Genomic DNA, 56,711 nt, shown 5'->3' on the forward strand with positions numbered 1-56,711 from the left:
CTTGAGCCGGTTGAGGGTCTTGCGCAGGTCGTCGCTGGCGTGGGTCGCGGGTTCGGTGATCCCCATGAGGGTGTGCTCCTGTTCGTAGGCGGATGCGAGGCTGGTTTTGTCTAAGACCAAGATACCCCTTAGGGTATCAGTGTATTCAAATATGGCAGCAAACGTTTCATGATGAAAAGTAAATGAGGGCTATTCGAATGCGTGACCAACACACCAGCAGGGACGAATCACCACGGCGTGCCCCTTGGCGCGGCAAGCTGGCCGGGCTCGGCGGGGACCTGCGTCGCTGGCCCTCTCGCCGCTGGTGGGTTGCTCTGGCGACGGCATTGTTTACGGTGGTCTTCATTGCCATCCCGACGGACTTGATTGACACGCCATTCTTTTCGCGACAGATCCCGCCGACCGCCTGGTCGTGGCCGGTGCTCATCCTCAGCGCGGTATTGACGGGCATGGTCACCGCCACCTATGTGGCGTACCCGGAAGGTGCCCCGCCCAGCAGGGCCGCCGGACGATTGGGCATGGCCGGTTGGCTGGTAACGTTCTTCGCGGTGGGATGCCCCGTCTGCAACAAATTGGTTCTCCTCGCTCTCGGCACAACCGGGGCGATGCAATTCTTCGAGCCGGTCCAGCCGTATCTGGCCGCCGCGTCGATCGTCTTGCTTGGCTGGGCTCTCTATGCGCGCATGACTCGAGAAAATTCTTGCGGTCTTCCCGCTCGGACCGCTGCCGAGACAGAGGCCCTTGATCGTGTTCTCTGACCTGCAAACTTGGTCGACTAGACGCTGGATGATCACGGCCGCCGTTGCAGCAGCCGCGTTCATGGCTTTTGCCACCGGCTACGCGCCCCGGGCGGACGACGCAGACGGCGCCCTGTGGTGGACGGTCGCGGCCACCACACTCGGAGCGAGCTTGATCGGCTTGATCGTTGCCAGTTATGTCGGAACCCCCATCGGCGCCGACGCAACTCTCTGCGACACACGGTGGCCGGCTCTGGGTCTGATCGCGCTGTATCTGACCACCGAAGTGCGCTCCCTCGACCCGATAGTGAGCGGTGCTGCGCGCCCGGTTCTGGCCGCCGCTGCCCTCGCCCTGTTGATCTGGGCCCTGCGCGAACGACTGGTCAGCGAACGCCGAGCCACCACCCGCCGCGAATCGTCAGAGTCCGCTGAGGGTGAGGTCTGCACTACCTGCACGCCCTTGTTCCCGCGCTCCCGGAAAGTCACCCCAGAGCCGATCACACTGCCACCCACTGCACGCACCGGTCAGGATACCCAGCTATGAAGAAAGCACTCNTATGAAGAAAGCACTCACCGGCATCACAATCGCCGTGGCGGCACTGCTCAGCATGGCCGCCTGCGCAAGCCCCGCGCCAGCGCCCTCCATCGCTGTCACCTCCAGTACGGTCATCATCGATGTGCGCACCGCACCAGAGTATGTCGGTGGACACCTTCAGGACGCCATCAATATTGACGTGCAATCCCCGGACTTCGACACGCTGATCGCGGCGTTGCCAATCGACGGGGACTACATCATCTACTGCGCCACCGGAAACCGATCGGCTGCAGCAGTCACCCGAATGGCCAACCTCGGGTTGACCACGCTGACCGATGCTGGCGGCATCACGGACGCGTCCGCCGCCACCGGACTGGCCATCATCGTCGACAAATAAGTTCCCTATGCCCGCACTTGCTTTATACCCCACGGGGTATACTGGAGACTTCAGCTCGACCAACTAAGGAGTCACTATGTGCAGTCCCATGCGATGCGACAATTGCGGAAAAATCACTTGGACCGGATGCGGCATGCACGTCGATGAGGTTATGGCCGACGTCCCAACGAGTCAGCAGTGCACCTGCGCCACCCACCCGAACTCCTAACCACCCGCGGGCGTCGCGAAGTTCTTCACTACCAAAAGATCGTGTCGATCTCGAAACTTGCGAATACGACGCCCGCCTACGGTTCGCTGCCGCCACTTACGGGGTTCCCCTGTGAAACGAGGAGTGAGGCCAGCCCTGACTCTGCGACTGGGCCCGAACCCGTGTCGCTCAAGGTTCCGCTTGCGGTCGTTTTTCTGACGGCCGTGATGCCTCGCAGCGATGCAACCGCGGCTTTCTTGTCAGCAGCCGATCGCGGACTGCGAGAATCAGTACATGACCTCCATCGATTACGCGGCGATGCTCGTTGGGCGGGAAAAGGGTCTCGAAGGGATCACGCTGGAGTGGAACCTCATCATCGTCTATTACGCGGCTCGTGAGGCCCTCAGCATCTTTCGTTCGAACGGGGACAGCTCATGATGACCTGGTGGGACGTCGCTCTGAGCGTGCTCGGCGGATTGCTGGTGCTGTGGCTGGCCCTTGTTCTGGTTCTCTGGATCGAGCAACGCCGGCATCCTGGCGGTGCTTCACTTCGTGATCTCCTGCGCCTCGCGCCCGACGTCGCCCGGCTACTCAAACGCCTCGCCGCCGATCGAACCGTGTTGATCGGCGTTCGAATCTGGATCGCGGTGCTTTTGCTCTACTTGCTGTCGCCGATCGATCTCATTCCGGATTTCATACCCGTTCTCGGTTACGCCGACGACGCCATCGTTGTCGCGATCGCTCTACGATTCGCGACTCGTCGAGCAGGCAGCGATGCGGTAAGGAGACATTGGCCAGGAACACCCGAAGGGCTCTCAGCCGTGCTAAGACTGGCTGGCTTGCAACCCTCGCCGTAATGCTCGCGTTCACTGAACGATCCGAAACCGTCGGGCGGGCGTCCCGTTGAATCCGCCCACCCCCTACGGACAGGTGCGAGGTACGCAGTCCGCCAACATCAGAGGCCGCGATAGACGCTGCTGCGGTGGGCTACCCGTAAAGCGAGAACCACGAGTTCAGCGTCTTTGATCGTGTAAACAACGCGATACTCGCCGACGCGGATTCGCCACAGATTTGGATACCCAACAAGAGGGCGAACACCGCTCGGACGCGGGTCGGTGCCCAACGCGTTGATGGCCTTGATGACACGGCGCACCACCGGCTTGTCGAGCTTGGCTAACTCCTTGAGCGCTTTCGGGTCATATTCAACAGCGAACGACCCAGGCGCACTCACAGCCCCAGTGCCAAGGCCACCTCATCAGCCGAGACAGCCTTGGTGCGGCCGGCGTCGAGATCGGCCAATCGCTCCAACGCGATCCGACCGTCCTCGCTGTCAAGCATCGCCTCGTACCGGTCAACGAACTCGGCTGGCACGATCGCAGCAGCCCGCTGCCGCCCTCGCCCGCGCGTAACATACGTGATCTCACCACCGAACGCAGCCCGGTTCACGGCATCGGAAAAGTGATCCCGCGCCTGGCTGACAGAAAGCTCCGTGTCTGCACTCATATCTCCAGTATGCGCCAGGAACGCCAACTTAGCCACATATCAAGGACCCGAGACAATTGCCGCAAGGGGAACGCCCTACGGGACGAGCTCTTTGAAGCGAGGTCGGCTTCTCGCGCATCTCACGAATTGCTGCCGATGAAGAAGAGGGCTCGGGTCGATCCATAACGCCATCAAAGGAAACGGGCGCAAGATGGGGGTCCCGTGACTAAAGCGCCATCAATAGGATGGGGCCAACGCAATAAGATCACCAGGCGTCTTATCCCGGTCATTTCTGCATTGTCTGTCGCCGCGGATTTCCGCAGTGCTATCCCCGGCGCGCGCGCCGTGAAAATACCATCTGTTGCTCCGGTGGGTTTGGTTGCGGCCGAAATCCGATGCGTGTCGCTTTAGAGATCACGATTTGAAAGTTGGCTTGTCGGTAGCGTCAGGCCTGCACGTCTCCGCGCCATCCACCGTCGTCTGTTCCCTTCGCCTCGATGAATTCTTTGAAGTTTGCGAGGTCTTTTTTGATGGCGTGATTGTCTGCGCCGAGAGCGGCTCCGGCCTTCTCGAGCAGCCCTTTCGCCTCCCAATCAAGTTGGACCGTCACGCGCGTCTCGTTCTCGGCTAGCTTGTGGAACGTGACAACTCCCGCATGATCAACTTCGCCGCCGGTACTGTTCCAGGCGACACGCTCGTCGGGGTGTTGCTCCGTTATCTGCGCCTCAAAATTGCGCTCCACGCCGCCGATCTTGACCTTCCACTCGGTGAGAGTGTCGGTCACCTGAGTGATGGATTCAACAAAACTTAGGAACTTCGGAAACTCCTCGAATTTTGTCCACTGGTTATAAGCGACGGTAACTGGAACGTTGACGTCGACAGTCTCGATGACGTTGGGCATGATGACCTCCTAGTGCGAAGCAACGGGTTGAAGAGTATTTGTAACCGCTTTCACAGTACTGAAGGTTGGCGCGAGGTCAACCCGCTAAAAAAACTGAGGAACGGAGAGGCACTTGCCTGCGGAGCCCCAGCCCCAGCCGCGTCGACACGCACATTCGCGAACGCTCGTTTGCGTGTGCCTCCAGCGGATTGATCGGTTTGGACGTGTCGATCTCTCACGCTCATCGAGCGATAACCGCAACGCCGACCGAGGCCTCGTCGCCCGGGGTTGCACGCCACCCGATTGCTTGAGCCACAGACAGGCAGTGGACCTGGATATCCCGGCCAGTGCTGCGGACTTTCGCAGCGACGTTCCCGACGCACGGGCTGTGAAGAATGCCATCCGTTGATCCGGTGGCTTGGGTTTCCGTCCCACTTTCACTCCTCCTACGAAGCACATTAGGAGGCCGCGCGGCCACACCGTTGCATTGACCGCTTGAAACTGTCGGCACTATTGGCCCTGTTTTGGCCCGGCGTTAACATCAGATTGATCGCTCATCTTGCATCCCCCAACTGGTTAAGCCCCACTGCATTACTGTCAATACAACATCTAGTTCCCATCTTGCAAGTGACAGAGCAGGTCAAGGTCATCAGGCAGCTAGATTCTGGCACAGGGTCAGGTGCCGCCCGGAAGCCGAACCCTCTACGGGACGAGCAGGGAACGTCAGTTGAGACACCGATCAGTGACTCAGCAGCTTTGCTGGTCGTAACGCAGTTGACTACCTGCTGCTCTATCTCTGCGTCGGCTATCGCTCACTCGGGGAAAGCATCGAGGGCGGCCGTGAGCTGTTCCGCAGGTGGGAGCATCGCACGATCCTCGCTAGTGAGCTGGTCGTAGGTATAAGCGGCAACGGCCATGGGGGAAGTGGAGCGTCCGAGTGCGTAACGAACGGTGTGATCGTTCTTGCTGCCGCAAATGAGGATTCCGACGGTTGGTGCATGGACCTGGCGCCGCAACTTGTCATCGACCAACGCGACATAGAAATTCAGCTTCCCGGCGAACTCAGGTTGGAATTTCCCAGTTTTGAGCTCGATGACGAAGTAGCGGAGCTGCTCGACATGGAAGAACAAGAGATCGAGGTAAAAGTCGTCTCCGTCCACTTCCAGATGCACTTGACGTCCAACGAAGGCGAAACCGGGACCCAATTCCCTCAGTGTCTCCACAATGCGGTCCATGAGAGCCTGTTCCAGGTCTCGTTCGGCTACCTCGCCGGAGAGTCCCAAAAACTCAAAGGCGTACGGGTCCTTGGCTACTTGTTGCGCCAGTTCTGAGTCCGCGGCGGCTAAATGCTTCGTAAAGTTGGACGGGGCCGTCCCGGTGCGCTCCATCGAGCGGTTCATCATCATGTTCAGCAGCACGTTGCGGGACCAGCCGAATTCTACGGCTGCGGCCGCGTACCAGTCACGCTCTGGATGTGTTTCTGCCTTGTCCAGAATGGTGCGGATATGTCCCCACGGCAATTGCGCCACAAGCTGTGGCACATTTGGTCCAGAGCCCCAAGCGCTGGCCATGGTCCGCATGTACTGCAGGTTGCGCTGGGAAAATCCCTTCATCTGAGGAAACTCCGCACGCAGGTCCTCGGCCAAGCGACGAATGACACCGGCACCCCATCCTTGGCTTTCCTGATGCTCCAGTATTTGCTGACCAATACCCCAGTACAGATCGATCAGTTCCGAGTTGACCCTGCGCTGAGCAGTAATCCTGGCTTCACGTACCCGATTCTTCAGCGCTGCCAAGACCTCGGCATAGTCGTAGGGAAGAGTAGAAAGATCACCAGAAGCCATCCACCAAGATTACCCAAACACTCCTCGAGCAGAGCGTTGCCTCCCTCCTGTCAGTGTCGGGAATCTTCTACGTCCATCGGCCGCCGTCCGTCCGTAAGGGGAACCCTGAGTGGAACTATACGAGGTCCCGGCCGTGGATCTCAAACGCTTCGGCTCGTCGGCAAGTGTTCAGCTAGCGTGGGCATTATGACGCGCGTGTGGTTGACGGAATGGGAATGGGCGTGCTGCGGCGAGCCTTTTGCCGTCGGCGATGAGGTCGACTTCGGTATCGATACGCGAACGCCGTACCCTGCTGTCGCTGACATGCTCGGAATGGAGCTTGTCGCCACGGTGGACGCGATGGAGTCGCACCATGAAGAGGAGTTCACCGATCGTGTGCGCGGCAGGGTCGTCGCGGTACAAGCGGTCACGCAGGACGTCGTCCAGCGTCGGTCGCTCCGTCGGCCCGGCCACGGCGCCCCGCCGGCATCGATCAACGCATCAGACGGCGACGAGGGGGCGATGACTGGCCGCTCTTTCGACAAGGGGGCGTTCCTCGCAACATCACCCTCGCGATACATGATCGAGGTCGAGCCAGTTCCGAACACAGCGATGTTGACCCCGGCTCAGGGCGTTCGGTTGCGCATCGATGACGACGTTGAACCGCTTCCCGAGGTCGGAGAGTTGGCCGGTCCACCACCCGAGCAGCGCCGACGTTCCCTAGAGGGCTGGCTCGTCGACGTCCAGGAACACGCATAAGGTGTCCGCTCGCGGAACGTCCTACGGAATCGCGTGCTAGATGCCCCCTCGGGTGGATTTGTTGGGGTCGCGGGGCACAATTCCTATCGCGGTCCAGAAGCTTTCCCGCAGCCACTGCGCCGCACCGTAGACACGGAAATTGCCGACGCGGTCAGGACCGCGGTAGCGTTTTCACGTCGACCGAGTTCCGGGAGCTGGTGACCAGCCTCTGGTTACGCTCCTCGATGGGCCGCCCGGCGTGTTGGCACAACAGTTTAGCCGAAAGCTTTTCTCGATGCTAGAGAACGAACGCGTTTACCGCACCGCATACGCGACGAAATCACAAGCCCGCAGCGATGTCATCCGGTATGTACATAACAGCCGACGCCGGCACTCCGCGCCGGGTTACCGCCGGCTTTAGTGACGTCCACTATGGTTATCAACAGCCAACATTGGCAACGCAGAAGAATTCATTAGTTCCGCTGTCCGAAATGTCCGCAGCAACTCACGTGGGCAGACAAGGGGGGCCGTCGCCGTGCCGACGTCTTCAGGTTGCCGCATCAGTAACGGATGGGTGTGATGAGCAACGAACTTGGTAAACTCGTAGACCGAGGAGATATCGACGGCGCCCTCCTTGCAGCGAGAGGGCTAACCCCTGAAAGAGTTCGGGAACTTCTCTTCAGCGGCGCCGGTTTCATGACGAATTCAGCACCCTACGGAGAATTCATCTCTCGCTGGCACACCTCACTGACGAGCGCGTACTTACGTGCTGAAGCCGCTGACTGGTTCGCCCAGGCGTACCTCACGGAAATCGCCGACGTTCCAGGCGCTGAGCAGACGGGTGCTGCGATGTCCACCGAGTCTAAGAAGGGCGTCATAAGGTATTTGGCGGAATCTATCGGCGGGAGGGACGTCGAAGACTGGGCTACGAGCCCGGAACGTCCTATCACTCAGCAGCAACTGGGCAGCTGGAAGGCAGTAGCCCAGCAACTTCGGGAGATAACGCTTCCCTAAGGTGTTCGTCCCGTGGACCCCGGGTACTGAGGGCGCAACGCTGCCTGGCCTTCCCAGCTGCACGACCTGACCCTGCCACCGCATCGTCTCGCAAGCCGGACGTCGAGGGCGACAGATCCGGGGCGAAACTACCTGGCAGCCGAGTTCGCCGACGTTGTGTCACAGGGGAACCCCCTGCGGGACGACACCCTTGGTCGGCAGATGGCTCGTATGGCACACGAGAATAGCCCTTCCTGGTGCGCGGGTCCACCGGGTGCTCGGTCTGCTGCTCATGATCGAACTGAAATCATGGGTGTCAGGTCGGCTCGAAGCTCGGAAATAGAATGCGAGCATTATCAACACCGCACTTCATCGACGACTTCCCTTAATGGCCGTCGGAATCGCCGTGGTGTTGTGGTCGACGAGCTTTGGAATCAGCAGTGAGGTTTTGAAAACGGCGTCACCCGCCGTGCTCTCGGTCGGCCGGTTCGCGATCGGCCTGATCGTTCTCGTGCCCCTCGCCGCACGTCGGCCGCTTTTCGCGCGTACCCTCCGCGATCCGCGAACGATTTTGCTCGGGTTCCTGGGGGTTGCGATTTATTACTCGCTGACCAACATCGGTCTTGAGTTCACTACTCCTGGCACGGCCGCTCTCAGCAACGCGGCGCTCCCTGCACTGACCGCCCTGCTCGGTCTGTTCATCCTGAAGGAGCGCCTGCCTCCCCGCACGATTGTAGGACTCGTGCTCGCGACCGCGGGCGTCGTCATCGTGGCGGGTGCGGGCCTCACTGTGGATAGCGGCGTGCTGCTCTGCCTTATCGGCTTGGCCAGCTACGCACTCTATACAGTGCTTCTCCGTAAGGGTGTCCGCGCCGAGCCCCAAGAACGGGCGGCCGGCGGCCGACAGACGGCCGAGTCCGTTGATCCGCTCGTGCTGGCGACGGCGACCGCCGTGTGGGGAACGGCGATCATGCTCCCCTGGCTCATCGCAGAGATGGCGGTCGGCGCGGCCGCCATCCCGAGCGGATGGGGAGGTCTCGGGGGTCTGCTGGTCCTCGGTGTCGTAATCACCGCGCCGACTCTCGTGCTGTTCAACTACGGCGCTGAACGCCTTCCCGCTGCAGCCACCGGCGTGCTCACCGCAGCAATTCCGGCACTCGGCTATCTCTTCGCCCTGGTACTTGGGGAACCATTCGACGCGATGACCGCACTCGGCGGCGCAGTCGCGCTCGTCGGCGTCGCCATCGCCTCGGTCACAGCTCCCTCGACCGACTCGAGTCCGGCCGGTTCAGGCTTACCCCCACACGAGGACGTGGCCGCCGGCACTTCTGCAGTCGACTGATCACAGAGCAGGCGCCAGTCAGGGGCGCAGTGCGGCACCGAGCAGTCACCAACGCCGCCGCAAGGCGCTCAACTCCACATGCCAAACCAGGCGCGCACCCGCATGCCCCTAAGGCCGACCTCGACCAGGACGGAACAACCCGCGGTCGTGTTCCGCGGAGGGCCATATGAAGGCTAGGACCTTCATTCCCGTAAGCCCCGCCCGAGAAAATGCCCGGTGAAGGGAGGCTAACCGGGGCAGAAATATCGCCGCTAATTCGTTGCCCGGGGCTTCGGGACCGTCGAGCTGCGTCGCTGCCTCGCGCTGGACGGCGTGGTCGCCAGGGTCGAGGTTGGGGCCGATCCAGATGCCGCGGGCGTCGAGGCAGGGGTACGAGACCAACCGTGGGTGTTCGGTGCGGACGAGCCGTCTGTCGGCTTCGCGGGTGATGGCGCGATGGGCGTCGGAAGTGCAGAAGTACGCGACCCGGTCGACGTTTTCGTGCACGAGGCGGTAGCCGTGGTTGGTCACGATCTTCTGGTACCGCTGCCACGACTCCAGGGGTCCTGACATGGACGTCTTAGGTCGATTTATTCTGTCGTAACTCAGAGCCGTTCTTTGATGGCGTATCGCAGGATTAGGCCGGTGCCCGGATAGCGGGTCTGAGTTTCTGTGAGACTCGAGCAGAGCTCGCTGACGGCGGCGGTTTCGCGTTGGGTGGGCATCGGGTCCAGCGTGATGGTCAGTTGGCACTGCTCTGCGCCGACAAGACACCCGACCAGATCCTGTTTGGCAACGGTCTGTCGCACCAGCGCACGCCGTCGACTCGGGACGGCTGGCTGCTCTACGCCCTCAAACGTGCCCGGGAGGTCGATCCGACCTTCCCACGCGTCACGCCCCACGCCCTCCGGCACACCACCGCGAGCCTGGCCGTGTCCGCCGGCACGAACGTCAAAGCGCTGCAGCGGATGCTCGACCACGCCTCGGCCGCGATGACCCTCGACGTGTACGCGGACCTCTTCGACGACGATCTGGACAGCGTCGCAGTGGCCCTCGATCAGGCCCGGATGATTTCAAGTGTGGGCAAACGGGGCACCTGAAGCACCCGTTACCAAGTTAAAACCGAGATCAGCGTAGATATATTCGTGGTGCCCCCACTGGGACTTGAACCCAGACTGTGACGATTTTAAGTCGTCTGCCTCTGCCAATTGGGCTATGGGGGCGTGCCCGGTAACGGGCGGGTCAAGCATAGGTGCTGCCGAGCGATGCGATCGCCCGGCAGCACCTATCGAAACAGCTACTTTGAAGCGGATGCCTCGGCGGCCGCCTTCTGCGCAGCGGGTGCCGTGGTGGCCGAAGCAGCCTCGGCTGCAGCAGCCTTGACCGTGGGCTTGCGCGGCGCACGGGGCGCACGGGGGGCCGCCGGAGCCTTGGCCGTGGGGGCTGCAGCAGGTGCCGGCGGCTTGGGACGCGAAACGAACTCTTCGAACACGGCACGCGGGTTCTCGGTGGCGCTCAACGACACCACGTCGCGGCCGAGGAAAACGTTGTTGACCCAGCCCCAGACGACACGCAGCTTGCGCTCCCAGCTCGGCATGGCGAGGCCGTGGTAGCCACGGTGGGCGAACCAGGCCGGCATGCCCGTGATGGCCAGGTTGCCGCTCTGGAAGACACCGACTCCAACGCCAAGGCCGGCAACGGCGCCCAAGTTCTTGTGGAAGTACTGCACCGGTGCCTCGTCGCGCAGCACGGCAACGATGTTCTTGGCGAGCAGCTTGCCCTGGCGCACAGCGTGCTGGGCGTTCGGCACGCAGTTGCCGCCGACGCCGCCACCACTCAGGTCGGGGACACAGCTCACATCGCCGGCGCCCCAGGCGTCGGCGATGATGTCGTCTTCGGTTCCGACGCGCAGGTCGGCACGAACCTGCAGGCGACCGCGCTCTTCGATAGGAAGGTCGGTGTGGCGCACGATCGTCGGGTTGGCCATGACGCCGGCGGTCCAGACGATGAGGTCGGTTTCGAAGGTCTCTCCGGTGGAGAGCTCGATCTTTCCGTCGACCGCGCTGGTCAGCTGGGTGTCGAGGTGAATCTGGGCGCCGCGACCGGCGAGGTTGTCGATGACCCAGAGGCTTGTCTTGAGCGAGACCTCGGGCATGATGCGGCCCATGGCTTCGATGAGGTGAAAGTTGGTGTCCTCGAAGCTGATCTCGGGGTACAGGGTGAGCAGCGAGGTCGCGAACGAGCGCAGCTCGGCAAACACCTCGATGCCGGCGAAACCGCCACCGACCACAACGAACGTGAGCAGGCGCTCACGCTCGGGGCCGGCCGGAAGGGCTGCCGCCGTGTCGAAGTTGGTCAGAACGCGGTCGCGAATGGCGACGGCTTCTTCGATGGTCTTGAGTCCGATGGCCTGGTCGGCGACGCCCGGAATCGGGAACGTGCGCGACACCGCACCGGCGGTGACCACGATAATGTCGTACTTGAACTCGTACGGCTCGCCGGTCGGCGGGGTGATCGTGGCGGTCTTTTCGGCGTGGTTCACGTACGTGACCTTGGCGGAGATGACGTTGGTCTTCTTGAGGTGGCGACGGTGCGACACGACCGCGTGACGCGGTTCGATGGATCCGGCAGCGACCTCCGGCAGGAAGGGCTGGTACGTCATGTAGGGCAGCGGGTCGACCATGGTGACCTCGGCTTCACCGGATCGTAGCCACTTCTCGAGCTTCCACGCCGTGTAAAAACCGGCGTAGCCGCCACCAACAATGAGAATTTTGGGCACGATGAGAAGGCCTCCTACAGGATTATGATTGTGCGAAATCTTTGGGGTTGCGCCGAATTCGCTTGATGTACCGAGTGGCCCCAATGCCCACCAGCGTTACTAGGATACCAAACCCTACGAGTACAGCGAGCGGCAGACTGATATAGGTCAGTGTCAGCTGGTTCGGGAGCCACGCCGTGAGCACATTCTGCACCGGCAGCGCCGGGTCTTCATCGACCGCAGCCGGAGCCTCCGCAACGGGAGTCTCGGTCGGAACCACGTCAATCTGAGCCCGCCGGTGCAGCGTGATCCACTCCGTGAGCAACTCGCTCGGAGTGGCCTCTGTCGCCGGAGCGACATAGCGGGTGACGGCGGCAGCGGCATCGATCAGGCCGTTGCCATAGATGGGGCTCGGCACGCTCCGCCCGTTGGCGTTCGCGGTCGCGATGACCCGGTTCATGACTCCCGCAGCGTCGAGCGTCGGATAGGCCGCCCGCACCAGGGCAACGAGCCCGGACACGATCGGCGTCGCGGCACTCGTGCCGTCCCACTGTACATAGGTCGAATCGGGCGTCACCCCGACGAGCTTCTCGCTCGGCGCAGCGACGGCAATGGTGATGCCTTGCGAGGAGGCATCGAAGCTCGCCGATTTTTCGCGGTCAACGCCGGCGACCGTCAGCACGCCGGGAATCGTCGCGGGCGCCCCGACTTCGGTGGTTCCGCTCCCCCGGTTGCCGGCGGCGGCCACAACGACGACATCATTTTCGAAGGCATAGAGAAATGCGTCATCCCAGCTCTCCGGCCAGTACAACGTATTGCGGGTGAGGGACATATTGATGACGTCCGCCCCATTGTCGACGGCCCAACGGATGCCCTGCGCGATCTGGTCGTCATTGCTCACGGCAGAACGACTGCTGCCAAACCCGACCGACACCGCCAAAATGGATGCCTCAGGCGCCACGCCGATCAGGCCGGTACCGTCGCCAGTGCCGCGTCCGGCCAGAAGCGAGGCGACCAGGGTGCCATGCTCGCCCTCATCATCATCGCCGGCGACCGGGGTTTGACCGTTTGCGGAGCCGAGCCCGGAGACATCCGTTCCCCCGATGACCGCGCCGGTCAGCTCGGCCACGTTGCCGTTGACTCCAGAGTCGATGACCGCGACCGTGACGCCGGCGCCGCGCGTGGTGTTCCACGCTTCGGTGAAGCCATAATCGGCGAGCCAATACTGCAGGTCGCGAATCTGATCGGCGTGCGCGGCGGGCGCGTCGAGCACGACGGAACCGGCCACGGTACCGCCGAACAGCGCCGTGGCCAGCGCGAGCCCGACGCCCGCGCTGACCCGACGAGCGCTGACCCGGTGCGTAGTCGTGGTCACGCCAGGGCCGCCCCGGATTCGTCGATCGGCGCCGCGGAGTAGTCCAGACACTCGCAGACCGTGGGCGACCAGGTGGCGCGTTCCAGCGCGAGGTCGCCGACCGGGTTGATGCCGGGTCCGGCCGCCAGCGAGTGGGCGGCCAGGGCGTGCAGGCATTTCACCCGGTTCGGCATGCCGCCGGAGGAGATGCCAGCGATTTCCGGCACGCTTCCGAGCTGGTCGCGGTCGAACAGAAAGCTCTCGTGGGCAGCCTGGTAGGCCGCGCGCACGTCCGCATCGTCGGCGAGCAGGTCGTTGTACTCGTTCATGACCTGGGTGGCTTCGAGGGACGAGATCGCTGCGGTGGCCGCGGGGTGGCAGAGGTAATACAGCGTGGGGAACGGGGTGCCGTCGGCGAGCCGCGGTGCGGTCGCCACGACGGTCGGCGCGCCGCAGACGCAGCGGGCGGCGATGCCGACGACGTTGCGGGCCGGTCGTCCGAGCTGGGCCGAGACGAGGTCGATGTCGGCCGCGGTGAACGGGTCGAACGGCGGCCGGGTCACGGTGCCACCGTTTCCGGTGTCGCCGGTGTCGCGGGTGTCGCGGGTGTTGATGTCGCGGGTGCTCCGGCTTGCGGGGCGAGGCCGGCGGTCATGGTGGAGGCGAACAAGGAACCCAGCCAATCAATCTTGGTGCTTTGGATATTGGTACTCACCGGCGCGGCATCCGCTTCAAGCGGGGCGACGACCGGTAAATCGTTGATGACGAGAAAGCTGATGTCGCCGGGCAGTACGTAGAACAACCGCTCGCGCGCCTGGGTTGTGACGTAGGTGCGGTCGTTCCAGCGTTCACGCTGGCTGGTGAGGCGGTCGACCTCGTCCTGTTGATCGGCGACGGCCCTGCTCAACTGGCTGATCTGCTGCCGCTGCTCGGCGTAGGTACGCAGGCTCGGCGCGAGAATCACCACGGCGAGCACCAGAATCACCATCATCACCAACGAGAATCCCGAAAAGCGGATGCCGCGCAGCCAGCCGCCGGCGGGCGTTTCCGTCTCCGAGACCATGGGTGGCCGCTGGGCTGGTTCACGCTGTACTGGTTGACGGTGGGCTGTTTGCCGCTGGGCCTGCGGGCGCTTGCCCGGCTTGGACTGCGCCGGCTGGGGCTGGGACGGCATCTGCTGAGGTCGCTTCGGCGCCATCACAACTCCTTTCGCTGGTCGGTCGTGTCTGTCGGTAAAAAATGGTACCAAGGGAAAGCTGTGGGCCCCCGACCAACCGAAATATCGGTGGTCGAGGGCCCGATGATGCTAGTGCTGCTGAGTGCCTACTACGCGGTGAAGCGGAGGAACGCGGTGCGACCGGCGTAGACCGCGGCCTCGCCGAGTTCCTCTTCGATGCGCAGCAGCTGGTTGTACTTTGCGACGCGTTCGCTGCGGGCGGGGGCGCCGGTCTTGATCTGGCCGGCATCCGTTGCGACGGCGAGGTCGGCGATGAAGGTGTCCTCGGTCTCGCCGGAGCGGTGCGAGATGATCGCGGTGTAACCGGCGCGCTGGGCGAGGGAGACGGCATCCATTGTCTCGGTCAGGGTGCCGATCTGGTTGACCTTGACCAGAATGGAGTTCGCAGCCGCGAGGGAAAGGCCCTTGGCCAGGCGCACCGGGTTGGTCACGAACAGGTCGTCTCCGACGATCTGCACCTTGTCGCCGAGCGCAGCCGTGAGGTGCACGTAGCCGTCCCAATCGTCTTCTTCGAGCGGGTCTTCGAGCGAAACGAGCGGGTAGTCGGTGACGAGCTCAGCGTAGTAGGCGCTCATCTCTTCGGCCGAAAGCTTCTTGCCCTCGAAGTTGTAGCTGCCGTCCTTGAAGAATTCGCTCGCAGCGACGTCGAGGGCGAGGGCGATGTCCTTGCCGGGAACGTAACCGGCGTTTTTGATCGCTTCGACGATGAGGTCGAGCGCTGCCCGGTTGCTGGGCAGGTTGGGGGCGAAACCGCCCTCGTCGCCGAGGCCGGTGGAAAGGCCCTTGGACTGCAGCAGGGCCTTGAGCGAGTGGTAGGTCTCGACGCCCCAGCGCAGGGCCTCGCTGAACGACTCCGCACCGAGCGGAACGATCATGAATTCCTGGATGTCCACATCGTTGTCGGCGTGCGATCCGCCGTTGATGATGTTCATGAGTGGCACCGGGAGGGTGTGCGCGTTCGGGCCTCCGAGGTAGCGGAACAACGGCAGTCCGGCCGAGCTCGCGGCGGCCTTGGCCACGGCGAGGCTGACGCCGAGGATGGCGTTGGCGCCGAGGCGCTCCTTGTTGTCGGTACCGTCGGCTTCGATCAGAACGAGGTCGACGATGCGCTGGTCGGTCGCGTCGATGTCTTCGACCGCGGGGCCGAGGTCGTCGATGACGGCTTCGACGGCCTTGAGCACGCCCTTGCCCTGGTAACGGGCCTTGTCGCCGTCGCGCAGCTCATAAGCCTCGAACACGCCGGTGGACGCGCCGGACGGCACCGCGGCACGACTGACCGTTCCATCGCCGAGCAAAACCTCGACTTCGATGGTCGGGTTGCCTCGCGAGTCGAGAATTTCGCGTGCGTCTACTGCCTCAATTAGGGCCACAACTGTCTCCTGTTTTGTCGGGATTGACGCCTGGTCGGGCGCCGGGGTACTGGTCGGAATAAAGGTAGGGGTGTGCCGGACGCTTTTAATGAACTCAGCCCAGGCGAATTCAGTCTAACCAAACCCGTCGGCCGTTCGCCGAACCGCAGAGCTGCCTGGTCGGGCGCGGGTGGCCTGGTCAGACGCCGAGCGGTTTGAAGTCGAGGTCGCCGGCCGTCTGAGTCTCGGCGGTCACGAACGCGAACCTCCCGTAGCCGGCCTCGCCGGCCCGGTCGAGCAGCGCCTTGAGGTTCTTGGTGCGGCGTTCGAGGCGGACACGCAGGCCGTCGGCGACCAGGTCGCGCTTGAGAGCGACCAGTCGGGCCGGATCGGCCTCTTTGTCGTGCACGAGCACGACCGCCAGATCAGCGGATGCGGCATCCGCTTCAAGCAGGTCGACGATGCGTTCAAAGCCGATCGAGAATCCGCAGGCGGGCACGTCGGTGCCGAGGAACCGGCCGATCATGCCGTCATAGCGGCCGCCGCCGCCGAGGGAATAGCCGAGGGAGGGGTGCGAGATCTCGAAGATGGTGCCAGTGTAATAGCCCATGCCGCGCACCAGGGTGGGGTCGAAGACCAGGTCGACGCCGGGGAGGGCGGCGCGCAGGGCGGCGAGGTCGGCGAAGGCTTTCGGGTCGAGCCAAGCCGGCGCAGCGCCGTCGAACAAGCCGTCGCCCAGGGCCCAGCCGCCGGTGCCAAGCTCGGTGAGCAGCGCGGCGAGGCCCGGCGCATCGATGCCGAGGGCACCGAGTTCGGCCGCAACACCGTCGACGCCGATCTTGTCGAGCTTGTCGATCACGATCAGCGCCCGCTCGGTCAGCTCGGCGGCGACGCCCCAGTGGGCGAGCAGGGCGCTGAGGATGCGGCGGTCGTTGATGCGAATGGAGCAGCCCTCGAGGCCGAGCCGATCGAGCGTCGCGGCCGTGGCGGTGATCAGTTCGATCTCGGCGAGCGCGCCGGCCTCACCGATGATGTCGATGTCGCACTGCATGAACTGGCGGTAGCGGCCCTTCTGCGGCCGTTCGGCCCGCCAGACCGGTGCGATCTGAATCGACCGGAACACGGTCGGCAGGCTCGCACGGTGAGTGGCGTAAAACCGGGCGAGGGGCACTGTCAGGTCGAACCGCAGGCCCAGGTCGGCCAGCGACAGAAGGTCATCCTGCTCGGCCGCCGCCGCAACATCCGCGGGGCTGAGCCCGCGCTTGAGCACCGCGAAGGCGAGTTTCTCGTTGTCGCCGCCGAGCCCGGAGTGCAGGCGGGCGGAGTCTTCCATGACCGGGGTTTCGATCTCGTCAAAGCCGTGCGCACGAAAACTCTCGCGAATAATGCCGAGCGAGCGTTCGCGGAGAGCCTTGTCGGCGGGGAGAAAATCGCGCATGCCGCGCGGCGGGGTCACTGCAATAGCCATGGGGTAATTCTCTCAGCATGCCGTGGACGCGATTCACCGCCCGCTCCTGAAATTGGCCGCGCCCTAGACTCGGGGAAACAAGTGGGGGTGTGAATGTCGGTCGCGACTTTTTCCGGCGGAGTGGACGTGACGTCGAGCGGCGTCGCGGTGACCGGGGTCAGTCGGTCATTTGGCAGTGTGCTGGCGGTGGTGGATGCGTCGCTCGTTGTGCCGGCCGGGTCGGTGACGGCGTTGATCGGACCGAACGGCGCGGGCAAGACGACACTGCTGCTCATGCTCGCCACGTTGCTCACACCGTCGACGGGCAGTATCCGCATCAACGGGCACGACCCGGTCACCGAACCGGAACGGGTGCGCGCCGTCACGGGCTGGATGCCGGACGCCTTGGGATCCTGGCCGAGCCTCTCCGCCCGTGCCGCCCTGCAGACCACCGGGCGCATGTACCGAATGACCCGCGAGCAGGCCGCCGTGCGCGCCGACGAACTGATCGCGCTGACCGACCTCGGTGATTTTGCCGATCGACCCTCGCGGGTACTGTCCCGCGGTCAGAAACAACGCCTGAGCCTGGCGCGGGCGCTCGTGCACTCCCCGGGCGTGCTGCTGCTCGACGAACCGGCGTCCGGTCTCGACCCGGCCGCGCGCGCATCATTGCGCCAGCTGCTGCGTCGCCTGGCCGGCGACGGCACCGCGATTTTGGTGTCGAGTCACGTCCTCGCCGAACTCGACGAGATGGCGGATGCCGCGGTGTACCTCGCCGCCGGACGCACGGCGAGCCCGGAGCAGGTGGCCGCAGCGGGCGCGAGTGCCAGATCCTGGCGCATCCGTTCCCTGGATGAGGTGGCGCTGGAACGTGCCCTCGCCACTCCCGGAGTGGTCGACGCGCTCGTCACGGTGCGCGGCGTCGACCAGCTCGGCACTTTGGTGCAGGTGGAGAACGAGGCCTCGGCGGCCGCGCTGCTGCACAATCTGGTACTTAGCGGGGTTCCGGTCTGCGATTTCGGACCGGCCGTCAGCAACCTCGAACACACCTTTCAGGACCTCACCCGGTCGACCGGTGGGGAGGCGACGAAATGACCCACTCACGGGTGTTCTTCTCCGGGCTCTGGCTCATCGTCACCCTCGAACTGCGTCAGCGCGTGCGCGGAGCCTCGTGGTACGTATTGCTCGGCGTCTTCATGCTGCTCGTCGGCGTGGTCACGTTTCTGCTCTGGCTAGCGACCTCGGCCTGGCTATCCGGCGGCGGCGGCGTGTTCTCCACCATCATCTTCTTCGTGCTGCTGCTCGGCACGCTGGTCTCTCCGGCGCTGTCGGGCAATGCCATCAACGGCGATCGGGATGCCGGCACCCTCGCCACGACGCAGGTCACGCTGATCAGCACCGGGCAACTCGTGCTCGGCAAGTTTCTAGCCGCCTGGATCACGGCCCTCGCCTTTCTCGCGGCGGCGCTGCCGTTTCTCATCTTTGCGGTCGTGCTCGGGGAAGTCTCGTTCGGCACCATCGCCGTGTCGGTGCTCGTGCTCGCGGCCGAGCTCGGCGTCATTGCGGCCGTCGGAGTCGGACTCTCCGGCATTCTGACCCGGCCGCTGTTTTCGATCGTGCTGACCTATCTGGTCGTCGCGGCGCTCAGCCTCGGCACCCTCATCGCGTTCGCGCTGCTCGGCACCGCCACCCAACAGCAGGCGACGAATGTGAACTACTACGTGGTGTCGTCGACGTTCGACGAGGCCACCGGCGAGCAGTCGGACATCGTCTGTTCCACGGCCGAGACGACGACCCAAAACGTGCCGCGCTTCGACTACTTCTGGTGGATTCTCGCCGCGAACCCTTACGTGGTGGTCGCGGATGCCGCCCCCGGCAGCTTCAACGACGCCGGCTACCCGACCGACCTGTTCGGCCAGATCGCCGTCGGCGTGCGCAGCGCCCAGTCGCCGCCGGAGTTGTACACGGAGTTCAACGGCTGCGACGAAGCCGCCCAGAGCAGCTTCAGTGACAGTGGCGCCTTTTCCGGTGAGGCCTTCGACCGGGGGCCGACCGCACAGCAGACCTACGACGGCGCGGTGCCGAGCTGGTTCATCGGCCTCGCCATGCACCTGCTGCTCGGCGCGGGCGCCCTGCTCTGGGCGTGGCGCCGCACCCGCACCCCGGCAACGCATCTCCCCGCCGGCAGCCGCATCGCCTAACCCTCTGTTCTGATCCGCGTTAGGAGGGGAGGGCGATTATTCCGGCGTCGAAGGACTCGTCCAGCGGAGCGCCGGGCGCCTGGACTCCCTCGGCTCCGCGAATCTCGCCCTGCAGGTCGCGCACGGCGGCGCGCAGCGCGCGCTCGGCGTCAAGGCCCTGGGCCCGAGCGGATGCCACGATCGCCAGCAGCAGCGGGCCCAGATCGGCTTCGGATTCAATCGGAAGCGGGAAGCCGGCATCCGCTTCGATCAGGCCGATCTTTTCGGCCCGACCCAGCACCTTGTCGGCGAGGGCGAGGGCCGGCATACCACCCGGAATTCCGTCGAGCACGCTGGTGCGGCCCGGCTTCTCCTCGGCTTTAAAACCGTCCCAGGCAGCCGAGACCTCCGCCGCGGTGTCGAGGGTGACATCGCCGAACACGTGCGGGTGTCGCCCGACCATTTTCTCGGTCAGGCGGGCAGCGACATCCTGAATGTCGAAGTTCTCCTCCGGCGTGTGCGCGGCCAGGTCGGCGTGGAACAGCACCTGATAGAGCACATCGCCGAGTTCCTCGAGCAGGTCGTCGCGGCTGCCGTCCTCGATGGCCTCGATCAGCTCGTGCGTCTCTTCGACCAGGTGCCGCACCAGCGAGACGTGGGTCTGGTCGGCGTCCCACGCGCAGCCGCCGGGCCCGCGCAGCCGCGCGACGGTGACGATCAGGGTGTCGAGAGGGCTGGGTTGCATCGTTGTCTGCCGAGCGGATGCCGTATCCCGGTCATTTTCGTCGGCCGGCGGAGTCGGTCGGGTAGCGTTGGCACCGGACACAGAGCCGGAGGAAAACACGGGGTTGGTCATGGTCGGCACTCCTGGATCGGTTCCATCGTCCCTCCATCGTAGGCGGGCCACCGATGATCGCTCAGGTACGTCGTGTATTCTGGTCGACGGTGAGCCGGGAAGTCTGGTCGGCACATGTATGTTCGCGCCCGAAAGACCAGAGGAATTTTAATGACCGAACCATCCAACCTGCCAGCTTCGAAGGCCACCCCGTCGACCGCCACCGTGCTTCGCCGCGGCAGCCACAACGAATTCGTGCGGATTTCTCGCATTCTGCGGAAGGAAACCGTCGGAGGCGCCATTCTGCTCGCCGCGACCGTGGCCGCGCTGATCATGGCCAACTCCGGCTTCTCCGACGCCTACTACGCCTTTCGCGACTACAAGATCGGCTACGCCCCCTGGCACCTCGAGCTGAGCCTCGGCGCCTGGGCGGCCGACGGGTTTCTCGCCATCTTCTTCTTCCTCGCCGGACTCGAACTCAAACGCGAATTTGTCGCTGGGGACCTGCGGAGCGTGAGCCGGGCCATCGTGCCGGTGGCGGCCGCCGTCGGCGGAGTGATCATTCCCGCGCTCATCTATGTGCTGATCAACCTCGAAACCGGGGCTGAGACGCTGCGCGGCTGGGCGATTCCCACCGCGACCGACATCGCCTTCGCCCTCGCCGTGCTCGCCGTGATCGGGTCGAAGCTGCCGGCCGCGCTGCGCATTTTTCTGCTGACCCTCGCTGTCGTTGACGACCTGCTCGCCATCGCCATCATCGCTTTCTTCTACACGACGGACATGAATGTTCCGCTGCTGCTGCTCGCCATCGTGCCCCTCGCCCTGTTCTGGGTGATCACCCACCGGTTCTCCTACTTCTTCAAGAACAAGGCGTGGGCAGCCTGGGTCATTTTGCTGCCGCTCGGTTTCATCGCCTGGGCGCTCGTGCACGGCTCCGGTGTGCACGCCACCGTCGCCGGTGTGCTCCTCGGCTTCGCGGTGCCGGTCTTGCGCAGCAAGCGCAGCGGCGGCCCCGACGCCGGGCCCGGTCTGGCCGAGGTGCTCGAGCACCGCATTCGCCCGCTGTCGAGCGGTTTCGCGATTCCGGTGTTCGCGTTCTTCTCCGCCGGCGTCACCCTCGGCGGCGCCGAGGGTCTGTACCAGGCCATCACCGACCCGGTAGCTGTCGGCATCGTCGTCGCTCTCGTGGTCGGCAAGCCGATCGGGGTGTTGCTGGCCACCTTCATCGTGACCAAAACCACCAAGGCAACCCTCGACCCCGACCTGGCCTGGATCGACGTCATCGGCGTGTCCCTGCTGGCCGGCGTCGGCTTCACCGTGTCCCTGCTGATCAGCGAGCTCGCCTTCGGCCAGGGCAGCCCGCACGACGATCACGCCAAGGTCGCCATCCTGGTCGGTTCGCTGCTCGCCGCCCTGCTGGCCACCGCGATCCTGCGCTCCCGCAACCGTCACTACGGTCGCATTGCCGATAAGGAAGCCATCGACAGCGACAGCGACGGCATCCCGGATGTGTACCAGACGGAACAGCCGTCGAAGGGCTAAGCATCCGCTGACTCAGACAGCACCGTCGTTCCTGCAACGACGGTGCTGTCTGCGTTAACGGTTAAGTGGCGGACAGAACGGCCGGCGGGAAGATCGCGGTCAGCAGCGACTTGGTCCACTCGATCAGGGCGTTGTCATCCAGCGGCTCACCGTTCGGCCGTGGCATCGGCACGCTGAGCGCCCCAGTGGCCGACACGTAACGTGAGCCGGGATACATCCGCTGCAACCGGATTTGAATGGAGTCGGCCAGATCGGCCGGAGCAACCCGCAGGTTCGACCCCATGGCGACGACCTCGCTGAGGTTCGCCTGCTGCGCCTGCCAGCGCAGCCGCGACACGGCCACCAGGTTCTGAACCGGCACCGGCGGTTCGCCGTAACGGTCGGTGAGTTCCTCAACCACGAGGTCGATCTGGTCGTCGGCCGCCGTCGGCGAGCTCGCGCTGGACAGCTTCTGGTACGCCTCGAGACGCAGCCGCTCACTGTCGACGAAGTCGTGCGGAATGTGCGCGTCCACCGGCAGCTCGAGCCGCAGCTCGGTCTGCCCCTCGGCGACATCGCCGCGGAACGTCGACACGGCCTCGCCGATCATGCGCAGGTACAGGTCGAAGCCGACGCCCGCGATGTGCCCGGCCTGTTCGCCGCCGAGCAGGTTTCCGGCACCGCGAATCTCCAGGTCCTTCAGGGCCACCTGCATACCGGCACCGAGTTCGTTGTTCGCCGCGATCGTGGCGAGCCGATCGTGCGCGGTCTCCGACAGCGGCTTGTTCTCGTCGTAGAGGAAGTAGGCGTAGGCCCGCTCACGCCCACGACCGACCCGGCCGCGCAGCTGGTGCAGCTGGCTCAAGCCGAACTTGTCGGCCCGGTCGATGATGATCGTGTTCGCATTGTTAATGTCGAGGCCGGTTTCGATGATCGTGGTGCAGACCAGAATGTCGAACTTGCGCTCCCAGAAGTCGCCGACCACCTGCTCGAGCTGAGCCTCGGGCAGCTGCCCGTGCGCGATCGCGATGCGCGCCTCCGGCACCAGTTCGGCGAGCTCCGAGGCGATGCGGTTGATGCTCGTGACGCGGTTGTGCACGAAGAAGATCTGACCCTCGCGCAGCAGTTCCCGACGGATGGCCGCAGCCACCTGCCGTTGCGAGTACGGTCCGACAAAGGTCAGGATGGGGTGCCGGTCCTCGGGCGGGGTGGCCAGGGTCGACATTTCGCGAATTCCGGTTACCGCCATCTCCAGCGACCGCGGAATGGGGGTCGCGCTCATCGCGAGAATATCCACGTTGGTCTTGAGCTTCTTCAAGGCGTCCTTGTGCTCGACACCAAAGCGCTGTTCCTCGTCGATAATGACCAGGCCGAGATCCTTGAAGATGATCGACGGCGACAGTAGCCGGTGCGTGCCGATGACGACGTCGACAGTGCCGTCGAGCATTCCGGCGATCGTCTCGCGCGACTCCTTATCGGTCTGGAATCGGGACAGAGCGCGCAGGTGAATCGGGAACCCGGCGAAGCGCTCCTTGAACGTTTCCATGTGCTGGCTGACCAGCAGCGTGGTCGGAACCAGCATGGCCACCTGCTTGCCGTCCTGCACGGCCTTGAATGCGGCACGAATGGCCACCTCGGTCTTGCCGAAACCGACGTCGCCACTGAGCAGCCGGTCCATCGGAATCGGCCGTTCCATGTCGGCTTTGACCTCGTCGATCGTCGTCAGCTGGTCGGGGGTCTCCACGAATGGGAAGGCTTCTTCGAGCTCGCGCTGCCAGGGGGTGTCCGGCCCGAAGGCGTGACCCTTGCTCGCCATCCGCGCCGAATACAGCTTGACCAGCTCGACGGCAATGTCGCGCACCGCCTTGCGTGCCTTGGTCTTTGCGCTCGACCAGTCGCTGCCGCCCATCTTGCTCAGGGTCGGCGCCTCCCCGCCGACATACCGGGTGACCAGGTCGAGCTGGTCGGTCGGCACATACAGCCGGTCGCCGGCGTGGCCGCGTTTGGACGCCGCATATTCCAGCACCAGATATTCGCGGGTGGTCTTGACCGGGTTGCGCCCGCCGCTCGACACCTCGCGCTGGGTCAGTTCGAGAAAACGACCGATGCCGTGCGTCTGGTGCACGACGTGGTCACCGGCAACCAGCTGCAACGGGTCGACGACATTCTTGCGGCGGCTCGCGAGCTTCTTGATCTGCCTGGCCGAGTAGCCGACGGTGCGCCCGTAAAATTCGCTCTCGCTGATCAGGGTGAGTTTGCTGGTCGGCAGCTCAAAACCGTGATCGACGGATGCCTTCAACAGGTAGGCGATACCGGCCTCCGGTTCCAGCGGCCACACGTCTACGACGCGCACCGGAAGTTCGCGCTCGGCCAAAACCTGCGCGGCCCGCTCGACCAGCCCCGCCCCCTGGGCGACGATACCGACGACCCAGCCGTCGTGCAGTCGGGAGGCGACATGACCCACTGCCCCGTCGACGCTGCCGGCGAAGGTGGGGACGGCATCCGCTTCGATGCGAATGGTGAGCAGTTCGTCCATTTCGCGGTGTTCGGGCAGAACCGCCTCGTCGGTCGGCGCCGCCTGGAACGTGCTCAGGGTCCACCAGTGGTGGCCGGACGCCGGTGCACCGGGAGCCGAATATTTGACGCTGTCGCGCAGGCGGCCGAGCGTGAGAAAGTCGCCGGATTCGAGGTCGATCGGCGCGTCGGCACCGGCCGTGGCAGCGCTCCAGGCGGCACCGAGAAACTCACGGTTGGTCTCGGCGAGGCTGATCGCGCGGCTTGCGACCCGCTCCGGCGAGATCACGGCGACGGCAGCGTTGCTCGGCAGGTAGTGCGTGACCGGCACCAGCCGGTCGACCAGGGCGGGGGCGAGGCTTTCCATGCCCTCGACCGGGATGCCCTCGGCGATCTTGGCGAGCAGACCGGACAGGCTCGGAAATTCGTGCTGCATTTCCTGGGCGCGCTGCCGCACGGCAGGGCTGAGCAGCAGTTCCCGGCTCGGCGGCAGGCTGACGGCTGCGACCGGTTCGGGCAAGGACCGTTGGTCGGCGACGCTGAACAGGCGAATCTGCTCGACCTCGTCGCCGAAGAATTCCACCCGGTAGGGGTGCGAGGCGACCGGCGGAAAGACGTCGAGAATACCGCCGCGCACGGCGAACTCGCCGCGCCGGGTGACCATGTCGACGCGGGCGTAGGCCACATTGACCAGCTGCAGCACGATCGCCGAGAGGTCGTGCCCGCGGGCTCCGACCGTCAGTTCGATCGGTTCGTAGTCGGTGAGGTTGTCGGCGACCGGCTGCAGGGCGGCTCGCACCGAGGCGACGACGATAAGCGGATGCCGCTCGCGCGCGTCCTGCTCCTGCCACTCGCGCATCCGCCGCAGGGCGTGCAGGCGCTTGCCGACGATCTCGGCGCTCGGGCTCAGGCGTTCGTGCGGGAGGGTTTCCCAGGCTGGAAAGTCGATGATCTCCGCGCTCGTGGCGAAGCAGCCGAGGTTCTCGCGCAGCGCCTCGGACTCGCGGCCGGTCGCGGTGATGACGAACAGCGCCTGAGCATCATCGCGGCGCAGGTCAAGCAGCGCGGCGAGCAGCGGGGCACGCAGTCCCTCGGTCAGACTGAAATCAGCATCCCGGCTGGCATAGGCGAGGGCGTTGTCGAACGTGGAGGCGCGCGCGAGCGCTGCGATTAAGCCCTGAAGGATCACTGAACGAGTCTACCTACGCGGGCGAGTGGAACTTCTGTTGGGCCGCCACGACGCCGTCGGTGGCGATCAATTCGATCGCGTCGGCGGCATCCGCTATTAAGACGGGCAGAATGCTGCGCTCGGCGGCTGCGAAGTCGTGCAATACGAAGTCGGCCGCGTTCTGGCGGCCCGGCGGCCGGCCGATGCCCATGCGAATGCGAATGAACTCGTTGCTTCCGGTGGCCGCGATAATGTCGCGCAGGCCGTTGTGGCCGCCGTGACCGCCGCCAACCTTGATCTTGAGGGTGTCGAAGGGCAGGTCCAGGTCATCGTGCACGACGATGAGGCGGGAAATGGGCAGCGAGTAGAAGCGCAGCAGCGCGGCGACCGGGCTGCCGGAGACGTTCATAAACGTGGTGGGCTTGGCCAGCACCAGCTTGGGTGCGCCGGGAGCCAGTCGCCCCTCGGCGACCAGGGCGGCGGTTTTGTGACGCTTGAAATTCGCGGGCAGACGATTGGCTAGTTGCCCTGTGACCATCTGCCCGACGTTGTGGCGGTTGCCAGCGTAGTCGGGCCCGGGGTTACCGAGCCCGACTACGAGCCACAGGTTCGTATCCAGGGGAATCCTCCGCCTAAGTGTTGGAAAACCCCGCGAGAACCGAGTGAAGATAATTGTTACGCGGCGGGCGGCGTGGCGGCCGGGGTGCCAGCAGTGATGACCTCGGTCTCGTCGGACTCGTCCTCGCCACGCGGCGTGTGGACGTAGATGACCAGGGTGTCGGGGTCGGACACGAGCACGGCGCCGGCGGGCAGCGTGACGTCCTTGGCGTGCAGCTGCGCGCCGTCTTCGAGGCCCTCGATCGACAACTGGAGGTTCTCGGGGATGTCGGTGGCTTCAACTTCGAGCAGGAGCGACTTGGTGTCGAAGTCGGCCATGGTGCCGGGGAACGATTCGCCGGTGGTGTGTACGGGGACCTCAACCTGCACCTTTTCACCCTTGCGCACGACGATGAGGTCAATGTGCTCAATGATGGCCTTGACCGGGTCCTTCTGCACGTCCTTGACCAGCACAAGCTGCTTCTCGCCGGCGAGATCGAGCTCAAGAATCATGTTCTTGCGACGCAGCAGCAGACCGATGCGGTGCGAGGGCAGCGACACGTGCACCGGCTCGGTGCCGTGGCCGTAGATGACGGCCGGGATCAGGCCGAGCACGCGCAGCTTGCGGGCCGCACCCTTGCCAAAGTTTTCGCGCAGTTCAGCGACGACGGCATTTACTTCTTTTTTAGCCATGGTGTTACTCCTAGCGGGTATAAGACCCAGATCGTGGTCTTCGGGCCGAGGCCCGAAGATGGGGGTACTGATTCAACTCGAACGCATGTCAGCGTGAGGAAAAGCCCAAGGTCTCGTCCGCCGCGTCGATCACGGATGCCGTCAGCCCGGTTGCCCGGGTGACGATATCCCTCGCCGAAGTTCGATTCTCAAGCTTACACAGTTTGGGCCGCCCCCGCAGTCCGGGCGTGTCGTGCACCTGGTTCACCAGTCGTGCACGGTGCCGTCGGCCAGCCGGTTGAAGGGCAGATATGCCGTCTGGTAAGGGTACTTGCCGGCCTCGTCGACGTTCAGCTCAACGCCCAGGCCGGGCCTGTTGCCGGGGTGCAGGTAGCCGTCGGAAAAGCTGAAGGACTGTTCGAAGACGCTGTTGGTAGCGTCGCCGTGCTGCATGTATTCCTGGATTCCAAAGTTGTGAATGGCCAGGTCGAGGTGTAGTGCCGCTGCCATGCCCACCGGGGAGATGTCGGTCGGGCCGTGAATGCCGGACTTGATCTGGTACTGGGCGGCGTAGTCGAGAATCTTTTTCATGGGCGAAATGCCGCCGGTGTGGGTGACCGCCGACCGCACGTAGTCGATGAGCTGGTCCTTGATCAGGGTCTGGTAGTCCCAGACCGAGTTGAAGACCTCACCGATCGCGAGCGGGGTGGTGGTGTGCGAGCGCACCAGCCGCAGGGCATCCTGATTTTCGGCCGGGGTGCAGTCTTCGAGCCAGAACAGGTCGTAGGGTTCGAGCGACTTGCCGAGTTTCGCGGCCTGGATCGGCGTCATCCGGTGGTGTCCGTCGTGCAGCAGGGGCAGTTCGGCGCCGAACTCGGCACGAACGCCCTCGAACACGGTCGGCAGGTGCCGCAGGTAGGCGCGCGTATCCCAGTCTTCTTCGGCCGGTCTGGCCGCACGCTGGGCCGGTTCGTAGTCGTAGCGTTTGCCGCTGGTCTGGGTCTGCGCGGCAACACCGTAGATGGCTTTCAGGCCGGGGATGGCGGTCTGCACCCGAATGGCCCGGTAGCCGAGCGTCTGGTGCTTGCGAATGGAATCGAACAGTTCGGGCAGGTCGCGCCCCGACGCGTGGCCGTAGGCGAGAATTTTGTCCCGACTGGCTCCGCCGAGCAGCTGGTACAGCGGCATCCCGGCGGCCTGAGCTTTGAGATCCCAGAGCGCCACGTCAACGGCGGCAATCGCGGCCATGGTGACCGGGCCCCGGCGCCAGTAGGCGCTGCGGTAGAGAAACTGCCAGGTGTCTTCGATGCGATGGGCGTCGGCGCCGAGCAGAAGCGGCACGACGTGTTCCTGCAGGTAGGCCACCACGGCCAGTTCGCGGCCGTTCAGGGTAGCGTCACCGAGCCCGACGAACCCGTCGTCGGTGGTGAGGCGCAGGGTCACAAAATTGCGATCCGGGCTGGTAACGATAACTTCTGCTCTGACGATCTTCATGCGTTCTCCTTGGTCGTGCGGTCATGAAAAAGCGCGGCCAAGCGGATGCCGGGTCAGCGCAGGGTGGTTCCGGCTGGGGCGGTGAGCAGGGCGAGTTCAGCCCGGGTCGGCGCGCCTTCCCAATCGCCGACAGCGGCGACCGCGAAGGCACCGGTGACGGTGCCGCGGTGCAGCGCTTCGGCCGGCGTGAGGGCGTCGAGCACGCCGGAGAGGTAACCAGCGGTGAAGGCGTCGCCCGCGCCAATAGTGTCCCGAACAGTCACCGGGACTGCCGATGCGTGCACGACTTCTCCCGCGGTATATACGCTGGCGCCGAATGCCCCGCGTTTGATTACGAGCTGCCTGACGCCGGAGTCCGCGAGCTCGGCCGCGGCCCGTTCTTCCGCTTCGGGAGTGCCTGCCTCGGTCACAATGAGCCCGAGTTCGTCGTCGGAGGCGATGACGATGTCGGCGCTGCGGGCCAGAGCCGACAGGGTCGCGCGGGCGGCATCCGTGTTCCAGAGTTTGGCGCGATAGTTCACGTCGACGCTCACCAGAGCGCCGGCCGCGCGACCGATCCGCACCGCCTCGGTAACGGCGTCAGCGGCCGAGCTCGAGAGAGCCGGCGTGATACCGGTGACGTGCAGAAGGCGCGGCGTCGCGGCCAGGGAGACGGCGGCATCCGCTCTGCTGAGGACAGAGCCGGCGGAATCGCTGCGGTAGTAGCTCACCCGGGACAGGTCGTTTATGCGCCGTTCAACGAGCATGAGGCCGGTATCCCGGTCGGCGTCGATCGCTACGGTGTCGACGAGCACCGACTCGGCGCGCAGGGTTCGCAGCAGGAACACCCCCACCTCGTCGTCGCCGACGCGGCCGCCCCAGCGCACGGTGTGGCCGAGTCGGGCGAGGCCGATGGCCACGTTTGATTCAGCGCCGGCCACCGTCATCTGCAGGGCACCCCCAAGGCGCAGGGGGGTGCCGGTGCGCAGGCTGACCATGGTCTCGCCGAGGGTGACGACGTCGGGGCTGATCATGCGCGCGAAGCCGCCAGCTGGTTCACGTCATCGCGCACGGCCAGGAAGCCGGCCGCCCGGCCCCGGAGGGAATCGAGGTCGCCGCCCCTGGCGGCATCACCGAGCAGGGGGGTGCCGACCCCCACGGCTAGAGCTCCGGCCGCGAAGTAATCGGCGGCTCGTGCAGCATCGACGCCGCCGACGGGCACGAACGGCACGTCGGGCAGCGGATCGCGCAGGGCCTGGAGATAGGCCGGACCGCCGAACGATCCGGGAAAAAGCTTGACCACGGTGGCGCCAGCGTGGCGGGCCGCGACGACCTCGGTCGGGGTGAGTGCGCCAGCGCAGACCGGCAGACCGAGCCGGGCCGACTCGGCGATGGCTTCGGTCACCGCCGGGGTCACCATGAAGGTTGCGCCGGCAGCGGCACTACGGTGCACGTCGTCGATGGTCAGCACTGTTCCCGCACCGACCAGGCAGTCGCTGGGGGCGAGCCGGGCGAGCTCGGCGATGATTCCGAGCGCATCGGTCGTGACGAGGGACACTTCAAGAAAGCGGATGCCGCTGGCAAAGAGTGCGAGCGACGCGGCTATCGCAGCGTCCGGGTCGGTGGCACGAATAATGGCGAGCAGGCGTTCACGCTGCAGCCCGGCGAGAAAATCATCCGGGGTGCACGAGACCGTCACGGCCGTCACCACTCCGCCAATGCGCCGTCGGCGTGCCGCCAGATCGGCGAGCGCCAGGTATGTCCCCGCGAGTTGGCGGCCCGCACGGCCACCTCATCGATTTCGATGCCGAGGCCCGAACCGGTCAACAGCTCAATGTTGCCGTTGACGAATTTCAGCGGTTGTTTGTCGAGCACGTAGTCGAGTACTTCGGCGCCCTGGTTGTAGTGGATGCCGATGCTCTGCTCCTGGATGAGGTAGTTGGGGGTGGCGAAGCCCACCTGCAGACAGGCGGCGAGCGCGATGGGACCGAGCGGGCAGTGCGGCGCCAGCTGCACGTCGTACACCTCGGCCATCGCCGCGATGCGGCGCACCTCGGAGATACCGCCAGCGTGCGAGAGGTCGGGCTGCGCCACGGCGATACCCGCCTCGAATACCGGCAAGAAATCCTGCCTGGTGTAAAGCCGCTCCCCGGTCCCGATCGGAATCGAGGTGGCCTGGGCGAGTTGACCGATCAGGTGGGAGTTCTCCGGAACGACCGGTTCCTCGATGAAGAACGGTCGCAGGGGTTCGAGCAACGGGGCGATCCGGCGGGCGTTGGCAAGCGTGAACCGGCCGTGAAAGTCCACGGCCACATCACGGTCGGGGCCGAGCACGGCGCGCGCTGCGGCGACCCGTTCGAGCACACCGTCGATTTCGGCGACCGTGCCGACCCTGCTCATAATGCCGGAGGCGTTCATCTTGACGGCGGTCAGTCCCACGGCGATCTGGGCCGCGATCGCGTCGGTGATGCCGCTCGGGTCGTCGCCGCCGACCCAGCCGTACATGCGGATGCGATCGCGCACCGCACCGCCGAGAAGCTGGTAGACCGGAACCCCGAGCGACTTGCCCTTGAGGTCCCACAGAGCTTGGTCGATGCCGGAGACGGCACTGCCAAACACCGGTCCACCGCGGTAGAAGCCGCTCTTGGTCAATACCTGCCAGTGGTCTTCAATGCGGTCGGGGTCGGCGCCGATGAGGTATTCCGCGAACTGTTCGACCACCGCGCGCACGGCATCCGAATGCCCCTCGAGGCTGGCTTCGCCCCAGCCGATGACGCCCTCGCTGGTTTCGAGCCGCACGAATAGCCAACGGGGAGCCACGAGAAAAGTTTCGACTCGTTCAATGTGTGACACGGGCAACCTCACCCCCTTCTGTTTCGGCGGCGAGAGCCGCGACGATCCGTTCGACGATGGTGCCGGGCGGTTCAACGATGTCCACGGTCACGCCGCGTTCATCGTCTGTGCGTACCTCGAGCGTGTCGAACTGCGATTGCAGCAGCGCGGGAGGCATGAATTCGTGGGTGCGTGCGCGCAGCCGGGCGGCGATCAGGTCGATCGACCCTTCCGGATCAACGACGAACAACTCGGAAGCGTGAACGCGCAACAGGTCCCGGTAGCTGCGTTTCAGGGCCGAGCAGGCGATGACGATACCGTTCGGGTAATCCCCGGCGAGGCATCGCCCCACCTCGTGCAACCACGGCAGCCGGTGTTCATCCTGCAGCGCGTTTCCGGCGGCCATGACGGCTTTGTTCGCGGCGGGGTGCAGGGTATCGCCGTCGAGGAACCGGGCGCCGAGGCGCTCGGCTAGAAATTCACCGATGGTCGATTTGCCTGAGCCCTGCACACCCATGACGACGATCGGCGGGAGGCCCACGCTCAGCCCTTGGTCGCTCCGGCGGTGAGGCCGGACACGATGTATTTCTGGGTGAACAGTGCGATGACCATGATCGGAACGGTGACGACGACGGCTGCCGCCATTAGGCTCCCCCAGTCGATGCTGGCATACGAGACGAAGTTGAAGATCGCCACCGGCAGGGTCTTGGTATTCGCCCCGGAGAGCACCAACGCGAACATGAAGTTGTTCCACGAAAAGATAAACGAGAGAATGCCGGCCGTCGCGAGTCCCGGAACCGACAGCGGCAGTGTGATCCGCAGGAACGCGCCGATGTGGGTGAGGCCATCCACCTGCGCCTGCTCTTCCAGCTCAAGCGGAGTCGAGTCGAAATAGCTGATCATGATGTACACGATCAGCGGCAGGGCGACGAACATGTGCGAGAGAATCAGCACGCCGAAGCCGCCGACCATGCGCATGTTGGCGAAGATGAAGTACCACGGTACGAGCAGGCTGACGCCCGGAATGATGCGTGCCATGAGCACGACCAGCGCGGAGCGGTGCATCGCGAAACGACTCATCGCGTAGGCGGCCGGAACTCCGATGAGCAGGGAGAAGACAGTGGACAACAAGGCCACCCAGAAACTATTGAAGATGAATCCGAAATAGTTGTTGCGGCTGAGCACGTTGTCGTAGTTGTCGAGCGTCGGCGTGAAGAACAGGGTCTTGCTGGCGTCATAGATGTCGACATTGGTTTTGAGTGATGCAACGAACATCCACACCAGCGGAGCGACGAACAGCAGCACCGTGAGGGTCAGCGCGACGACCCGAAAGATTTTGTACGCTCGCGGTTTGCGACGCCGCGGTGCGATCGCGACCGGGCGCGGTTTCTGGGTGACAGGCCGGGCTGGCAGGGTCGTGGTCATGACCGGTTCGCCTTTCTGCGGTAGGTGAGTACCCACATGATCGCGATGATGAGCAGGAAGAACAGGATCAGCACGGTGGATGCGATTCCGTAGTCGTTGTAGTCGAAGCTCAAGCCGAAGGCATAGATGTTCAACGTCTCGACTTCGTGGAATGATCCGCCACCCTTGCCCTTGGTGGCATAGAGGATGTCGAAGGTCTTGAGGGCGTCGATTCCGCGCAGCACGACGGTCACGATGACGGTGGCGCGCAGCAGCGGCAGGGTGACGAACCAGAATCTCTGCCAAGCGTTGGCGCCGTCGATGCGGGCGGCTTCGTCGGGTTCGTCGGAGAGTGAGGTGAGGCCGGCGAGTAGCATCAGCACGACCATCGGTGTCCACTGCCAGATGTCGACGAACATGAGCGTCGGCAGAGCCGTGTACTGGCCGGACAGCCAGGGCTGGGCCGGAATACCGATCCAGCTGAGCACCTGGTTGGCGAAGCCGATGTTCGGGTCGAAGATGAGGCGCCACATCATGCCGACGGCAACCGGGGTGGCGACCAGAGGCAGCAGGATCGCGACGCGAACCCATTTCTCGCCGCGGAACGGGCGCCAGAGCAGCAGGGCGATGCACATGCCGAGGACAAGCTCAACGGCGAGCGCTCCACCGGTGAAGACGAACGTGCGCATGACTGCGGGCCAGAAACGTTCCGTATCGGTGAGCACCTCGACGTAGTTGCTGAATCCGACCAGGTTCGAGGCTGCGCGCACCGAGCCCTCGGAGTCGGTCACGCTGAGGTACAAGGTCCAGCCCAGCGGCACCGCGATGAGCAGTCCGACGAAGATCATCGCGGGGGAAGCGAAGAGCCACTTGCGATGACGGTTTGCCCAGGTGGAATAGTTCTTCCACATTGAGGGCTTGATGGTGACCATTGTGGTCATCGTTCACCTCACACTTGGTATTGCACGTTCAGAAAGAAGGGGGTGGCGGGGCGGACGACCGCGTTCCGGCATCCGCCCCGCCTCAGTGGTGCGGGTTATTCGTCGTCGAGGATTCCCTGAAAAGCCTCGCTCGCGGCATCCGCTGCTGCGTCGGAGTCGCCGCCGGTGATGGCGATGACGATCGGATCTCCTACGATCTCGCGCGCTTCGGGCACCTTGATGACGAGCGGACGGTCATGACCGACACCGTTCTTGGTGCTCGTGGCGATCGCGGCGGCGAGGTCGGCCGGGTAGGTCGACGTGCCCTCCGGGTCTTCCCAGACCGACTGGCGCGCACCGGGAACGCCGTCCTGCTGCACCTCCAGGGTCAGGTCCGCGCTGGTGGCCCATTCGATGAAGGACCAGGCTTCATCCGTGTAGGCCGATTCAGCGTTGACGCCGAGCGCCCAGGACGGCACGTTGTAGGCGGCCGAACCGCCAGGACCGGCCGGCATCGGTGCGAAGCCGACGGTGTCGGAGACCTTGGAGGTCTCGGGGTCGGTCGCGTTCTTGTAGAGGCTGTCGGCCTCGGTGTACAGTCCGGCCTGGCCCTGCGTGAAGATGGCCATGGCCTCAGGCCAGCTCATGTCGGTGCTGACATTCTCCGGACCGTAGTCGCGGATCAGTCCGCCGTAGAACGCGTAGGCTTCCTTGGCCTCAGGGCTGGCGATAGCTGAGTTGCCGTCTTCGTCGATGAAGTCACCGCCGAAGCTGTAGAGAAAGCTGGAGAACTGGGTGACGGCGGCGGACTTGCCGGTACGGGCGACGAAGCCGGCCACGCCGGGGTTCTGTTCCTTGATTGCCTTGGCCGCGGCTTCGAGCTCGTCCATCGTGGTCGGCACCTCGAGTCCGGCCTTGGCGAGGAGGTCCTTGCGGTAGTAGAGCACTTCCTGCTCGGTGATGATCGGTACGCCAACGACGTTGCCGTCGTAGGTGGTCGACTCGACCGGCCCGGACTGGAAGTCGCTCCAGTTCCAGTCGGCGTTCGACTCGACGTTGTCAGTCAGGTCGGCCAGATAGCCGTTCTTCGCGAACAGCTTGCCTTCTTGGAGCGGGCGATACATCATGACGTCGATCTCATCGGTGCCCGCATTAAGCTTCACGTTGTACTGATCGGAGAGCTGGTCTTCACCGTACTGGCTGAGCTCGACCGTGAGGCCGGTGGCCGCCTCGAACTCGGGCAGCTTGCTCTTGATCGTGTCGGTCCAGACGTGGTTGGCGAGGGTCACCCGAAGAGTCTTCGAGCCCCCGCCATCACTGGCACCGGCACTGCACGCGGTAAGCGTACCCGCCGCGAAGAATGTCGCTGCGACGATGGCCGCAACGCGAACAACTGAATGACGCTTCACTGTGTCTCCCATTCGCAGAACCGGCGCTTTGAGCCACGGTCCCCAACAGAATGCATCTTTACATCTGTCTCGAAAGGAAACATTACCGAATAAAGCATACTTATTCAAGTTTATTGCTGGAACGATATGATCAACCGCATGACTCACAATGTGACGACCGGGCCGGGTGCCGACCCACTCGTCGACTTACCCCCGAGCCTTGACGACGACACCCCCGCGACCAGCCTGCACGCGCGCGTCGTTGATCTGCTCGGCTTGGCAATCTGCGCCGGAGAGCTGGCGAGCAAGTCAGTCTTCCGCATCGAGGAGCTCGAAGAGCGATACGGAGTCTCTCGATCGGTGGTGCGCGAAGCTATCCGCGTGCTCGCCTCCATGGGTATGCTCGCGTCTCGCCGCCGCGTCGGCGTGCAAATTCTGCCAGCCTCCGAGTGGAACCTGTATGACCCACAGGTCATCCGCTGGAGGCTCGCCTCGCCGGCCCGCATCGCCCAATTGCGTTCCCTGACCGAGCTGCGCACCGCCATTGAACCGCAGGCCGCCCGGCTCGCCGCCATCCGCGCTCCACTAGCGGATGCCAGTGAGCTGATGGGGCTGGCCGGCAAGCTGTGGGCTGCCGGTCAGGCCGACGACCCCGAGGCCTTCCTCGTGCTCGACATCGAGTTTCACCGTCTGGTGTTGGCAAGTTCGGGCAACGAGATGTTCGCCAAACTCAACACCCTGGTCGCCGAAGTGCTGACCGGGCGCACAAATTACGGGCTGATGCCGAGGCATCCGCACAACGAAGCGCTGCAACTGCACGTCGATGTGGCCAGCGCGATTCAGCGCGGCAACCCGGAGGCAGCCCACGAAGCCATGCTCGGCATCATGGAACGCGCCTTCAGCGAGATGAGTTCCATCTGGGACGGCAAATCAACGCAGTGAGCCCAGTCAAGCGTCTACTGACCCCTGAATGTGGGACCGACCGGCGTCGTGGGATAACCTTGACAGTGGCCTGTTCAATACAGTCCCAAAGGAGAAAACGTGTCAGAGTCCCGTGCAGCGCAGGCAAATATTGGTGTCGTCGGACTGGCGGTGATGGGCTCGAACCTCGCCCGTAACCTCGCCGGCCGCGAGGGAAACACGGTCGCCGTGTACAACCGCTCCCCTGAGCGAACCCGCCTACTCACGACCGAACACCCGGAAGCGAACTTCGTCGCCTCCGAGAACATCGCCGACTTCGTCGCCTCGCTCACCAAGCCGCGCACCGCAATCATCATGGTGCAGGCCGGTAAGGGAACCGACGCCGTCATTACCCAGCTCTCCGAGCTGTTCGAACCCGGCGACATCATCGTCGACGGCGGCAACGCCGAATTCACCGACACCATCCGTCGCGAGAAGGAGCAGAGCGCCAAAGGCATCAACTTCGTCGGCGCCGGCATCTCCGGTGGCGAAGAGGGCGCTCTCAACGGCCCGAGCATCATGCCCGGCGGTTCCGTCGAGGCGTACAAAACCCTCGGCCCGATCCTCGAATCCATTGCCGCCGTCGTCGACGGTGTGCCCTGCGTCACCCACATCGGCACCGACGGTGCCGGTCACTTCGTCAAGATGATCCACAACGGCATCGAATATGCCGACATGCAGCTCATCGCCGAGGCCTACGACCTGCTCCGCAAGGTCGGCGGGCACTCCCCCGAAGCCATCGCCGACGTCTTCACCGACTGGAACGACGGAGAACTCAACAGCTACCTCATCGAAATCACCGCCGAGATTCTGCGTCAGGTTGACGCCAAGACCGGAGCCCCGTTCATCGACGTCGTTCTCGACGAGGCCGGCTCGAAGGGAACCGGCGTCTGGACCGTGCAGAACTCGCTCGACCTCGGCGTTCCCGTCGGCGGAATCGCCGAAGCCGTCTTCGCTCGCGCCGTGTCCAGCCACCCGGAACAGCGCGGCCCCGTGCGCGCCACCCTCACGGCTCGCCCCGAGATCGCCGTGGTCGGTCACACCTTCCAGGAAGACGTGCGCCAGGCGCTCTACGCCTCGAAGATCGTTGCCTACGCGCAGGGTTTCGACGCGATCATCGCCGGAGCCAAGAAGTACGGCTGGAACATCGACAAGGGCGCCATCGCCACCATCTGGCGCGGCGGTTGCATCATTCGGGCCCAGTTCCTCAACCGCATCGTGGATGCCTACAACAACGACCCGTCGATCCCGACCCTGCTCGTCGACCCGTACTTCGCCGAGGCCATTGCCTCCGGTGAAGCCGCGTGGCGCCGCGTCGTCTCGACCGCCGCACTGTCGGGCATCCCGGTTCCCGGTTTCGGTTCGAGCCTGAGCTACTTCGACTCGCTCGCGAGCGAACGCCTTCCGGCCGCGCTCGTGCAGGGACAGCGCGACTTCTTCGGCGCGCACACCTACCACCGCGTCGACATGCCCGGCACCTTCCACACGCTGTGGTCGGGCGACCGCAGCGAGATCGCCACGGAAGCGTCGACTCACTAGGCCCGCAGTTCTGCCGGCCGGCAGCATCCACTTATATAACGGATGCTGCCGGCCGTTTTGTCTACCCGGGTCGCTTCACACCCACGTCTGGAATACTTGGACTCCCCATGACTGACAACCACCCCGAGCTCTCCGGCTACGAGCCGAACGACAACTACCGTCCGCTGCGCGGCAAGCACTTCACCGCAATTTTGCGGGTCGCTGTCGTGCTCGGGCTCATTGCCCTGGTGGTGCCGGGCGTGCTCACGACCATGCGGGTCGCCTCCGACACCGCGGCCAACGCCTGCGTGGCCGCGGTGGCCCAGTACTATCCCTTCGCCGTCGACTTCGATGCCCGCTTCGACCTGACCGGACCCGGCGGATTCGGCTGGCAGTGCTACGCGATCGACCAGAACGAGCGCGACACCTTCGTCACGCCGCTCGGCATCATCCCCGCCGCGCCGCGCCAGCTGGCCCCCGCCACCCGCACCTAGCGCGCCTCGAGACCCAGCTGGCGGCCTCCGCTCTTCGCCGAGCCGTGAGTTTCGCCCCGCGGGCACCACCGAGCCGTGAGTTTCGGCCCGAAAATCGCCAAAAATACCCTCAAACTCACGGCTCGACGATCAAAACTCACGGCTCGACGGTTGAAACTCACGGCTCGATGTGGTGGCCGCAACGAGAAGCCAGATTCGACCCCATGCATAGGCCAATGCACGCGGTGGGCGGGCGACAACGCGAGAAAAGCCGCGAAACGGGGCGGGCAGCATCCGTTATTGACGCATTTAATGAAAGGGAGGCGGCGACCACAGCCACCTCCCCAATACGATCTGGTGCCTACGCAGCGCCGTCGAACATCGAGGTGACCGAACCCTCGTCGAAGACCTCATGGATCGCGCGCGCGAGCAGCGGAGCGATCGGCAGCACGGTCAGGGTGGGGAAGCGCTTCTCCGGCGGGATCGGCAGCGTGTCGGTGACGACGACGGCGCTGATGGCCGGGTTCTGCAGCATGTCGACGGCCGGGTCGCTGAACACGGCGTGGGTCGCGGCGACGACGACGCCGATGGCGCCGGCCTCACGGAGGGCCTCCGCCGCCAGGGCGATGGTACGTCCGGTGTCGATCATGTCGTCAACGAGCAGGCAGACGCGGCCGCTGACCTGGCCGACGATCTCGTGCACGGAGACGCGGTTCGGCACGAGCGGGTCGCGACGCTTGTGGATGATCGCCAGCGGCACACCGAGGCGGTCGCTCCAGATGTCAGCGACGCGCACGCGACCCATGTCGGGCGAGACTACGGTGAGGGTGGCCGGGTCGAGCTTCTCGCGGAAGTGCTCGAGCAGCACCGGCATCGCGAACAGGTGGTCGACGGGGCCGTCGAAGAAGCCCTGAATCTGGGCCGCGTGCAGGTCGATCGACATGATGCGGTCGGCGCCGGCGACCTTGAACAGGTCGGCGACGAGGCGGGCCGAGATCGGCTCGCGGCCGCGGCCCTTTTTGTCCTGGCGGGCATAGGGGTAGAACGGTGCGACCACCGTTATGCGCTTGGCCGAGGCACGCTTGAGGGCGTCGACCATGATGAGCTGTTCCATCAGCCATTCGTTGATCGGCGCGGTGTGCGACTGGATGACGAAGGCATCCGAGCCGCGCACGCTCTCGTCGAACCGGGCGTACAGTTCGCCGTTGGCGAAAGTACGTGCGTCGGTGTGGAGCAGCTCAGAACCAAGCTCCGTGGCGATATCGAGAGCGAGCTGCGGGTGTGCTCGCCCCGAAACCAGTACTAGTCGTTTGTCGCCGCTGGTCTTGATTTCCGACACTTATTCTCCAGTCTCTGTGGTGCTGCTCGCTGCGGCTGCTGTCGCCGCAGCTGTGCCGGCCCGGTTGGTCTCGACCCAGCCGTCCATATTGCGTTGCGGGGCCACGTTAATGGCCAAAGCGCCGGCCGGAACGTTTTTGCGAACGACCGTGCCAGCCCCCGTATACGCCCCGTCTCCAATTGTAATCGGGGCGACGAACACGTTGTGCGACCCGGTACGCACGTGCGACCCGATCGCCGAGTGGTGTTTGGCCACTCCGTCATAGTTGGCGAATATTGTTCCGGCGCCGATATTGGACTCGACCCCGACCGTGGCATCGCCAACGTAGCTCAGGTGCGGCACCTTGCTGCCCGCGCCGATCTGGGCGTTTTTGGTCTCGACGAAGGCACCGATCTTGCCATCGGCGCCGAGCACTGTGTTCGGGCGCAGATATGAGAACGGACCGACGGATGCCCCGGCCTCGATCACCGCGAGGGTCGCGTCTGTACGGTTGACGCGCGCGCCTTCGCCGATTTCGCAGTCGCGCAAGGTCGTGTCCGGGCCCACGATGGCGCCGGTGGCCACGACGGTGGCTCCCTCAATCTGGGTGCCCGGCAGCAGAGTGACGTCGGCTGCGAGCACGGCCTTCAGGTCGATCCAGGTCGTGGCCGGGTCTTGCACGGTCACGCCGGCCAGCTGCCAGCCGCGCACGATCAGGGCGTTGAGCTTCTGCGCGGTGTCGCCGAGCTGGGCGCGGTCGTTGATGCCGGCGACGATCCAGGCATCGGCGACGGGAACGGCGCTCACCTCGGAGCCCGCCCGGCGCAGCAGTTCGATCACATCGGTGAGGTACTTCTCACCCTGTGCGTTCGCGGTGGTGAGCTGCGCGAGCTGTTTGCGCAGCTCGGCCAGGCCAAACAGGTAGACACCGGCGTTGATCTCGGTGACGGCCAATTCGGCATCCGTCGCATCTTTTTGCTCGACGATGCGGTCGAAAACACCCTCAACCGAGCGGATGATGCGGCCGTAGCCGGTGGCATCGTCGGGGTAGGCGGAGAGTACGGTGCCGGCGGCGGCACCGGTACGGTGCGAGGCGATGAAGGAGGCGAGCGTGGAGGCGTTCAGCAGCGGCACGTCACCGTTAATGACGAGCACGTCACCGTCCCAGCCGGCCGGAAGCGCGGCGACGGCCTGCTCGACGGCACGACCGGTGCCGGGAATCTCGTCCTGGTCGATGATGGTGCTCTCCGGCAGGTCCTGCGCGACGACAGCGGCGAGCAGGTCGCGCTCGTGCCGCACGACCGTGATGACGTGGGCGGCGTCCAGTGCGCGCGCGGTCGCGAGAACGTGGCTGACGATGGGCACCCCGGCGAGCGGATGCAGCAGCTTCGGCAGGCTGGACTTCATGCGAGTGCCCTGGCCGGCGGCCAACACGATGATGGCGAGGCGGGCGTCTGTCACAGGATTCCTAACGCATTTGGTGAAGAAAGTGAGGGCTCCGCCACCAGGATTCGAACCTGGACCGAACAACTCCAAAGGTTGCCGTGCTGCCGTTACACTATGGCGGACCATGCTGACCGGGGCCAGCAACCTGTCAAGTCTGCCAGATTCCGGCGGCCAGCATGCACCGCTGGCACCTGCAAGAGGCCTCTGGGCGAAGAAAGCACCCGGTAAGCGGGATAATGGAGCAATGCCTGGCCATGATGAAGTCGATCGAATCGTTGATTCGTGGCTGCGTGAACGGCCCGATCTCGACTTCGCGCCACTGCAGGTGCTCAGCCGCGTCGCCCGACTGTCCAAGCATCTCGACCGTGCCCGCCGTACCGCATTCTCCCGTTCGGAGCTCGCGTCCTGGGAATTCGACGTATTGTCGGCCCTGCGCCGGGCCGGCAGCCCCTTTGAGCTCAGCCCGAAGGCCCTGCTGCAGCAGACCCTGGTCTCAAGCGGCACCATGACGAACCGCATCGACGGGCTCGTCGAACGCGGGCTGGTGAAGCGCCGCTCCGCACCGAACGACGGTCGCGGCATCCTGGTGGGCATGACGCCCGCCGGCCTCAGCCGAGTGGATGCCGCGATCACCCGGCTGGTCGAAGCCGAGGCTGCTCTGCTCGCGACCCTCTCGGTGAGCGACCAGGAGCGCCTGGCCGGTCTGCTGCGCAAGTTGAGCCTCGACTTCGACTGAGCCCCACGAGAGCTAGCGGCGGAGCGCCTTGCGGGCGAGGTAGTTGCCGAAGAACTGCACGAACTGCACCAGCACGATAATCAGCAGCACGGCCGCCCAGGTCACGATCGGGTTGAACTGGCGGTAGCCGTACTGCAGGGCGAAGTTGCCCAGGCCGCCGCCGCCGACGTAGCCGGCGACCGCCGACATGTCCACGAGCGCCACGAAAATGAAGGTATAGCCGAGAATCAGCGGTCCAAGCGCTTCGGGCAGCAGCACCGTGAAGATGATGCGAATCGGCCCGGCACCGACGCTGCGCGCCGCGTCGATCACACCGGGCGTCACGGTGAGCAGGTTCTGCTCGACGATGCGCGCCATGGCGAACGACGCCGCGAGGGCGATCGTGAAGATGATGGCGTTATTGCCGATGCCGCTGCCGGTGACGGCCCGGGCGAGCGGTTGCGCCGCCGCGAGAAAGATAATGAACGGAATCGGGCGAATGAAGTTCACCAGCAGATTGAGCAGGAAGAACAACGGTTTGTTCTCGAGGATACTGCCGGCCCGGGTGAGGTAGAGCCCGAGGCCCACCAGCAGCCCACCGAGGCCACCGAAGAAGAGGGTGAGCGCGACGATGTAGAGCGTCTCGTAGGTGGCCGTCCAGAGTTCGGGCAGCAGATTGATCAGGGCATCCATCAGCGCACCTCCGTGACGGTCGTGAGCGTTCGAATATGGGCGAGTACCTGGTCGACGACCGGGTCAGCGCCGGTGAGGGCAAGGGTGAGGTGCCCGAACGGGCGTCCCTGAATCTCGTTAATGCCGCCGTAGACGACCTCGAAGGCGATGCCGGCCCTGGCCAGTTCACCGAAGACGGCGCCCTGGTCGACCGCGCTGTCGCGAAAGGCCAGCGTGACGATGCGGCCGGCGTGACGTTCGCGCAGCACGGCGAGTTCGGCCGGAGATGGCACCCCCTTGACCACGGTCGAGACGAACCGAGCGGATGCCGCGGCTTGCGGGTTCGAGAACACATCAAAGACGGGTCCGCGTTCAATGACCCGGCCCTGGTCCATCACGGCAACCTTGGTCGCGATGGTCTGGATGACATCCATTTCGTGGGTGATCACGATGATGGTGACCCCGAATTCCGCATTCACTCGCTTCAGCAGGGCGAGGACTTCGTGGGTGGTTTCCGGGTCGAGGGCGCTCGTGGCCTCGTCGGCGAGCAGGATGCTCGGCTGGGTGGCGAGGGCACGGGCAATACCGACCCGCTGCTTCTGGCCACCGGAGAGCTGGTCGGGAAAGGACCCGGCCTTGTCGCTGAGGCCGACGAAGTCGAGCAGCTCGGCCACGCGTGCGGCGCGCTTCTCCTTGGGATATCCGGCGACTTCGAGCGGGTAGGCCACATTGCGGGCCACCGTGCGGGAGCCGAGCAGGTTGAACTGCTGAAAGATCATGCCGATGCCGAGGCGCACCTGGCGCAGCTCGCGCTCTCGCAGCGTGGCGATGTTCTGCCCGTTGACCCAGATCTCACCGGAAGTCGAGCGCTCGAGAGCATTGATCAGACGCACCAGGGTGCTCTTGCCGGCACCGGAATAGCCGATAATGCCGTAAATATCGCCGGCTTCAACGTCGAGGCTGACATCGGCGATCGCCGTGACGCTCGCGCCGTCTTTGGACGTGGGCGGGTAGATCTTGCCCACATTGCGCAGACTGACTACAGCCATCCGTTTGCCTCGCTCATTTCATGCTCCGTGATACCCGACACAACAGCGCAGTCCAGGGCGCCTGCTCCCCCGGACTGCGCTGATGAAGCGGATGCTTACTTGGCGGCCTTGATATCGGCCTGAACCGTCGCGAGCGACTTGGCCAGGTCGGAGGCGGGGGTGGTCACCATTTCGGCGGTGTCGCCCGAGACGGCCAGCACGCCGTCCTGCACGTCCTGGGTGTTCTGGTAGATCTCGACGAGCTGCTGGAAGGTCGCGTTGTCCTTGTCTTCGTCCCGCGAGACGAAGATGTTGACGTAGGGCAGCGCCTGCGGGTCGGTCGCGTCATCGGTGGCGATGGCGTCCTCGAACTTGAGTCCGCCCTTCTCGGCGAAGTCGTTGTTAATGACCGCGGCGGCGACGTCGGGCAGCGACGCGACGGTGAGCGAGGCGTCGAGGGCCGTGACCTTGACCTTGGAGGCCTCCTCGTCGATGTCGGACAGGCTGGAGAAGATGGATCCGCCGTCCTTCAGAACGATGAGACCGTTGGACTGCAGAATGACGAGCGCGCGTGCCTGATTGCTGTCGTCGTCGGGCACGGCGATGGTGTCGCCCTTCACGATGTCATCGACGTTGCTGTACTCGGTGGAGTACAGGCCCAGCGGGTAGATGGCCGTGGCGCCGATCGGAGCCAGGTTGTCGCCGCTCGCCTCGTTGTATTCGGCGAGGTAGACGATGTGCTGGAACTGGTTGAGGTCGACCTCTCCGGCGGCGAGGGCCGGGTTCACCTGCGGGTACTGCGCGAAGTCGACGATCTCGATCTCAATGCCCTCGGCCGCTGCGGCCTCGGTGTAGATCGCCCAGTACGGGTCGCTCGCTCCGACGACGCCGATCTTGATGGCATCACCGTCGGTACCGGTGGCCGGTCCTTCGGAGGCTCCGGCACAGCCGGCCAGCAGGGCGACGAGCGGTACGAGGGCGAGACCAGCGAGCAGGCTCTTCTTGTTCACGATTTTCTTCACGGTAATTCCTTCAGGCGCTGTGGGTTCGGTTTCGTATGGCAGGGCGCAGCACAGTGCATTTCGTCACGGTTCGACGAGACGCACTGACAGCTCGCGGGCACACAACAACGACCGGTCAAACCAGAAGGCTGCGCCCACGAGGAGCTGTGTACCGCGGCTGCGCAGGCACCCCTTAACGATACGTGCCGAAGCTGCGACGCGTGGTCTGCACCGACACACTGCGTCACAGCTTCTGCGAAACTAGCCCTCGATCAGCTCAGTAAGTTCGACCCAGCGGGTTTCCAGCGTGGCGATGGTCTCTTCGAGTTCGGTCAGCTTCACGCCGAGTTCGCCGAGACCGGCAAAATCGGACTGGTCGTGGGCGGCGAGCTTCTCGTGCTTCTGCGCAATACGCTCCTGCAACTTGACAACCTTGCGGTCGATGGAGCCGAGCTCCTTCTGGGCGTTGCGCAGTTCAGCGCCGCCCAGGCTGGGGATCTTTTTGGTCTTGCCAGCGGCATCCGTTGGAGAACCGGCTGCCGGGCCGGCGACCGCCCTGCGGCGTACCTCGAGGTACTGGTCGACGCCGCCGGGCAGGTGGCGAAAGCCGCCGTCCATGACCGCGTACTGGTTGTCGGTGACGCGCTCGATCAGGTACCGGTCGTGCGACACGACGAGCAGGGTGCCGGGAAAGGAGTCGAGCAGGTCTTCCATGGCGGCGAGCATGTCGGTGTCGAGGTCGTTGGTGGGCTCGTCGAGGATGAGCACGTTCGGCTCGCTCAGCACGATGAGCAGCAGTTGCAGACGGCGCTTCTGTCCACCGGAGAGGTCCTTGACCTGGGTGGTGAGCTGTGCGCTCAAGAAGCCCATTCGTTCGAGCATCTGGCCGGGCGTGATCTCTTTGCCGCCGGCCATGTAGCTGGTTTTCTGGCGGCCGATGACGTCGCTGACCCGGTCGTTGCGAATCTCGTCGAGTTCGAACAACTGCTGGGTGAGCACAGCCACCTTGATGGTCTTGCCGCGCTTGACGGTTCCAGTCGTCGGCTGCAGGGTGCCGGCGACGAGGTTCAGCAGGGTGGACTTGCCTGCGCCGTTGACGCCCATAATGCCGGTGCGCTCCCCCGGCGCGATGCGCCAGGTGATGTCGTTCAGCACGGTCTTGTCGCCGAATTTCACGCCGATGTCGATGAGGTCGACGACGTCCTTGCCGAGGCGCTGCATCGCCATCGACTGCATCGTGACGGTGTCGCGGGGCGGCGGCTCATTCTCGATCAGCACGTTGGCGGCATCGATGCGGAACTTGGGCTTGGCGGTGCGGGCCGGGGCGCCGCGGCGCAGCCAGGCCAGTTCTTTCTTCATGAGGTTCTGGCGCTTGGATTCAACGACGGAACTCATGCGGTCGCGCTCGACGCGCTGCAGAATGTAGGCGGCGTAGCCACCCTCGAACGGCTCGATCAGGCGGTCGTGCACCTCCCAGGTGATATTGCAGACCTCGTCGAGGAACCACCGGTCGTGGGTGACGACCACGAGTCCGCCCGACTGGGCTGCCCAGCGGGTCTTGAGGTGACCGGCCAGCCAGGAAATGCCTTCCACGTCGAGGTGGTTGGTGGGCTCATCGAGGAAGATGCAGTCGTAATCGCCGATGAGCACGGCGGCGAGGGCCACGCGGCGGCGCTGGCCACCGGAGAGGTCGTCGACGAGGGCGTCCCAGGGGATGTCGCGCACGAGACCACCGATGACGTCGCGCACCTTGGCGTCGCCAGCCCAGACGTGTTCTTCGATGCCGCCGACGATGGTGTGGCCGACGGTCTGGCCGCTGGCGAGGTCGTCGGACTGGTCGAGCATGCCGATCGTGACGCCGCGGCGACGGGTGACCCGGCCTTCGTCGGGTTCCATGCGGCCGGCGAGCAGACGCATCAGGGTGGACTTGCCGTCGCCGTTCTTGCCGACGACGCCGATGCGGTCGCCTTCGTTGAGGCCGGCGGTGACGCTGTCGAAGATGACGCGGGTGGGAAATTCGAGGTGCAGGGACTCAGCCCCGAGAAGATGTGCCATAGCCTCCAAGTTTACGGCACGCCGGGGCGTACGATTCCGGGCTAGTCGTTGATCAGGCGGGCGCCGTGCACCGGGCCGGTGGCGCGCACGACACGCAGGCGGGAGGCGGAGAGCGCGACCTGCAATTCGAGCGCGCTGTCGGCATCCGCTACTAAAAAGGCCACGGTCGGGCCGGAGCCGGAGAGGATACCGGCGAGGGCTCCGTTTTCTTCGCCGAGCTGCAGCACCTTGCCGAGGCCGGGCGCGAGGTGCAGAGCGGGGGCCTGCAGGTCGTTGTGCAGCACGTCGGCGAGCATGTGCGGGTCGCCGGCCCGCAACGCCTGCAGCACGTTTGCGTCGACGGAGGGCTGGTGCTGGGCCGGAAAAATGTCCTGGGCGTGGCGGTCGCGGTGCCGATCGAGTTCCTGATAAACACCGGGTGTCGACATTCCGAAGTCGGCGAGGGCGAGCACCCACTGAAATTTGCCCTTGGCCAGAGCCGGGCTGAGCTGGTCGCCGCGGCCGGTGCCGATCGCGGTGCCGCCGGTGAAGGAGAACGGCACGTCGGCGCCGAGCTTGGCGGCGATCCCGAGCAACTCGTCCTTGGTGGCGTTGGTGCCCCAGAGCGCGTCGCAGGCTAGAAGGGTGGCTGCGGCGTCCGCGGAGCCGCCGCCCATTCCACCGGCAATGGGTACGTTCTTTTCGATCTCGAGGTGCACGCCACCGCGATAGCCGGCCTTGCGGGCCAGGGCCCGAGCGGCTTTGATGGCGAGGTTGGTGCCGCCGGTCGCGAGGCCGGAGGTGTCGATGCTGCCGCTGAATTCGACCGAGAAGTCGGTAGCGGGCGTGGCGCGCACGTCTTCGAACAGGGAAACGGCCTGGTAGGCGGTCGCGAGGTCGTGGTAGCCGTCTTCCATGACGGCACCGACCTTGAGAAAGACGTTGATTTTGCCGGGAGCCCGCGCGTGCACAACGGGGCTGCCGGCGGTCGTCATCATGCTTTTAACTTAGCCCAGCCTGTCTACCCGCACGGACAGCACGCTCGTGCTAGGCCGGTATCCAGACCCGCGCGATGGCGAGAAAGTCGTGCACGGTCAGCTGTTCGCCGCGGGTGGTCGGGTCGATTCCGGCCTCCGACATGAGCGCGGATGCCGCCGTCGAGTCCCCGAGAACCACCGACAGTGACTGGCGCAGCATCTTGCGGCGCTGTTGAAAAGCGGCGTCGACGAGCGCGAAGGTCTTCAGCCGCAGTTCCTCGGATTCCAGCGGGGTGGCGCGACGATCGAAGGCGATCAAGATCGAATCGACGTTGGGAACCGGCCAGAACACCTGGCGGCTGACCTTGCCGGCGGTGCGAAAATCGCCGTACCAGGCGGCTTTGACGCTGGGGCTGCCGTAGACCTTGTTGCCGGGAGGAGCGGCGAGACGCTCGCCGACCTCGGCCTGCACCATGACAACACCGGCGCGAATCGAATCGAAGTGCTCGAGCAGGTAGAGCAGCACCGGAACGGACACGTTGTAGGGCAGGTTGGCGACGAGCCGGGTCGGGTCGCCGGGCAGTTCGGTGATCTTGAGGGCGTCGGCGCGGATGACCGTGAGCGCAGCACCGGGCTGCATGAGATCGACCGTCAGCGGAAGCTGCTCGGCGAGGCGGTCGTCGATCTCCACGGCGACAACGGCAGCGCCGATTTCGAGCATGCCGAGGGTGAGTGAGCCGAGGCCCGGGCCGACCTCGACGACGGTGTCACCCGGCGCGACGCGGGCGACCTTGACGATGCGCCGCACGGTATTGCCGTCGATGACGAAGTTCTGGCCGAGCTTCTTGGTGGGGTTGACTCCGAGCATCTCGGCGAGGTCGCGAATCTCGGCGGGGCCGAGCAGCGTCTTGGTGGGCTTGGCCGCGATGGCGGGGTCAGCGGGGACGGGCTCCGGGGAATGGCGGCCGGTCATGCGAGGCCACCGAGTGGGGCCTGATCGGGATTTTGCCCGTCGTTTGGGGCGGCGAAGGCAGCGGTGACGGGTTCGGCGTCCCAGCGTCCGTAGACCAGCTCGGTGTTGGCGGTGATTTGCGCGGAGAGCAGGGAGACATCCGTTTCGAGGTGGGCGGCCATGCCGCGCAGCGTGTTGGGCAGCAGGTACGGCGCATTGGGCCGGCCACGGTAGGGCAGCGGGGTGAGAAAGGGGGCATCCGTCTCGACCAGCAGCAGGTTGCGCGGGGCGGCGAACAGGGCTTCCCGCAGGTTGCCGGCGTTCTTGAACGTGACATTGCCGGCGAAGGACATATACCAGCCGTGCTCGGCGCACAGCCGGGCCATGTCGGCGTCGCCGGAGAAGCAGTGAAAGACCGTACGTTCGGGGGCGCCAACCCGAAGCAGAGTTTCGATCACGGCCTCGTGGGCATCGCGGTCGTGAATCTGAAGCGCGAGGTTGTGCTCCTTGGCGATGCGGATATGCGCTTCAAAGGAGCGGAACTGGGCGGCGCGACCGTCGTGACCCGTACGAAAGAAGTCGAGGCCGGTCTCGCCGACCGCGACAACGCGCGGCTGGCCGGCGAGTTCGTTGATCACGGCGAGGGCGTCGTCGAGGGTTCCGGCTTCCTCGAGATCGGGTGCCTCGTTGGGATGGATCGCGACGGCGGCCAGCATGCGCGGCTCGATCCGGGCAGCAGCAGCCGACCAACGTGAGGTTTCGACGTCTCCGCCGACCTGGATCACACCGCGCACGCCAACGCTCGAGGCGCGGTCGAGCTGTTCCCGATAGCTGAGCGGATGCTCCCCATCGGCGATTTCGAGATGGGTGTGGTTGTCGTAGACGGGAACAGTGAGTGGCTCCGGTAACGGTGGGTAGCTCAGGTCGCGGCCCGCGGTATTGTCGCGGCGGCGAATGGCACTGCCGTAGCCGTCGATGCCGTCAGGACCAGGCACGTCATTAGGCACCGCGTCATTAGGCATCGGCTGGCTCCACGATCGATTCGATGCGCGGGAACAGCGGTTCGAGCGGGCTGACCTGGGCGCCGCCGGTCCACTCCCACGCCCGGTCGACGCGCTGGTCGGTGAGGGCGCCGTCGCCGCCGAGGGCGGCCCACAGCTTGGCGGTGGCAATGGGAATGACCGGAGAGAGCAGCACTGTGAGGGTGCCGAGGCCGCGCACGGCCGTGTGCAGCACGGTCTCCAGGCGCGCCCGGGTTTCCGGGTTCTTGGCCAGGGCCCACGGTTCCTGCAGGGTGATGTAGCCGTTGAGTTCGTCGACGAGTTCCCACACGCTGGTGAGGGCGTCGTGGATGGCGAGGGTCTCGATGGCTTTCGCCGCGGCATCCGTCACCCGCTGTTCGGTGGCAGCAATCGCGAGGTCGTCGGCTGTGAGCTCGCCGGCGGCCGGCACAACGCCGTCGCAGTAGCGCACGACCATGGCGATCACGCGGGAGGCGAGGTTGCCGAAGCCGTTGGCGAGTTCGGACTGGTAGCGGGCCGAGAGGTCTTCCCAGCTGAACGAACCGTCCTGGCCGAAGCTGATGGCACGCATGAAATAGTAACGAAAGGCATCGGAGCCGAAAGTGTCGGTGATCTGGCTCGGGGCGATACCGGTGAGCTTGGACTTGCTCATCTTCTCGCCGCCGACCAGCAGCCAGCCGTGGCCGAAGACCTGCTTGGGTACCTCGATACCGGCGGCCATGAGCATGGCCGGCCAGATGACGGCGTGAAAACGCAGAATATCCTTGCCGACGATGTGGGTCGCGGGCCAGCGGCTCGCGAATTCCTCGTCGTTCTGACCGTAGCCGGCCGCGGTGATGTAGTTGAGCAGCGCGTCGAACCAGACGTAGACGACGTGCGATTCGTCCCACGGCACCTTGATGCCCCAGTCGAAGCTGGAGCGGGAGATCGACAGGTCACTCAGGCCGCGCTTGACGAAAGACATGACCTCGTTGCGGGCCGCTTCCGGCTGCACGAAGTTGGGGTTCTCTTCGTAGAGCGCGAGCAGACGGTCGGCGAAGGCACTCATCTTGAAGAAGTAGTTCTTCTCGTGCAGCAATTCGACCGGCTTGGAGTGGATCGCGCAAACCGGTTGGCCGGCGTATTCGCCGGTGCCGTCGACGAGGTCGGTGGTCTGCTTGTATTCCTCGCAGCCGACGCAGTAGTAGCCCTCATACTCGCCGGTGTAGATGTGGCCCTCGTCGTGCAGGTGCTGCAGAAACTTCTGCGCGTTCACCTCGTGGCGTTCGTCGGTGGTGCGGATGAAGTCGTCGTTGGCAATATTGACGGTCTCCAGCAGCGGCTTCCACGCGGTCTCGACCAGCCGGTCGGCCCATTCCTTCGGCGTGACGCCGTTGGCGGTGGCGGTGCGCAGAATCTTCTGGCCGTGTTCGTCGGTGCCGGTGAGCAGCCAGGCGTCATCGCCCGACTGCCGGTGCCAGCGTGCGAGCACATCGGCGGCGACCTCGGTGTAGGCGTGCCCGATGTGCGGCACATCATTCACGTAGAAAATGGGCGTGGTGATGTAAAAAGAGCCTGCGGACATGCGTTCATCTTATGCGCAGCGTGCGGCCCTGACGTTTTGTTACTCGTTGTGGGAGCTCTCCGCCGCTGGGCCGGCGGCTGCCAGGTGGTGTCGGTGGCCGAAGACCAGCGGGAGCGCCTCGTGGATGGGCGGAACCGGCGGGCGGTTCGGGGCATCCTTCGTTACCTCGCTCTCGCGCACGTCAATGCCACGTATCTTCTGGTGCGCATACTCGACTGGCATCATGCACAGCACGATCTTGCCGTGGGCATGCCCAGCTTCCAGCTCCCGATAGGCGTCCCGCACCCGTTCGAATGGGTAAATGGCGGCAACCGGAATCACGATCTGATGGTCGGCGATCAGGCGCGCAATCTTCTCAAGCACGACGGTGTCGGTCGAGTCAACATTCATCAGTCCGTTGTCGCCCAGGCGATTCAGCTCGGCATCAACACCATCGGGCGCAATCCGCCGCAACCGCTCGTCGAATCCTGGACCGTATTCCACCGGTATCACGCCGATTTGGCGCAGGTAGTCAAAACTGTTCTGGCTGGCGGTGCCGATAACTCGGGCTCCACGTCGTTTGGCCAACTGTGCCGCGATCACGCCGACACCACCGTGTGCGGCGTGCACGAGCACCGTGCGACCCGGGCCGGGGCTCGCGCCGGAGACCGCCTGCCACGCGGTCGCTGCAGCAACGTAAAGGCTGCCGGCGATCTCCCACGGCAACCGCTCGGGCTTGTGAATGATGTTCCCTACCGGGACTGTGACAAAATTCGCCTGGGAACCGCGCACCGTGTGACCGAGCACCGCGTCGCCGATTTTCCACCCGGTGACGCCCACACCGGCACCCACGATAATGCCGGCGAAGTCGCTGCCCTGTCCTGCCGGGAAGTGCGCAGGCCATTCATTGTCGAGTCGCCCTTCCCGAATACTGGATTCGCCAGGGTTCAGGCCTGCCGCCATGACCTCAACGACCACCTCACCGACACCAGGAACCGGCGCGGTCATCTCGACCAGATCGAGAACCTCCGGCCCCCCATAGCGGGAGAATTGCACCGAGCGCCACATGAGAACCTCCCGAGGTTGGTCGCGACCGTGCGACTCACACTTACCGAACCTAACGCGGAAGAGGACTCGGGTATTCCGGTTTTTTCACGGCAGGTTTTCCCGGGCCGGCCTTGGCCTGCAGCGCGTGCTCGTACAGTTCACGCTTGCCAAGTCCGCTGGCCGCGGACACGTCGGCCGCAGCTTCTTTCAAGCGGATGCCGCCAGCCACCAAATCCAGCACCTCGGCCACGCCCATGGCCAGGTCCAGCACCCGCACTTCGGCACCGGCCACCACGATGCAGATCTCGCCGCGCACCCCCAAAGCCGCCCATTCGGCCAGCTCTGCAGCTGTACCGCGTTTGACCTCTTCGAAGAATTTGGTCAGTTCGCGGCAGACCACGACGCGGCGGTCAGGGCCGAGCGTTGCGGCGAGGTCGAGCAGCGAGTCAGCCAGGCGATTGGGCGATTCGAAGAAGACCATAGTGCGGCGTTCGGCGCTGAGATCGCGCAGCAGTTTGACCCGCTCGCCGTGTTTGCGCGGCAGGAACCCCTCGAAGGTGAACCGGTCGGTCGGCAGCCCGGACACGGCGAGGGCGGTCAGCACGGCGGACGGGCCGGGCAGGGCGGTGACCTGCACGCCGGCGGCGACTGCGGCATCCACTAAATGAAAGCCGGGATCGGAAACGGTGGGCATGCCGGCGTCGCTGAGGACGAGAATGTCCGTATCGCGGGCCAGTTCGACCAGTTCGGCGGCCTTGCCGCGTTCGTTGTGATCGTGCAGGGCAATGAGTCTGGGTCGGTTCTCGATGCCGAGGGCTTTGAGCAGGTGCACCGTGACGCGGGTGTCTTCGGCCGCCACGATGGTGATGGTGCTCAGGGTCTCGATCAGGCGCCGGGAGGCGTCGCCGAGGTTTCCGATCGGGGTGGCAGCAAGAATGATCATGCTGCAATTCTCGCAGCACCAGCCGAGCATCCGTTCTTCGGTCCCTCTGTACGATGGTCACGTGCTCGCTACTAGTCGATGGGTTCGCTGGGGCGCTCCCCTCGCAGTGGTCCTCCTGGCCGCGGTGCTACGGCTGTGGAACCTCGGCGTGCCGCACGCGCTCGTCTTCGACGAGACGTTTTATGTCAAGGACGCCTGGAGCCTGTTCAATAACGGCTACGAGTCCACCTGGCCGGCAGACGCCAACGTTCAGTTCGAGGCGGGCCACACCGACATCTTCACAACCGACCCGTCCTTTGTCGTGCATCCGCCGCTCGGAAAATGGCTCATCGGGCTCGGCATGAATCTGCTCGGCCCCGGCAACCCGTGGGGCTGGCGGCTGGCGACGGTCGTGGTGGGAGTGCTCGCGGTCGTGCTCATCATGCTCATGGCGCAGAAGCTGTTTCAGTCCCGCTTGCTCGCCCTGATCACCGGTTTTCTGCTCGCGATCGACGGTCACGCCATCGTCATGAGCCGCGTGGCGCTGCTCGACAACTTCGTGATGTTCTTCGCCTTGCTCGGTTTCGGGGCAATCCTGCTGGACCGCGAGTGGCACGCGACTCGACTGGCCAGCCGACTGGCCGGGCTCCGCGAGCAGGGCTGGGGTCCGGCGCTGTGGTGGCGGCCCTGGCTGCTCGCCGCCAGCCTCGCCTTCGGTCTGGCCAGCTCGGTGAAATGGTCCGGCGTCTATTTTCTCGCCGCGTTCGGCATCTACCTCGTCGTCGTGGATGCGCTGGCCCGGCGCCGTAATGGCGTGTCATTCTGGCTCAGCGCCGCCATCCTCAAACAGGCCCCGGTCACGTTTCTGCTGCTGGTTCCGATTGCCGTCATGACGTTCCTGGTTTCCTGGACCGGCTGGTTTGTCACGCGCGGTGGGTACTACCGCCAATGGGCCGATTCGACCGGGGCCGACGGGGCAGGAACCGCATGGACCGTTCCGCTCGCCTGGGTTCCGCATACCCTGCAGAGCTTCTGGCATTACCAGGCGGCGGCGTACACGTATCACGTGGGGCTCGCCACACCGCATCCCTACCAGGCAAACCCGTTGACCTGGCTGTTCATGACCCGACCGACCAGCATGTACTACCGCGGTTCCAGCTCGGGTGAATTCGGCTGCGAGTTGCAGAGCTGCTCTGAGGCCATCACTTCGGTCGGTAACCCTCTCATCTGGTGGGCGGCGACGGCAGCGCTGTTCTACCTCGTCTACCGGCTGGCTCGGTATCGGGAATGGCGGGTCGGTTTCATATTGATGGGCATGGTCGCCGGCTACCTACCGTGGTTGATGTACCTCAACCGCACGGTTTTTCAGTTTTATACGATCGCCTTCGAACCGTATCTGCTGCTCGGACTCACCTTCGTCATTGGCCTGGTACTGAAGCAAATTCCCGACCAGGCGCGGCCCAAACGCAGGCATTCAGCACATTCGCAGGTACCGGAATACGATCCCCAACCACAGCCTGGGGCTCTTCGGGCGGTCATCGTCGGCCTCGGCGTCGCCCTGCTGCTCACGGCGTTTTTCTTCCCGGTATGGACCGGAATGCAGACATCCTTCCTGTTTTGGCAACTGCATGTATGGATGCCAAGTTGGCGATAGAACGGTCGAATACATTCCATTTTTGGCATATAATGACTGAGAATGCTGTGTGAATAAAGCACGAATCGCGTTCGGACGACCGTAGACTGACGACTATCTGCACGACGAGTAATCGCTCACGTCCCGACTGAGAAGTCCCGATCCACTAAGGCCTCATGTCGGAAGCACTAGCCGCACCCTCGGTCCGTATCATCAGGACCCGCCCGGGTGGAGACACCAAGAACCCCACAACCGAATACTCCGCACTCCTGCACACCGTGCGCAATCTGGGCCTGCTCGGCCGGCGCACCGGTTTCTACTGGATGGTGTTCTCCATCCTCGTCGTCGCCACGGGCGGCGCTATTGCCGGTTTCGTTCTGCTCGGTGACACCTGGTATCAGCTGATCATCGCCGCAGCCCTCGGCCTCATCTTCACCCAGTTCGCATTCTTAGCGCACGAAGCTTCACACCGTGCCGTGTTCACCTCCGGCAAGGCCAACGACCGAGCCGGTCGCATCCTGGCCAACCTGTTCGTCGGCATCAGCTACGCCTGGTGGATGACCAAGCACAGCCGGCACCACGCCAACCCGAACGTCATCGGCAAGGACCCCGACATCGAGCCCGACTTCATCGTGTTCCGCGAGGAAGACGCCAAGAAGGTCAGCCGCCTCGGCGCACTCGTCACCCGCAAGCAGGGCTACTTCTTCTTTCCGCTATTGATGTTCGAAGGCATCAACCTGCACATTCAGGGCTTCAAGACGGTCTTCGGCAAGCACAAGGTCGACCAGCGCTGGATCGAGATCACGATGCTCGTCACCCGCATCTCGCTCTACCTTGCCGTCATCTTCTTCTTTCTGCCGCTCGGCATGGCCTTCGCCTTCGTCGGCGTGCAGATGGCCGTGTTCGGCGTCTACATGGGTGCATCCTTTGCCCCCAACCACAAGGGGATGCCGCAGCTTCCGGCCGAAAGCAAGGTCGACTTTCTGCGCCGCCAGGTGCTGACCAGCCGCAATATTCGCGGTGGCACCTTCATCGACACGTATATGGGCGGGCTCAACTACCAGATTGAGCACCACCTGTTTCCGAACATGGCCCGACCGCACCTGCGCAAGGCGCAGGAAATCGCCAAGGAATACTGCCAGTCGCACGACGTGAAGTACACCGAGACCGGCGTCTTCGAAAGCTACGGCATCGTCATCGCTTACCTCAACAAGGTCGGCCTAGCCGCTCGTGACCCGTTCGACTGCCCGATGACCGCACGGTTCCGCACGCACTAGTTCCACACGCACTAGTTCCGCAGCACTGAATACCTGAAGGCCGTCTCTCCGGAGGCGGCCTTCGCGCGTGGCAGCTGGACCATTTCTGAGAATGTGTCAAATGGGTGCTGTTCGGTGTCAGAGCTTGCTGTTGGCCGCCGCCCTGCTCGCGCCGGTTGGTCTGGCCCTGGCCATTCCACAGTCGGCCCAGGCCATCGATGACGGAACCCGGGGCGGGCATCCGAACGCGCTGACTCTGTCCGCGTTTGGAGCCGATCAGTTTGGCACCGACGACTCGACGGCGCTGTTCGAGGAGACGTTCTATTCCATCGGCGGCGGGTTCATTCGGCACGACGGCGACCAGAGTCGCGTGGCCGCTCCTGAGCAGCCGCTCCCCTTCGGGTCCAGCGTCGAATTGCTCGCGCTCTGCGACGCGCACGAGCTCAGCATCTGCGAGGTCGCGCGCCGCAACGAAGAAGCCATCCATGGCAGCGCCTCGCTCGATGCCGGACTCGACGCCATCTGGGACGCCATGCACGTCTGTGTCGAAGCCGGCCTGGTCGCCGAGGGCACGCTGCCGGGCGGACTCAAAGTCAAGCGTCGGGCCGCAGCGGTACGTATGCGCTTAGATGAATATGACCGCCTGCCCGCACACGACCGGGACACCTCGACCGAGTGGCTGCACGCCTTCGCGCTCGCGGTCAACGAAGAGAATGCGGCCGGCGGACGTGTTGTCACCGCGCCGACCAACGGGGCGGCTGCCAGGCCGAGGTCGGAGCTGCGTGTGCCATGGCGTCCGGTGCGCTCTGTGCCGTGCTCGGCGGCACACCGCGCCAGGTTGAAAATGCGGCCGAGATTGCGATGGAGCATCACCTTGGACTGACCTGCGACCCGGTCGGCGGCCTCGTGCAGGTGCCCTGTATCGAACGCAACGCGATCGCCTCGTCGACGGCGGTATCGGCGGCCCGGCTGGCTCTGCACGGCGACGGCACCCACCTGGTCTCGCTCGACACCGTCATCGAGACCATGCGCCAAACCGGACTCGACATGATGACGAAGTACAAGGAAACCAGCGAGGGTGGCCTTGCGGTCAACGTGATCGAGTGCTGATCTGATCCCCAATGGGGGTAGTGATACCTGTCCGACCGGACCGGTCACCCCCTAAGCTGGCTGAACGCGTGGGTCGGCCGGGCCGCACCGTCTTTCTTTGAAGGGTTCCACCATTCGCACCGTTTTCGCACGTCGCCCCCGGGGCATCGCCGTCGCCGCCCTCCTGCTCGTTGCGCTGGTCGGCTGCGCCGGTGAACCAGCACCCGCGGTGACGGTGACCATCACGCCGAGCGTCGCACCGACGCCTTCGCCCACCCCGACGCCAACGCCAACGCCCACTCCGACACCCACGGAGGAAGCGGCATTGATTCCCAACCCGGAAGTACCCGATCTCGTGCCGAA

General features: G+C 64.6%; 53 protein-coding genes, 2 tRNA genes and 3 pseudogenes (1 of these 58 running past the window's edge). 21 read left to right on the forward strand and 37 right to left on the reverse strand.

What is annotated here, in order from left to right; all coding sequences use genetic code 11:
- The first annotated feature begins 197 nt into the window (after positions 1-197).
- The 5 genes from E3T46_RS01655 to E3T46_RS01670 all read left to right on the forward strand — a co-directional run bounded on the left by E3T46_RS01655 (position 198) and on the right by E3T46_RS01670 (position 2,713).
- Positions 198-758 carry a hypothetical protein gene (locus E3T46_RS01655; RefSeq protein WP_241980399.1) on the forward strand — a complete coding sequence of 187 codons (561 nt, stop codon included), beginning with the start codon at positions 198-200 and terminating at the stop codon, positions 756-758.
- Positions 759-786: 28 nt separating this feature from the next.
- On the forward strand, positions 787-1,281 hold the full coding sequence (locus E3T46_RS01660) for a hypothetical protein (RefSeq protein ID WP_134577220.1): 495 nt from the start codon (positions 787-789) through the stop codon (positions 1,279-1,281).
- Positions 1,282-1,294: 13 nt separating this feature from the next.
- Positions 1,295-1,669 carry a rhodanese-like domain-containing protein gene (locus E3T46_RS01665; RefSeq protein ID WP_134577221.1) on the forward strand — a complete coding sequence of 125 codons (375 nt, stop codon included), beginning with the start codon at positions 1,295-1,297 and terminating at the stop codon, positions 1,667-1,669.
- A gap of 481 nt (positions 1,670-2,150) precedes the next feature.
- Entirely contained in the window at positions 2,151-2,294 is a 144-nt protein-coding gene (locus E3T46_RS17715; RefSeq protein ID WP_166790150.1) for a hypothetical protein, read from the forward strand.
- Positions 2,291-2,713, forward strand: coding sequence for a YkvA family protein (locus E3T46_RS01670; RefSeq protein WP_347232595.1), 423 nt, complete (start codon positions 2,291-2,293; stop codon positions 2,711-2,713). Before E3T46_RS17715 ends, E3T46_RS01670 begins: the two co-directional genes overlap by 4 nt.
- Positions 2,714-2,811: 98 nt before the next feature.
- On the opposite strand, the gene E3T46_RS01675 is transcribed toward E3T46_RS01670, so the two are convergent.
- The 4 genes from E3T46_RS01675 to E3T46_RS01690 all read right to left on the reverse strand — a co-directional run bounded on the left by E3T46_RS01675 (position 2,812) and on the right by E3T46_RS01690 (position 6,062).
- Positions 2,812-3,087: a type II toxin-antitoxin system RelE/ParE family toxin gene (locus E3T46_RS01675; RefSeq protein WP_134577222.1), complete on the reverse strand. Its 276-nt coding sequence runs from the start codon at positions 3,085-3,087 to the stop codon at positions 2,812-2,814.
- Positions 3,084-3,359 (reverse strand): antitoxin of toxin-antitoxin stability system, encoded by a 276-nt coding sequence (locus E3T46_RS01680; protein ID WP_134577223.1) that lies wholly within the window; start codon positions 3,357-3,359, stop codon positions 3,084-3,086. The genes E3T46_RS01675 and E3T46_RS01680 overlap by 4 nt, the downstream gene beginning before the upstream one ends.
- A gap of 424 nt (positions 3,360-3,783) precedes the next feature.
- On the reverse strand, positions 3,784-4,239 hold the full coding sequence (locus E3T46_RS01685; protein ID WP_134473103.1) for an SRPBCC family protein: 456 nt from the start codon (positions 4,237-4,239) through the stop codon (positions 3,784-3,786).
- A 791-nt stretch (positions 4,240-5,030) separates the two neighbouring features.
- Positions 5,031-6,062 (reverse strand): PDDEXK nuclease domain-containing protein, encoded by a 1,032-nt coding sequence (locus E3T46_RS01690; protein WP_134577224.1) that lies wholly within the window; start codon positions 6,060-6,062, stop codon positions 5,031-5,033.
- A gap of 186 nt (positions 6,063-6,248) precedes the next feature.
- Here E3T46_RS01690 and E3T46_RS01695 point away from each other — a divergent pair, with 186 nt between their 5' ends.
- From E3T46_RS01695 to E3T46_RS01705, 4 genes and pseudogenes are all read left to right on the forward strand, one after another.
- Positions 6,249-6,800 (forward strand): DUF6578 domain-containing protein, encoded by a 552-nt coding sequence (locus E3T46_RS01695; RefSeq protein WP_134577225.1) that lies wholly within the window; start codon positions 6,249-6,251, stop codon positions 6,798-6,800.
- Positions 6,801-6,955: 155 nt separating this feature from the next.
- Positions 6,956-7,225: pseudogene (locus tag E3T46_RS18320) on the forward strand (IS3 family transposase); the annotation flags it as partial.
- 133 nt (positions 7,226-7,358) lie between these two features.
- The gene (locus tag E3T46_RS01700) at positions 7,359-7,793 is read left to right on the forward strand and encodes a hypothetical protein (RefSeq protein WP_134577226.1); all 435 of its coding nucleotides are present in this window, start codon (positions 7,359-7,361) and stop codon (positions 7,791-7,793) included.
- A 367-nt stretch (positions 7,794-8,160) separates the two neighbouring features.
- Positions 8,161-9,114, forward strand: a complete 954-nt coding sequence (locus E3T46_RS01705) for a DMT family transporter (protein WP_134577227.1) — start codon at positions 8,161-8,163, stop codon at positions 9,112-9,114.
- A gap of 108 nt (positions 9,115-9,222) precedes the next feature.
- On the opposite strand, the gene E3T46_RS01710 is transcribed toward E3T46_RS01705, so the two are convergent.
- Entirely contained in the window at positions 9,223-9,666 is a 444-nt protein-coding gene (locus tag E3T46_RS01710; protein ID WP_134577228.1) for a hypothetical protein, read from the reverse strand.
- Positions 9,667-9,860: 194 nt separating this feature from the next.
- On the opposite strand from E3T46_RS01710, the pseudogene E3T46_RS17720 reads away from it, so the two are divergent.
- A pseudogene (locus E3T46_RS17720) lies at positions 9,861-10,193 on the forward strand (tyrosine-type recombinase/integrase); the annotation flags it as partial.
- Between the two features lie 46 nt (positions 10,194-10,239).
- Here the strand turns inward: E3T46_RS17720 and E3T46_RS01720 are convergent.
- The 7 genes from E3T46_RS01720 to hisS form a co-directional block, all read right to left on the reverse strand.
- Positions 10,240-10,316 (reverse strand) — tRNA-Leu (locus E3T46_RS01720).
- Between the two features lie 74 nt (positions 10,317-10,390).
- Positions 10,391-11,872: an FAD-dependent oxidoreductase gene (locus E3T46_RS01725; protein ID WP_134577230.1), complete on the reverse strand. Its 1,482-nt coding sequence runs from the start codon at positions 11,870-11,872 to the stop codon at positions 10,391-10,393.
- Between the two features lie 22 nt (positions 11,873-11,894).
- Positions 11,895-13,226, reverse strand: a complete 1,332-nt coding sequence (locus E3T46_RS01730; protein WP_134577231.1) for a S8 family serine peptidase — start codon at positions 13,224-13,226, stop codon at positions 11,895-11,897.
- Positions 13,223-13,768, reverse strand: coding sequence for a DUF501 domain-containing protein (locus E3T46_RS01735; RefSeq protein ID WP_134577232.1), 546 nt, complete (start codon positions 13,766-13,768; stop codon positions 13,223-13,225). Before E3T46_RS01735 ends, E3T46_RS01730 begins: the two co-directional genes overlap by 4 nt.
- On the reverse strand, positions 13,765-14,403 hold the full coding sequence (locus E3T46_RS01740; RefSeq protein WP_241980400.1) for a septum formation initiator family protein: 639 nt from the start codon (positions 14,401-14,403) through the stop codon (positions 13,765-13,767). Before E3T46_RS01740 ends, E3T46_RS01735 begins: the two co-directional genes overlap by 4 nt.
- Positions 14,404-14,531: 128 nt before the next feature.
- Positions 14,532-15,812 carry a phosphopyruvate hydratase gene (gene eno, locus E3T46_RS01745; protein WP_134577233.1) on the reverse strand — a complete coding sequence of 427 codons (1,281 nt, stop codon included), beginning with the start codon at positions 15,810-15,812 and terminating at the stop codon, positions 14,532-14,534.
- Positions 15,813-15,990: 178 nt separating this feature from the next.
- Positions 15,991-17,259 (reverse strand): histidine--tRNA ligase, encoded by a 1,269-nt coding sequence (gene hisS, locus E3T46_RS01750; RefSeq protein ID WP_134577234.1) that lies wholly within the window; start codon positions 17,257-17,259, stop codon positions 15,991-15,993.
- Between the two features lie 93 nt (positions 17,260-17,352).
- Here hisS and E3T46_RS01755 point away from each other — a divergent pair, with 93 nt between their 5' ends.
- Positions 17,353-18,333: an ABC transporter ATP-binding protein gene (locus E3T46_RS01755; protein WP_174845363.1), complete on the forward strand. Its 981-nt coding sequence runs from the start codon at positions 17,353-17,355 to the stop codon at positions 18,331-18,333.
- Positions 18,330-19,439, forward strand: a complete 1,110-nt coding sequence (locus E3T46_RS01760) for an ABC transporter permease (protein WP_241980401.1) — start codon at positions 18,330-18,332, stop codon at positions 19,437-19,439. The genes E3T46_RS01755 and E3T46_RS01760 overlap by 4 nt, the downstream gene beginning before the upstream one ends.
- A 19-nt stretch (positions 19,440-19,458) precedes the next feature.
- On the opposite strand, the gene E3T46_RS01765 is transcribed toward E3T46_RS01760, so the two are convergent.
- The gene (locus E3T46_RS01765; protein ID WP_347232596.1) at positions 19,459-20,274 is read right to left on the reverse strand and encodes a MazG family protein; all 816 of its coding nucleotides are present in this window, start codon (positions 20,272-20,274) and stop codon (positions 19,459-19,461) included.
- A 150-nt stretch (positions 20,275-20,424) separates the two neighbouring features.
- Between E3T46_RS01765 and nhaA the strand changes: the two genes are divergently transcribed.
- Complete coding sequence (gene nhaA / locus E3T46_RS01770; protein WP_134479412.1) at positions 20,425-21,795, forward strand: Na+/H+ antiporter NhaA; 1,371 nt, start codon at positions 20,425-20,427, stop codon at positions 21,793-21,795.
- 61 nt (positions 21,796-21,856) lie between these two features.
- Here the strand turns inward: nhaA and mfd are convergent, their stop codons facing one another.
- The 11 genes from mfd to E3T46_RS01825 form a co-directional block, all read right to left on the reverse strand.
- A complete protein-coding gene (gene mfd / locus E3T46_RS01775; RefSeq protein WP_134577235.1) occupies positions 21,857-25,477 on the reverse strand; it encodes a transcription-repair coupling factor in 3,621 nt (1,206 codons plus the stop codon).
- 13 nt (positions 25,478-25,490) lie between these two features.
- Complete coding sequence (pth, locus tag E3T46_RS01780; RefSeq protein WP_134467337.1) at positions 25,491-26,075, reverse strand: aminoacyl-tRNA hydrolase; 585 nt, start codon at positions 26,073-26,075, stop codon at positions 25,491-25,493.
- 56 nt (positions 26,076-26,131) lie between these two features.
- Entirely contained in the window at positions 26,132-26,746 is a 615-nt protein-coding gene (locus E3T46_RS01785) for a 50S ribosomal protein L25/general stress protein Ctc (protein ID WP_134577236.1), read from the reverse strand.
- 243 nt (positions 26,747-26,989) lie between these two features.
- Positions 26,990-28,219: a D-mannonate dehydratase ManD gene (gene manD, locus E3T46_RS01790; protein ID WP_134577237.1), complete on the reverse strand. Its 1,230-nt coding sequence runs from the start codon at positions 28,217-28,219 to the stop codon at positions 26,990-26,992.
- A gap of 53 nt (positions 28,220-28,272) precedes the next feature.
- Positions 28,273-29,232, reverse strand: a complete 960-nt coding sequence (locus E3T46_RS01795; RefSeq protein ID WP_134577238.1) for a sugar kinase — start codon at positions 29,230-29,232, stop codon at positions 28,273-28,275.
- Complete coding sequence (locus E3T46_RS01800; RefSeq protein WP_241980402.1) at positions 29,229-29,906, reverse strand: bifunctional 4-hydroxy-2-oxoglutarate aldolase/2-dehydro-3-deoxy-phosphogluconate aldolase; 678 nt, start codon at positions 29,904-29,906, stop codon at positions 29,229-29,231. Before E3T46_RS01800 ends, E3T46_RS01795 begins: the two co-directional genes overlap by 4 nt.
- Positions 29,903-31,051 carry a galactonate dehydratase gene (dgoD, locus tag E3T46_RS01805; RefSeq protein WP_134577240.1) on the reverse strand — a complete coding sequence of 383 codons (1,149 nt, stop codon included), beginning with the start codon at positions 31,049-31,051 and terminating at the stop codon, positions 29,903-29,905. The genes E3T46_RS01800 and dgoD overlap by 4 nt, the downstream gene beginning before the upstream one ends.
- Positions 31,038-31,571, reverse strand: coding sequence for a gluconokinase (locus E3T46_RS01810; RefSeq protein ID WP_347232597.1), 534 nt, complete (start codon positions 31,569-31,571; stop codon positions 31,038-31,040). Before E3T46_RS01810 ends, dgoD begins: the two co-directional genes overlap by 14 nt.
- A gap of 2 nt (positions 31,572-31,573) precedes the next feature.
- A complete protein-coding gene (locus E3T46_RS01815; RefSeq protein WP_134577241.1) occupies positions 31,574-32,455 on the reverse strand; it encodes a carbohydrate ABC transporter permease in 882 nt (293 codons plus the stop codon).
- The gene (locus E3T46_RS01820) at positions 32,452-33,375 is read right to left on the reverse strand and encodes a sugar ABC transporter permease (protein WP_241980403.1); all 924 of its coding nucleotides are present in this window, start codon (positions 33,373-33,375) and stop codon (positions 32,452-32,454) included. Before E3T46_RS01820 ends, E3T46_RS01815 begins: the two co-directional genes overlap by 4 nt.
- A 95-nt stretch (positions 33,376-33,470) precedes the next feature.
- Positions 33,471-34,763 (reverse strand): sugar ABC transporter substrate-binding protein, encoded by a 1,293-nt coding sequence (locus E3T46_RS01825; RefSeq protein WP_241980404.1) that lies wholly within the window; start codon positions 34,761-34,763, stop codon positions 33,471-33,473.
- 138 nt (positions 34,764-34,901) lie between these two features.
- On the opposite strand from E3T46_RS01825, the gene E3T46_RS01830 reads away from it, so the two are divergent.
- From E3T46_RS01830 to E3T46_RS01840, 3 genes are all read left to right on the forward strand, one after another.
- A complete protein-coding gene (locus E3T46_RS01830; protein ID WP_134577243.1) occupies positions 34,902-35,684 on the forward strand; it encodes a FadR/GntR family transcriptional regulator in 783 nt (260 codons plus the stop codon).
- 99 nt (positions 35,685-35,783) lie between these two features.
- A complete protein-coding gene (gene gndA, locus E3T46_RS01835; protein ID WP_134577244.1) occupies positions 35,784-37,241 on the forward strand; it encodes an NADP-dependent phosphogluconate dehydrogenase in 1,458 nt (485 codons plus the stop codon).
- 107 nt (positions 37,242-37,348) lie between these two features.
- A complete protein-coding gene (locus E3T46_RS01840) occupies positions 37,349-37,714 on the forward strand; it encodes a hypothetical protein (RefSeq protein WP_092451631.1) in 366 nt (121 codons plus the stop codon).
- Between the two features lie 340 nt (positions 37,715-38,054).
- On the opposite strand, the gene E3T46_RS01845 is transcribed toward E3T46_RS01840, so the two are convergent.
- The 3 genes from E3T46_RS01845 to E3T46_RS01855 form a co-directional block, all read right to left on the reverse strand.
- Positions 38,055-39,032, reverse strand: a complete 978-nt coding sequence (locus tag E3T46_RS01845) for a ribose-phosphate diphosphokinase (RefSeq protein ID WP_092340644.1) — start codon at positions 39,030-39,032, stop codon at positions 38,055-38,057.
- A complete protein-coding gene (glmU, locus tag E3T46_RS01850) occupies positions 39,033-40,472 on the reverse strand; it encodes a bifunctional UDP-N-acetylglucosamine diphosphorylase/glucosamine-1-phosphate N-acetyltransferase GlmU (protein WP_134441626.1) in 1,440 nt (479 codons plus the stop codon).
- A gap of 35 nt (positions 40,473-40,507) precedes the next feature.
- A tRNA-Gln gene (locus E3T46_RS01855) sits at positions 40,508-40,579 on the reverse strand.
- 122 nt (positions 40,580-40,701) lie between these two features.
- Between E3T46_RS01855 and E3T46_RS01860 the strand changes: the two genes are divergently transcribed.
- Complete coding sequence (locus E3T46_RS01860) at positions 40,702-41,193, forward strand: MarR family transcriptional regulator (RefSeq protein ID WP_092451627.1); 492 nt, start codon at positions 40,702-40,704, stop codon at positions 41,191-41,193.
- Positions 41,194-41,205: 12 nt separating this feature from the next.
- Here the strand turns inward: E3T46_RS01860 and E3T46_RS01865 are convergent, their stop codons facing one another.
- The 10 genes from E3T46_RS01865 to rsmI all read right to left on the reverse strand — a co-directional run bounded on the left by E3T46_RS01865 (position 41,206) and on the right by rsmI (position 52,391).
- Positions 41,206-41,865, reverse strand: a complete 660-nt coding sequence (locus E3T46_RS01865) for an ABC transporter permease subunit (protein ID WP_134577245.1) — start codon at positions 41,863-41,865, stop codon at positions 41,206-41,208.
- Positions 41,865-42,893, reverse strand: coding sequence for a methionine ABC transporter ATP-binding protein (locus E3T46_RS01870; RefSeq protein WP_134577246.1), 1,029 nt, complete (start codon positions 42,891-42,893; stop codon positions 41,865-41,867). Before E3T46_RS01870 ends, E3T46_RS01865 begins: the two co-directional genes overlap by 1 nt.
- A gap of 95 nt (positions 42,894-42,988) precedes the next feature.
- On the reverse strand, positions 42,989-43,885 hold the full coding sequence (locus E3T46_RS01875; protein WP_241980407.1) for a MetQ/NlpA family ABC transporter substrate-binding protein: 897 nt from the start codon (positions 43,883-43,885) through the stop codon (positions 42,989-42,991).
- A gap of 249 nt (positions 43,886-44,134) precedes the next feature.
- On the reverse strand, positions 44,135-45,928 hold the full coding sequence (locus E3T46_RS01880) for an ABC-F family ATP-binding cassette domain-containing protein (RefSeq protein ID WP_092451601.1): 1,794 nt from the start codon (positions 45,926-45,928) through the stop codon (positions 44,135-44,137).
- Between the two features lie 41 nt (positions 45,929-45,969).
- The gene (locus E3T46_RS01885; protein ID WP_134577266.1) at positions 45,970-46,902 is read right to left on the reverse strand and encodes a 4-(cytidine 5'-diphospho)-2-C-methyl-D-erythritol kinase; all 933 of its coding nucleotides are present in this window, start codon (positions 46,900-46,902) and stop codon (positions 45,970-45,972) included.
- Positions 46,903-46,954: 52 nt separating this feature from the next.
- Positions 46,955-47,752 carry a 16S rRNA (adenine(1518)-N(6)/adenine(1519)-N(6))-dimethyltransferase RsmA gene (gene rsmA, locus E3T46_RS01890; protein WP_241980408.1) on the reverse strand — a complete coding sequence of 266 codons (798 nt, stop codon included), beginning with the start codon at positions 47,750-47,752 and terminating at the stop codon, positions 46,955-46,957.
- Positions 47,753-47,853: 101 nt separating this feature from the next.
- Positions 47,854-48,858 carry a TatD family hydrolase gene (locus E3T46_RS01895; protein WP_134577248.1) on the reverse strand — a complete coding sequence of 335 codons (1,005 nt, stop codon included), beginning with the start codon at positions 48,856-48,858 and terminating at the stop codon, positions 47,854-47,856.
- On the reverse strand, positions 48,851-50,422 hold the full coding sequence (metG, locus tag E3T46_RS01900) for a methionine--tRNA ligase (RefSeq protein ID WP_134577249.1): 1,572 nt from the start codon (positions 50,420-50,422) through the stop codon (positions 48,851-48,853). Before metG ends, E3T46_RS01895 begins: the two co-directional genes overlap by 8 nt.
- 39 nt (positions 50,423-50,461) lie before the next feature.
- The gene (locus tag E3T46_RS01905; RefSeq protein WP_134577250.1) at positions 50,462-51,469 is read right to left on the reverse strand and encodes an NADP-dependent oxidoreductase; all 1,008 of its coding nucleotides are present in this window, start codon (positions 51,467-51,469) and stop codon (positions 50,462-50,464) included.
- A gap of 49 nt (positions 51,470-51,518) precedes the next feature.
- Complete coding sequence (gene rsmI, locus E3T46_RS01910; protein ID WP_134577251.1) at positions 51,519-52,391, reverse strand: 16S rRNA (cytidine(1402)-2'-O)-methyltransferase; 873 nt, start codon at positions 52,389-52,391, stop codon at positions 51,519-51,521.
- On the opposite strand from rsmI, the gene E3T46_RS01915 reads away from it, so the two are divergent.
- From E3T46_RS01915 to E3T46_RS01930, 4 genes and pseudogenes are all read left to right on the forward strand, one after another.
- A complete protein-coding gene (locus E3T46_RS01915) occupies positions 52,390-54,024 on the forward strand; it encodes a phospholipid carrier-dependent glycosyltransferase (RefSeq protein ID WP_241980405.1) in 1,635 nt (544 codons plus the stop codon). The genes rsmI and E3T46_RS01915 overlap by 2 nt on opposite strands.
- 155 nt (positions 54,025-54,179) lie before the next feature.
- Complete coding sequence (locus E3T46_RS01920) at positions 54,180-55,280, forward strand: acyl-CoA desaturase (protein WP_134441641.1); 1,101 nt, start codon at positions 54,180-54,182, stop codon at positions 55,278-55,280.
- Positions 55,281-55,494: 214 nt separating this feature from the next.
- Positions 55,495-56,369, forward strand: a pseudogene (locus E3T46_RS01925) (L-serine ammonia-lyase, iron-sulfur-dependent, subunit alpha); the annotation flags it as partial.
- A gap of 97 nt (positions 56,370-56,466) precedes the next feature.
- Positions 56,467-56,711 carry the beginning of a LysM domain-containing protein gene (locus E3T46_RS01930; RefSeq protein ID WP_134577253.1) on the forward strand. The gene runs 259 nt beyond the window's last position, so only the first 245 of its 504 coding nucleotides appear in the window; its start codon is at positions 56,467-56,469; the stop codon falls past the right edge of the window.

The organism is Cryobacterium sp. Hh11 (assembly GCF_004404045.1).
In the GTDB taxonomy this organism is placed as follows: domain Bacteria; phylum Actinomycetota; class Actinomycetes; order Actinomycetales; family Microbacteriaceae; genus Cryobacterium; species Cryobacterium levicorallinum.

Excerpts from the sequence above, each read along its gene's own strand:
- E3T46_RS01705 (WP_134577227.1), top strand. The coding sequence starts at position 8,161 with ATGGCCGTCGGAATCGCCGTGGTGTTGTGGTCGACGAGCTTTGGAATC.
- E3T46_RS01700 (WP_134577226.1), top strand. The coding sequence starts at position 7,359 with ATGAGCAACGAACTTGGTAAACTCGTAGACCGAGGAGATATCGACGGC.
- E3T46_RS01740 (WP_241980400.1), bottom strand. The coding sequence starts at position 14,403 with ATGGCGCCGAAGCGACCTCAGCAGATGCCGTCCCAGCCCCAGCCGGCG.
- E3T46_RS01680 (WP_134577223.1), bottom strand. The coding sequence starts at position 3,359 with ATGAGTGCAGACACGGAGCTTTCTGTCAGCCAGGCGCGGGATCACTTT.
- E3T46_RS01655 (WP_241980399.1), top strand. The coding sequence starts at position 198 with ATGCGTGACCAACACACCAGCAGGGACGAATCACCACGGCGTGCCCCT.
- E3T46_RS01695 (WP_134577225.1), top strand. The coding sequence starts at position 6,249 with ATGACGCGCGTGTGGTTGACGGAATGGGAATGGGCGTGCTGCGGCGAG.
- E3T46_RS01690 (WP_134577224.1), bottom strand. The coding sequence starts at position 6,062 with ATGGCTTCTGGTGATCTTTCTACTCTTCCCTACGACTATGCCGAGGTC.
- E3T46_RS01905 (WP_134577250.1), bottom strand. The coding sequence starts at position 51,469 with ATGTGGCGCTCGGTGCAATTCTCCCGCTATGGGGGGCCGGAGGTTCTC.
- E3T46_RS01860 (WP_092451627.1), top strand. The coding sequence starts at position 40,702 with ATGCCTGGCCATGATGAAGTCGATCGAATCGTTGATTCGTGGCTGCGT.
- E3T46_RS01895 (WP_134577248.1), bottom strand. The coding sequence starts at position 48,858 with ATGCCTAATGACGCGGTGCCTAATGACGTGCCTGGTCCTGACGGCATC.
- rsmA (WP_241980408.1), bottom strand. The coding sequence starts at position 47,752 with ATGCTCGGAGTCAACCCCACCAAGAAGCTCGGCCAGAACTTCGTCATC.
- E3T46_RS01765 (WP_347232596.1), bottom strand. The coding sequence starts at position 20,274 with ATGACCAACCCCGTGTTTTCCTCCGGCTCTGTGTCCGGTGCCAACGCT.
- E3T46_RS01820 (WP_241980403.1), bottom strand. The coding sequence starts at position 33,375 with ATGACCACAATGGTCACCATCAAGCCCTCAATGTGGAAGAACTATTCC.
- E3T46_RS01830 (WP_134577243.1), top strand. The coding sequence starts at position 34,902 with ATGACTCACAATGTGACGACCGGGCCGGGTGCCGACCCACTCGTCGAC.
- metG (WP_134577249.1), bottom strand. The coding sequence starts at position 50,422 with ATGTCCGCAGGCTCTTTTTACATCACCACGCCCATTTTCTACGTGAAT.
- E3T46_RS01870 (WP_134577246.1), bottom strand. The coding sequence starts at position 42,893 with ATGGCTGTAGTCAGTCTGCGCAATGTGGGCAAGATCTACCCGCCCACG.
- E3T46_RS01885 (WP_134577266.1), bottom strand. The coding sequence starts at position 46,902 with ATGACGACCGCCGGCAGCCCCGTTGTGCACGCGCGGGCTCCCGGCAAA.
- E3T46_RS01755 (WP_174845363.1), top strand. The coding sequence starts at position 17,353 with ATGTCGGTCGCGACTTTTTCCGGCGGAGTGGACGTGACGTCGAGCGGC.
- E3T46_RS01660 (WP_134577220.1), top strand. The coding sequence starts at position 787 with ATGATCACGGCCGCCGTTGCAGCAGCCGCGTTCATGGCTTTTGCCACC.
- rsmI (WP_134577251.1), bottom strand. The coding sequence starts at position 52,391 with ATGATCATTCTTGCTGCCACCCCGATCGGAAACCTCGGCGACGCCTCC.
- E3T46_RS01685 (WP_134473103.1), bottom strand. The coding sequence starts at position 4,239 with ATGCCCAACGTCATCGAGACTGTCGACGTCAACGTTCCAGTTACCGTC.
- E3T46_RS01670 (WP_347232595.1), top strand. The coding sequence starts at position 2,291 with ATGATGACCTGGTGGGACGTCGCTCTGAGCGTGCTCGGCGGATTGCTG.
- E3T46_RS01865 (WP_134577245.1), bottom strand. The coding sequence starts at position 41,865 with ATGGATGCCCTGATCAATCTGCTGCCCGAACTCTGGACGGCCACCTAC.
- E3T46_RS01840 (WP_092451631.1), top strand. The coding sequence starts at position 37,349 with ATGACTGACAACCACCCCGAGCTCTCCGGCTACGAGCCGAACGACAAC.
- nhaA (WP_134479412.1), top strand. The coding sequence starts at position 20,425 with ATGACCGAACCATCCAACCTGCCAGCTTCGAAGGCCACCCCGTCGACC.
- E3T46_RS01915 (WP_241980405.1), top strand. The coding sequence starts at position 52,390 with ATGCTGCAATTCTCGCAGCACCAGCCGAGCATCCGTTCTTCGGTCCCT.
- E3T46_RS01880 (WP_092451601.1), bottom strand. The coding sequence starts at position 45,928 with ATGGCACATCTTCTCGGGGCTGAGTCCCTGCACCTCGAATTTCCCACC.
- E3T46_RS01760 (WP_241980401.1), top strand. The coding sequence starts at position 18,330 with ATGACCCACTCACGGGTGTTCTTCTCCGGGCTCTGGCTCATCGTCACC.
- E3T46_RS01785 (WP_134577236.1), bottom strand. The coding sequence starts at position 26,746 with ATGGCTAAAAAAGAAGTAAATGCCGTCGTCGCTGAACTGCGCGAAAAC.
- hisS (WP_134577234.1), bottom strand. The coding sequence starts at position 17,259 with ATGGCTATTGCAGTGACCCCGCCGCGCGGCATGCGCGATTTTCTCCCC.
- E3T46_RS01920 (WP_134441641.1), top strand. The coding sequence starts at position 54,180 with ATGTCGGAAGCACTAGCCGCACCCTCGGTCCGTATCATCAGGACCCGC.
- E3T46_RS01710 (WP_134577228.1), bottom strand. The coding sequence starts at position 9,666 with ATGTCAGGACCCCTGGAGTCGTGGCAGCGGTACCAGAAGATCGTGACC.
- E3T46_RS01815 (WP_134577241.1), bottom strand. The coding sequence starts at position 32,455 with ATGACCACGACCCTGCCAGCCCGGCCTGTCACCCAGAAACCGCGCCCG.
- E3T46_RS01795 (WP_134577238.1), bottom strand. The coding sequence starts at position 29,232 with ATGATCAGCCCCGACGTCGTCACCCTCGGCGAGACCATGGTCAGCCTG.
- E3T46_RS17715 (WP_166790150.1), top strand. The coding sequence starts at position 2,151 with ATGACCTCCATCGATTACGCGGCGATGCTCGTTGGGCGGGAAAAGGGT.
- manD (WP_134577237.1), bottom strand. The coding sequence starts at position 28,219 with ATGAAGATCGTCAGAGCAGAAGTTATCGTTACCAGCCCGGATCGCAAT.
- E3T46_RS01665 (WP_134577221.1), top strand. The coding sequence starts at position 1,295 with ATGAAGAAAGCACTCACCGGCATCACAATCGCCGTGGCGGCACTGCTC.